Raw genomic sequence first — 57,173 nt, 5'->3', positions numbered from 1 at the left:
TCGGCCATGTGTTCAACCACGCGACCCATCACCGCGGCCAGCTGACGGCTGCGCTGACCGCGATGGTCCAGCCCGGGCCGGTACTCGACTGGGTCTATCTGCTGCAACAAGAGGCGCGTTCTTCATGAGCACTTCCTTCACCACGCTTCAACTCGCGATCGAGGGCGCCGTCGCGCGCATCTGGCTCGACCGGCCGGAATCGCGCAATGCCTTCGATGAGGTCGTCATCCGCGAACTCGGCGAGGCCTTCGCCGAAGCGAGCGCCTCGGCAGACGTGCGGGTCATCGTGCTCGGCGCCAACGGCCCGGCCTTCTGCGCCGGCGCCAACCTCCACTGGATGCGCCGCGCGGCCGACTTCACGCATGAGGAAAACCTCGCCGACGCGGGCGCGCTCGCGGCCATGCTGCGCGCGATCCATGAATGCCCGAAGCCCGTGATCGCGCGCGTGCAGGGCGACGTCTATGCCGGCGGCATGGGCCTCGTTGCCGCCTGCGACATCGCGGTGAGCGCCGACACGGCGTGGTACTGCCTGAGCGAAGTCAAGATCGGCCTGGTTCCCGCGACCATCAGCCCCTACGTGCTGCGCGCGATGGGCACGCGCGCGGCGCAGCGCTGGTTCCTGACCGCGGAGCGCTTCAGCGCGGCCGAGGCGCATCGCATCGGCTTCGTGCACGAGGTGGTCGCGGCCGATGCACTCGATGCCAAGGTGGCCGAACTCGTCAAGGCCTTCACGGGCGCGAGTCCGGCCGCGGTGCAGGCCTGCAAGCGGCTGATCGCCGACGTGGCGGGTGCCGAGATCGACGATGCGCTGATCGCGAAGACGGTGCAGGGCATCGCCGACATCCGTGCCAGCGACGAGGGCAGAGAAGGCGTGCAAGCCTTTCTGCAAAAGCGCAAACCCTCCTGGCTGGTGCGCTGAGCCTGGACGCGCATGGACACGCTCGACACACCGCAACTCCTCGCACTGGCCGCCGCCGTCGGCTGGGCCAGCGGCGTGCGGCTCTACCTGGTCGTGCTGCTGACCGGCCTGGCCGGCTACTTCGGCTGGGTGCCGCTGCCGCACGGCCTGCAGCTGCTGGCGCATCCGGTGGTGATCGCGGCGAGCGGCTTCATGGTCTTCGTCGAGTTCTTCGCCGACAAGATCCCGGGCCTCGATTCGCTGTGGGACATGGTGCACACCGCGATCCGCATTCCGGCCGGCGCGGCGCTCGCAGCCAGCGTGTTCGGCACCGACCACGCGGTGATGGCGCTGGTGGCCGCGCTGCTCGGCGGCGGTTTCGCGGCCACGGCGCATGCGGCCAAGGCCACCACGCGCGCGGCCATCAACACCTCGCCCGAGCCCTTCAGCAACGTCGGCGCCTCGCTGGTGGAGGACGGCATGGTGCCGGCCGGGCTGTGGCTCGCGGTCGCGCATCCGCTGGTCTTCGGCGTGCTCTTCATCGCCGTGCTGGCGCTCAGCGTGTGGCTGATCCGAAAGAGCTGGCGTTTCCTCCGCTCGCTGTTCAGCCGCGTCGCGCGCATCTTCAGCGGGCGGCCCGATCCCGGCGTCGTGCCGGCATTCCAATTCAAGAAGAACACCCCTGGGGACTCATCGAATGTTTGACAAGATCCTGATTGCGAATCGCGGGGAGATTGCCTGCCGCGTGGCTGCCACGGCCCGGCGCATGGCCATCCGCACGGTGGCCGTGTATTCCGACGCCGACGCCTATGCCAACCACGTGCGGGCCTGCGACGAAGCCGTCCACCTTGGCGGCAGCGCGCCCAAGGACAGCTACCTGCGCTGGGACAAGATCCTCGAAGCCGCCAAGGCCACAGGCGCGCAGGCGGTGCACCCGGGCTACGGCTTTCTGAGCGAGAACGAGGAGTTCGCGCGCGCCTGCGCCGAGGCGGGCCTGGTCTTCATCGGCCCGCCGCCTTCCGCCATCAAGGCCATGGGGCTGAAGGCCGAGTCCAAGCAACTGATGGAGAAGGCCGGCGTGCCGCTGGTGCCCGGCTACCACGGCAGCGACCAGGACCCGGCGCTGCTGCAGCGCGAAGCCGACCGCATCGGCTACCCGGTGCTGATCAAGGCCAGTGCCGGCGGCGGCGGCAAGGGCATGCGCGTGGTCGAGAAGTCGGCCGACTTCGCGGCCGCGCTGGCTTCGTGCCAGCGCGAGGCGATCAACAGCTTCGGCGACGACGCGGTGCTGATCGAGAAGTATGTGCAGCGTCCGCGCCATATCGAGATCCAGGTCTTCGGCGACACGCAGGGCCACTGCGTCTACCTGTTCGAGCGCGACTGCTCGGTGCAGCGGCGCCACCAGAAAGTGCTGGAAGAAGCGCCGGCGCCGGGCATGACCGAGGCGATGCGCAAGCGGATGGGCGAGGCCGCCGTCGCCGCGGCGCGCGCGGTGAACTACGTCGGCGCGGGCACGGTGGAGTTCATCGTCGAGCAGCGCGAAGGCGGCGAGATGAACTTCTTCTTCATGGAGATGAACACGCGCCTGCAGGTCGAGCATCCGGTCACCGAGGCCATCACCGGCCTCGATCTCGTCGAGTGGCAATTGCGCGTGGCCTCGGGCGAGCCCCTGCCGCTCACGCAGGACCAGCTGCAGATCCACGGCCATGCGATCGAGGCGCGCATCTGCGCCGAGAACCCCGACAAGAACTTCCTGCCCGCCACCGGCACCCTGCGCGTCTACCGCAAGCCGCAGGCCACGGCCTTCCAGCGCAGCCGCGTGCGCATCGACGACGGCGTGCGCGAGGGCGGCGTGATCTCGCCCTTCTACGACTCGATGATCGCCAAGCTGATCGTGCACGGCGCGACCCGCGAGGAGGCGCTGGCGCGGCTCGATCTCGCACTGGCGCAGACGCACATCGTCGGCGTCGCGACCAACGTGCAGTTCCTGCGCGGCGTGCTGCGCACCGATTCCTTTGCTCATGCGAAGCTCGACACCGCGCTGATCGAGCGCGAGCGCGCGGTGCTGTTCGACCAGGAGCCGCTCGGCCTGCCGCTCGCGGCCGCGGCCTCGGTGGCGCACACGCTGCTCGGCGAGGGGTCGAGCGCCTCGGCCGATCCCTTCAGCCGGCGCGACGGCTGGCAGTCGCACGGCGTCGCGCTGCGCCCGTTCGAATTCGAGTTCCGCGGCGAAACGCAGGCCGCCATGCTGAGCTACCTGCACGACGGCACGCTGGCGCTGCAGGTGGGCGGCGTGTCCGGGCCGCTGGTGATCGGCCGCTTCCCTTCGGGCGACATCGAGGTGCAGTTCAACGGGCAGCGCCGCACGCTGAGCGTCTACCAGGAACAGGCGACGGCGCATGTGTTCGCGGCCGAGGGCGCGACGAAGATCGTCGCCATCGATCGCCTCGCCCATGCGGGCGAGACGCAGGCCGAAGGCGGGCGCCTCACCGCGCCGATGCCAGGCAAGGTGGTGTCCTTCGCGGTCAAGGCCGGCGACAAGGTCCGCCGCGGCCAGCCGCTGGCCGTGATGGAAGCGATGAAGATGGAACACACCATCGCGGCACCGGCCGACGGCACCGTGGAAGAACTGCTCTACGCGCCGGGCGACCAGGTGACCGAGGGCGCGGAGTTGCTGCGCATCGCCGCTTAAGCTCGGGGGCATGACGATTTCATCGACCTCTTCCGTGCCGCCTGTGCCGTCTTCTGCCGACGGGATCTCCTACCCTCATCTGCGCATTGCCGTCTGCTTGTCCGAACTCAAGCCGGAACCCTGGGTCGACGGCCTGCGCCGTGCACTGCCCGGTGCCGACGTGCGGGCCTGGACGCCGGGCGCGCCGCCGGTCGACCACGCGGTGGTCTGGATGCCGCCGCAGCAGTTGCTCGACGAGCAGCCGCAGTTGCGCGGGCTGTTCAACATCGGCGCGGGCGTGGATGCGCTGACGCGGCTCCGGCTGCCGCCGCGGACGCAGCTGGTGCGTCTCGAAGATGGTGGCATGGCGGTGCAGATGGCCGAGTATGTGTGCCACGCGCTGATCCGCCATTTCCGCGAGTTCGACGTCTACGAGGCCGACGCGCGCGAAGGCCGCTGGAGCTATCGCAAGCCGCGCGAGCGCGGAGATTTCGCGGTCGGCGTGATGGGCCTGGGCGTGCTCGGCGAGCGGGTGGCGCGCGCGGTTGCACAGTTCGATTTTCCGGTCAATGGCTGGAGCCGCTCGGGCAAGGCGATCGATGGCGTGCGGGGCTTCGTTGGCGACGACGGTTTCGATGCCTTTCTCGGCGCCAGCCGCGTGCTGGTGAACCTGCTGCCGCTGACCGAGGCGACGCGCGGCATCCTGAACCGGCGCAATCTTTCCTTGCTCCACGGCGGGCAGCCGGGCGGCTATCTTGTCAACGTGGCGCGCGGCGGCCATCTGGCGGAAGCCGATCTGGTGCCGCTGCTCGACAGCGGGCAGCTGGCGGGTGCGACGCTCGACGTGTTCGAGGTCGAGCCGCTGCCGCCGGCGCACGCGTTCTGGCGCCATCCGAAAATCACAGTGACGCCGCATGGTTCGGCGCGCACCGAGCGCGAGACGAGCATCGCGCAGATCGCCGGCAAGATCCGCGCACTGGAGCGCGGTGAACCCATCGGCGGTGTGGTCGACCACAACCGTGGATACTGAACTCGCACAGGAATCTGGAAGGCTGGTCATGAAATATCCCTCCAAAGTCAAGATCGTCGACGTGGGCCCACGCGATGGCTTGCAGAACGAGAAGCAGCCGGTGTCGGCCGAGATCAAGATCGGCCTCGTGCACCGGCTGCAAGATGCGGGGGTGCGCGAGATCGAGGTGACGAGCTTCGTCTCGCCCAAGTGGGTGCCGCAGATGGCCGACAACGCCGAGGTCATGCACGGCATCCACCGCAAGACCGGCGTGCGCTACTCGGTGCTGACGCCCAACATGAAAGGCTTCGAGGCCGCCATCGCCGCGCCGCGCGAGGAATGGCCCGACGAGATCGTGGTGTTCGCCGCCGCCAGCGAGGCCTTCAGCCAGCGCAACATCAACTGCTCGATCGCCGAAAGCATCGAGCGCTTCCGGCCGGTGGTGGCGGCCGCGCGCGACCAGGGCATCTACGTGCGCGGCGCGATGTCCTGCGCCGTGGGCTGTCCCTACGAAGGCGAAGTCGCGCCCGCGCGCGTCGACATGCTGGCCGGCCTCATGAAAGACATCGGTGTGCAGCACGTGGGCATGGCCGACACCATCGGCGTAGGCACCCCGGTCAAGGTGCAGCGTGCGCTGGAAGCGACCTTGAAGCACTTCGGCATCGACGACATCTCGGGCCACTACCACGACACCTACGGCCAGGCGCTGGGCAACACGCTCGCGAGCCTGGCGATGGGCGTGTGGCAGTTCGACACCTCGGCGGCCGGGCTCGGCGGCTGCCCGTACGCGAAAGGCGCGACCGGCAATGTGGCCACCGAGGACGTGGTCTACATGCTGCACGGGATGGGCATCGAGACCGGCATCGACCTGGACCGGTTGATCGACGCGGGCGTGTACATCAGCGAAGCGCTGGGCCGCGAACCGAACTCGCGGGCGTCGAAGGCGTTGCGCACGAAGCGCGAGGGCTGAGACGATGTGCGGTGCCGAATTGACCTCGCTGCCCGACGGCGTGCAGCGCGTCGCGCGCCTGCTGCAGGACAAGGGCCATCCCCATGCGCCGCAGATGCTCGACGACGCCGCGCGCACCGCACAGCAGGCGGCCGATGCGCTCGGCATCGAACTCGGCCAGATCGCCAAGAGCATCGTGTTCCGCCGCAAGGCCGACGACGTGGCGGTGCTGGTCGTGACTTCGGGCGACCGGCGCGTCGACGAGAAGAAGGTTGAGGCGCTGGTCGGCAAGCTGGGCCGCGCCGATGCCGAATTCGTCAAGCGCACGACCGGCTTTTCGATCGGCGGCGTCTCGCCCTTCGCGCATGCGCTGGCGCCGGTCATGCTGATCGACCGCGAGCTGTTCCGCTTCGAGGATGTCTGGGCCGCGGCCGGCCATCCGCATGCGGTGGTGCGGCTCTCCCCACACGATCTCGAAGGCCTGACCGGCGCGCCGGTCGCGGACGTGGTGTGAGCACCGGCCTCACGCCCGAACTCGCGTCGCGCGCGGCCGTCGCGCGGATGCTGCCGAACGATCTGCCGTCGCCGTGCATCTCGATCTGCCGCATGCACCGGCCCAGCGGTTTTTGCACCGGCTGCCTGCGCACCATCGACGAGATCGCCGGCTGGAGCCGCATGGACGATGCGACCAAGCGCAGGGTCTGGCGCGCCATCGAGCTGCGCGCCGAGGCCGATCTGCTGACACTCGACGATCAGGACGCATCGCCATGAAGCACATCACCTTCCATCTCGACTTCATCTCGCCTTACGCCTTGCTCGCGTTCGAGCATCTTCCGGACGCGCTCGAGGGCCTGAGCTACAGCGTGAGCTACAAGCCGCTGCTGCTCGGCGCGCTGCTCAAGCACCACGGCCAGCTCGGGCCGGCCGAGATTCCGGCGAAGCGGACCTGGACCTATCGCCACGTGCTGTGGCTGGGCCATGCGCACGGCATCCCGATCGAGATGCCGGCCTCGCATCCCTACAACCCGCTGCCGCACCTGCGCCTCGCGCTGGCGACGACGCCGGACGGGACGATCAGCCGCTGGGTCGCGGAGACGATCTTTCGCGAGATCTGGCGCGGCGGCGCCGAGGCCGGCGATGCGGCCCGGCTCGCGGCGCTCGCAGCCAGGCTGCCGCAGGTGCGCGATGCCAATGGCGAAGAGGTCAAGGCCCAGTTGCGCGCCAACACCGACGCGGCCATCGCACAAGGCGTGTTCGGCGTGCCGGCGTACGAGGTCGACGGCGACCTGTTCTGGGGCTTCGACGGCCTCGGCATGCTGCGCGCGCGGCTCGCGGACGACGCGTGGTTCGCAGGTCCGCAATGGACCGCCGTCGACCAGCGGCCGGCACTGCTGCGCAGCAGCAAAACCTGAGTTTTTCTGCCAGCTGAAACAGACCCTCCGGGTTTCACCCTAAGTTGTCAGCGCCGATTCAGTTTGGCGAAAGGATCGGGTCAGTCGCCGCCTCAAGAATGCGTCACGGTCCCTTTCCGTGGGCCGACACTTCTGAGGAGACGACGCAATGGCAGCCACACTGGATTCGCGCGGAGCGCCCACGAGCGCGCCCCGGCCCATGAGCCGGGAGGAGAAGAAGGTCATCTTCGCCTCCTCCCTCGGCACCGTGTTCGAGTGGTACGACTTCTATCTCTACGGCTCGCTGGCGGGGATCATCGCCAAGCAGTTCTTCAGCGGCCTGGATGCGGGAGCGGCCTTCATCTTCGCGCTGCTGGCCTTCGCGGCCGGCTTCCTGGTGCGGCCCTTCGGCGCCATCGTGTTCGGCCGGCTGGGCGACATGATCGGGCGCAAGTACACCTTTCTGGTGACCATCCTGATCATGGGCCTGTCGACCTTCATCGTCGGCCTGTTGCCCAGCTACGGGACCATTGGCGTCGCGGCGCCCGTGATCCTGATCGCGCTGCGCATGCTGCAGGGCCTGGCGCTCGGCGGCGAGTACGGCGGTGCCGCCACCTACGTGGCCGAGCACTCGCCCTTCGGCAAGCGCGGCGCCTACACCTCGTGGATCCAGACCACCGCCACGCTCGGCCTGTTCCTGAGCCTGCTGGTGATTCTGGGGGTGCGCGAAGGCGTCGGCGAGGCGGCGTTCAACGACTGGGCCTGGCGCATTCCGTTCCTGGTGTCGATCTTCCTGCTCGCCATCTCGGTGTGGATCCGGCTGTCGCTGTCCGAGTCGCCGGCCTTCCAGAAGATGAAGGCCGAGGGCAAGACCTCGAAGGCGCCGCTGTCCGAGTCCTTCGGCCAATGGAAGAACCTCAAGATCGTGATCCTGGCGCTGGTCGGCCTCACAGCCGGGCAGGCCGTGGTCTGGTACACGGGCCAGTTCTATGCGCTGTTCTTCCTCACGGCGCAGCTCAAGGTCGATGCGACCACGGCCAACCTGATGATCGCCGCGGCGCTCGCGCTCGGCACGCCCTTCTTCGTGATCTTCGGCACGCTGTCGGACAAGATCGGCCGCAAGCCGATCATCATGGCCGGCTGCCTGCTGGCGGTGGTGACCTACTTTCCGGTCTTCAAGATGCTGACCGAGGCCGCCAATCCCGACCTCGCCAAGGCCCAGGCCACGGCCGGCGTGACGGTGACGGCCGATCCCAAGTCCTGCTCCTTCCAGGGCAACCCGGTGGCGCGCGAGATCGACTTCAAGAGCTCGTGCGACATCGCCAAGCGCTACCTGGTGCAGAACTCGGTGAGCTACAACAACATTGACGGCGCGCCGGGCTCCAAGGCCGTGGTCAAGATCGGCGACAAGACGGTCGAGGCGCCGGTCGGCAACGTGGTCAACCTCAAGTTCGACGAGGCTTCGGCCAAGGACATCGCCGCCTTCAAGAAGGGCGTGGGCGACGACCTGAAGGCGGCCGGCTATCCGAGCAAGGCCGACCCCGCGAAGATGAACAAGTTCATGTCGGTGCTGATGCTGTTCTGGCTGGTGCTGCTGGTGACGATGGTCTATGGCCCGATCGCGGCGATGCTGGTCGAGTTGTTCCCCACGCGCATCCGCTACACCTCCATGAGCCTGCCGTACCACATCGGCAACGGCTGGTTCGGCGGCCTGCTGCCCACCACCGCCTTCGCGATCGTGGCGACCACCGGGAACATGTACAACGGGCTCTGGTATCCGATCATCATTGCGGCAGTGACACTCGTCGTGGGCACCCTTTTCATCCGCGAAACCAAGGACGTAGACATCTACGCCAACGACTGACTTCGCGTCGACCCTAGTACCAGAAACACCGCGGAGCCGGCTCCGCCGGGCCGCTGGTGTTGCCCCCGGTAGGGGGTTGGCGAAGCGACACGAAGTGCGCGAAGACTGGGGGCGAGCCTATCTCTTGAATTTGCCTTGGCTGATGATGGAGAGGTCGGCGAAATCGATGCCGGCGTGGCTCTGGGGCGAATAGTGCACCTCCAGTCCGCCGAGGTCGTAGTCGTGCATGGTCTCGAGCGCAGCGAGCACCTTGGCGCGTGTCGGCTTCGGGCCGGCACGGCGCAGCGCTTCGACCAGCACCTTGGCCGCGGCGAAGCCCTCGAGCACGGCCGGTGACAGCTCGGTCTGGCCCTTGGCCTGCGCGAGCGCGAGGGCTTCGTGGACCATCGGCTGGCCGATCAGGTGCTCGTTGGGGAACACCTGGGTCACGATCACGCCGCTGCTCGCATCGCCCAGCTGCTTGATGAAACCCGACGAGGCATTGTTGGACAGCGTGACGACCTGCGCCGCCGAGCCCGCGGCGCGCAAGGCCTTGACGCCGTCGGCCACCACCTGGCTGGCGCCGAACCACAACACCGCCTGGGCGTCGGCGCCGGTGATCTTCGGCACGATGCTCGCGTAGTCGGGTTTCTCGCGGTCCGCCGCCACGACCGCGGCCGGCTTCTGCCTGGCCTTGTCGAAGCCCGTCATGGCGCCCGCGAGCGCATCCTTGCCGAAGGAGTCGGCCGCGTGCACCACGACGATCCGCGTCAGGCCGATGGTGACCAGGTGCTGGACCGCTTTCTCGGCTTCGCTCTGGTAGGTCGCGCGCACGTTGAACACGTGTTTCTGCAGCGGCTTGTACAGCACCATGGCGCCGGTCGATGGCCCGATCAGCGCCACGCCATACTTGTCGAGCCAGGGGATCATGGCCTGGGTGTTCGGCGTGCCGCGGCTCAGGAACAGCGCGACCACCTTCTTGTCCTCGATCAGCACGCGCGCGTTCTCGCCGGCGCGCCGGGCGTCGAAGGCATCGTCGATGCGGACCATCTCGATCTTTTCGCCGTTGATGCCGCCCTTGGCGTTCGCCGCGTCGATGACCAGCTGGGCGCCGCTGTTGGCTTCGTTCAAGGGAGCGGCGGTGGGGCCGGTCATGCCGGCCGTCTGGCCGATGAGGATCTGGGCTGATGTGCTCAGGGTGGCGAGGGCCAGCAGGAGGGCCGCGCAGGCGCGGATCCCCCATGTTCGGGTATGTTTTTTCATTTGAATTCCGGGATGTGACAGCAAACGCGTCTATTTGTGTCTGCCGCGATACGTGTTGCCATCGGTGGAAACCCCTGCGTCCCGACCCCCCATGTGATGTCGTGCACGAATGTGTCGCCCGGCCTTCCTAGAATGTCTGCCCCATCCCCAAGGCATTCATGACACAGGGCTCCATCCGGATTCGCGGTGCACGTCAGCACAACCTCCAGAACCTCGATCTCGACATCCGCACCGGCGAGATGACCGTGGTCACCGGCCCGAGCGGCTCGGGCAAGTCCAGCCTGGTGTTCGACACGCTCTACGCCGAAGGCCAGCGGCGCTATGTCGAGACCTTCTCGGCCTATGCGCGGCAGTTCCTCGACCGCATGGACAAGCCGGCCGTCGACAAGGTCGAAGGCGTGCCGCCGGCCATCGCGATCGACCAGACCAATCCGGTGCGTTCGTCGCGCTCGACCGTCGGCACGATGACCGAGCTCAACGACCACCTCAAGCTGCTGTTCGCGCGCGCGGCACAGCTGTTCGACCGCGAGACGGCGCTGCCGGTGCGGCACGATTCGCCGGACTCGATCTATGCCGAGCTCGCGATGCGCGCGTCCGCTGCCGGCGATCCGCGCGTGGTGGTCACGTTTCCCGTGGAGCTGCCGGCCAGCACCACGGCCGACGAGGTCACGCAATGGCTGTCGGCCAGCGGCTTCACGCGCGTGCAGGCCGAGCGCGAGATCGCGACGCCGACCGGGCCGCGCAAGGTGCTCGACGTGGTGGCCGATCGCTTCCGCATCGCCGGCGCCGAACGCGCGCGCGTGGTCGAGGCGATCGAGGTCGCGCTCAAGCGCGGCAGCGGGCGGCTCACCGTGTATGCCTTGCCGGCTGACGAAAGCGCATCATCCGAGATCTGGAAATTCTCCACGGGCCTTCATTGCCCCGAGAGCGACATCCGCTACGCCGACCCGATCCCGTCGATGTTCTCCTTCAACTCCGCGGTCGGCGCCTGCGAGACCTGCCGCGGCTTCGGCCGCGTGATCGGCGTCGACCTCGGCCTCGTGATTCCCAACGACAAGCTCACGCTGCGCGCCGGCGCCATCAAGACCATCCAGACGCCCGCCTGGAAAGAGGCGCAGGACGACCTGATGCGCCACGCCGAAACGGCCGGCATCCCCCGCGACACGCCCTGGAACAAGCTCACGCCCGAGCAGCAGGCCTGGGTGATCGAGGGCTCGCCCAACTGGAAGGGCAAGTGGAACCAGCAGTGGTATGGCGTGCGCCGCTTCTTCGGCTACCTGGAGAGCAAGGCCTACAAGATGCACATCCGCGTGCTCTTGTCCAAGTACCGCAGCTACACGCCGTGCCCGACCTGCGCGGGTGCGCGGCTCAAGCTCGAGAGCCTCTTGTGGCGCATCGGCAGCAAGCGGGATGCCGATGCGGTGCTCGATCCGGGCAAGCGCTTCATGCCGGTGGGCGTGAAGTGGTCGCGCGAACAGCTGGAGGCGCTGCCGGGGCTGTGCCTGCACGATCTGATGATGTTGCCGATCGAGCGGCTGCGGCGCTTCTTCGATGGGTTCGGTATTTCTCCCTCCCCCTCCGGGGGAGGGCCGGGGTGGGGGCAGGCGCCCGCAGCGAGCGCAGCCGGCCCCCATCCCAGCCTTTCCCCGGAGGGGGAAGGCGCGAGGCATGGGGAGCAACAAGCGCTCAAGCTGCTGCACGAAGAGATCACGACGCGCCTGCGCTACCTCCACGACGTCGGTATCGGCTACCTCACGCTCGACCGCCAGAGCCGCACGCTGAGCGGCGGCGAGGTGCAGCGCATCAACCTCACGACCGCGCTCGGCACCTCGCTGGTCAACACGCTGTTCGTGCTCGACGAGCCCAGCATCGGCCTGCATCCGCGCGACATGAACCGCATCACCGAGGCCATGCTGCGCCTGCGCGACGCAGGCAACACGCTGGTGGTGGTCGAGCATGACCCGGCCGTGATGCTGGCCGCCGACCGCGTGATCGACATGGGCCCGGGGCCCGGCGTGCGCGGCGGGCAGATCGTGTTCGACGGCAGCACCGATGCGCTGCGCGATGCCGACACGCTGACCGGCCAGTACCTCGGCGGACGCAAGCAGATCGGCATGGGCTTTCGCCGCATGGTCACCGACAACACGCCGCGGCTGATCCTCGAAGGCGTGCGCGAGCACAACCTGCAGAACGCGACCGTGGAGCTGCCGCTCGCGCGCCTGGTCTGCATCACCGGCGTCAGCGGTTCGGGCAAGTCGACCCTGATCCAGGATGTGCTGGCGCCCGCGCTGATGCGCCATTTCGGCAAGGCCACCGAAACGCCGGGCGCGCACGACCGGCTGCTCGGTGCCGATCTGCTGAGCGATGTGGTCTTCGTCGACCAGTCGCCGATCGGCAAGACCGCGCGTTCCAATCCCGCGAGCTACGTCGGCGCCTGGGATGCGATCCGCGAGATCTTCGCGACCGCTGCGCTCTCGCGCCAGCGCGGCTACACGGCCTCGAAGTTCAGCTTCAACAGCGGCGACGGCCGCTGCCCGACCTGCGGCGGCTCGGGCTTCGAGCACGTCGAGATGCAGTTCCTGTCCGACGTCTACCTGCGCTGCCCCGACTGCGACGGCAAGCGCTACCGGCCCGAGATCCTCGAGGTCACGATCGAGCGCGCATCGCGCAGCTTCAACGTCGCCGACGTGCTCGACCTCACGGTGGCCGAGGCCGCCGCGGTGTTCGAGATGGACCGCGAGGTGCTGCGCGTGCTGCAGCCGATCGTCGATGTCGGGCTCGACTACGTCAAACTCGGCCAGCCCGTGCCCACGCTCAGCGGCGGCGAGGCGCAGCGGCTCAAGCTCGCGGGCTTCCTCGCCGAGGCGGCGAAGAACGGCAGCTCGAGCCGGCAGCCGCTGGCGCGCAAGGGCACGCTGTTCCTGTTCGACGAGCCGACCACCGGCCTGCACTTCGACGACATCGCGCGGCTGATGCGCGCGCTGCGCAAGCTGCTCGATGCCGGGCATTCGCTGGTCGTGATCGAGCACAACCTCGACGTCATCCGCGCCAGCGACTGGGTGGTCGACCTCGGCCCCGAAGGCGGCGAGGGCGGCGGCCGGGTGGTGGCGGTCGGCACGCCCGAGCAGGTGCGCGAGAACCGCGCCTCGCTCACCGGTGCGGCGCTGGCCGACTACGAACTGGCCGTTGGCCCCGGCGCCTACAAGGTGGCGGAACGCGCGGCGCGTTCGTATGCCGCGCGCGTGCAGCCGGCGGTCGGGCGCGATGCGATCCAGATCGTCAACGCGCGCGAGCACAACCTCAAGAACCTCACGGTCGACATCCCGCGCGGCAAGTTCAGCGTGGTGACCGGCGTCAGCGGCTCGGGCAAATCGACGCTGGCCTTCGACATCCTGTTCAACGAAGGCCAACGCCGCTATCTCGAATCGTTGAACGCCTATGCGCGCAGCATCGTGCAGCCCGCGGGCCGGCCCGAGGTCGATGCGGTCTACGGCATTCCGCCGACCGTCGCGATCGAGCAGCGCCTGTCGCGCGGCGGGCGCAAGAGCACCGTGGGCACCACCACCGAGGTCTGGCATTTCCTGCGGCTCCTCTACGTCAAGCTCGGCATCCAGCACTGCATTCACGATGGCGCCGCGGTGCAACCACAGACGCCCGACAGCATCGCGGCGCAGCTCATGAAGAACTTCAAGGGCCAGCACATCGGCCTGCTCGCGCCGCTGGTGAGCAACCGCAAGGGCGTCTATACCGAGCTGGCCGACTGGGCGCGGCCGCGCGGCTACACGCACCTGCGGGTCGACGGCGAATTCCTGCCGACCACCGGCTTTCCGCGCATCGACCGCTTCAAGGAACACAGCATCGAGTTGCCGGTCGCGAGCCTCGACGTGCTGCCGTCCGAAGAGACGACCTTGCGCCAGGCGCTGACCAAGGCGCTCGAACACGGCAAGGGCGTGGTGCATGTGATGAGCGATCTCACCGGCCTGCGCGGCGCGATGATGGCCGGCGCGCCGACGCTCGGCATCGGCCGCGCGCATGTGTTCTCGACGCTGCGCGCCTGCCCGGTCTGCAGCACCAGCTATGCGCAGCTCGACCCGCGCCTCTTCTCGTACAACAGCAAGCACGGCTGGTGCCCGGATTGCGTGGGCACCGGCGTCAAGCTCACGAAGGAGCAGCGCAAGGTGTTCGACGACTCGGTGCTCGGCGACGACAACCGCGGCCGCGAGCAGACCTTCGCGGAGCCCGAGGTCGAGGATGTCGCTGACGCGATGTGCCCGACCTGCGAAGGCACGCGGCTCAACGCCACGGCGCGGGCCGTGATGTTCGGCGGCGGCGGTGTCGCGGGCGAAGCCTGGGGCGAAGGCGGCATCGGCATCACGCAGCTCGCGCGCATGAGCGTCACCGACATCCGCATCTGGTTCGAGCAGATCGCGCTGACCGGCCGCCAGGGCGAGATCGCGCGCGACCTCGTGCCCGAGATCAAGAGCCGGCTCGAATTCCTCGAAGAGGTCGGCCTCGGCTATCTCACGCTCGACCGCGGCGCGCCGACCTTGAGCGGTGGCGAGGCGCAGCGCATCCGGCTCGCGGCGCAGCTCGGCAGCAACCTGCAGGGCGTGTGCTACGTGCTCGACGAGCCGACCATCGGCCTGCACGCGCGCGACAACCAGATCCTGCTCGACGCGCTGCACAAGCTCGGCGACAAGGGCAACACGCTGGTGGTGGTGGAGCACGACGAGGACACCATCCGCCGCGCCGACCATGTGATCGACATCGGCCCCAGCGCCGGCAAGCGCGGCGGCCGGCTGGTGGCCGAGGGCAGCGTCGCCGACATCGAACGTGCCGCCGATTCGCAGACCGGCCGCTACCTGCGCGATGCGATGAAGCATCCGCTGCAGGCACGGCGCCCGGTGCCGCTGCCCGAGCCCGGATCGCCGGACTGGCTCACGGTGCGCGGCGCCGACCTGCACAACCTGCAGGACGTCACGGTGCCGCTGCCGCTGCATCGGCTGGTCGCGGTCACCGGCGTCAGCGGCTCGGGCAAGTCGACGCTCGCGCGCGACGTGCTGCTCGCCAACGTCTACGCGATCGTCGTGCAGCGCATGACCAAGGCCGGCCGCGATGCCGATGCCGCCGGCAAGCGGCCGAAGTGGGTCGGGTGCAGCGGCGTCGACGGCTACGAGACCATCGACCGCGTGCTCGAAGTCGACCAGACGCCGATCGGCAAGACCCCGCGCAGCTGCCCGGCCACCTACATCGGCTTCTGGGACACCATCCGCAAGCTGTTCGCCGACACGCTGGAGGCGAAGGCGCGCGGCTACGGCCCGGCGCGCTTCAGCTTCAACACCGGCGAGGGCCGCTGCCCCGGCTGCGACGGCGCCGGCGTGCGCACCATCGAGATGAGCTTCCTGCCCGACGTCAAGGTGCCGTGCGAGGTCTGCCACGGCGCGCGCTTCAATCCCGAGACGCTGGCCGTCAGCTGGCGCGGCAAGAGCATCGGCGACGTGCTGCAGATGGAGGTCGACGAGGCGGTCGAGTTCTTCGCCGCCATGCCCCACATCAGCCATCCGCTGCAGTTGCTCAAGGACGTGGGCCTGGGCTACCTCACGCTCGGCCAGCCCTCGCCGACGCTGAGCGGCGGCGAGGCGCAGCGCATCAAGCTCGTGACCGAACTCAGCAAGGTGCGCGACGACGTCACGCGGCGCGGCAACAAGGCGCCGCACACGCTCTACGTGCTCGACGAGCCGACGGTCGGGCTGCACATGGCCGACGTCGAGAAGCTGATCCACGTGCTGCACCGGCTGGTCAACGGCGGCCACAGCGTGGTCGTGATCGAGCACGACCTCGACGTCATCGCCGAAGCCGACTGGCTGATCGATCTCGGGCCCGAAGGCGGCAACGGCGGCGGGCGCGTGGTCGCCGCGGCGCCGCCCGAGGAAGTGGTGCGCCTCGGCACGCACACGGGCGTGGCGCTGGCACCGGTGCTGGCGCGTTCCGCCGCGCAGGTGCTGCGCATGCCGCCCGCGCGCGAGGCGACGCTGGTGCCGGAGCCTGTCCGGCGGGAAGCCTGATGCGCAGCATCTACAACGACCGGCACGCGCTGCACCACGGCAAGGTGGAGATGTTCCGTGGCGAGCTGATGCCGTGCTTCGAGATCCCGGCGCGGGTCGATCATGTGCTGCGCGAACTCAAGGCGCGCGGGCTCGGACCGATCGATGCGCCGGCCGCGTTCGACGATGCGGCCATCGCGCGCGTGCATGCGCCGCGCTATATCGATTTCCTGGCGAAGGCCTGGGACGAATGGGTCGCGCTGGATCCGGCGAATGCCGGGCGCGATGCGCTGCCCTCGTACTGGCCGATCCGCACTTTCCGTTCGGACGTGCTGCCCGCAAGCTTTGCGGCGCGGCTCGGCCTGTTCTCGTACGACGCGGGATCGCCGCTGACTGCGGGCACGTGGACCGCGGCACGCGCCGGCGCCGATTGCGCGCTGACCGCCGTGCGGCACGTGCTCGCGGGCGAACGCGCGGCCTTCGCGCTCACGCGGCCGCCGGGCCATCACGCAGGCGTCGACTTCTTCGGCGGCTACTGCTTCCTCAACAACGCGGCCATTGCGGCCCAGGCGCTGCGCGATGCCGGCGTCGAACGCGTCGCGGTGCTCGACATCGACTACCACCACGGCAACGGCACGCAGGCCATCTTCTACGAGCGCGCCGACGTGCAGTTCACCAGCCTGCACGGCGATCCGCACACCGAGTACCCGTACTACCTCGGCTATGCCGACGAGCGCGGCGCCGGTGCGGGTGCAGGCTTCAACCGCAACCTGCCGCTGGCGCGCGGCACGGGCTTCGCTGCATGGCGCGAGGCGCTCGCGAGCGCGCTGCGCGGCATCGCGGATTTCCGGCCCGGCGCGCTGGTGGTGTCGCTCGGGCTCGATACCTTCGAAGGCGACCCGATCGCCGGCTTCACACTCGCGACGCCGGACTACCTGCACATCGGCGAAGACCTCGCGCGCGCCGGGCTGCCTACCGTCTTCGTGTTCGAGGGCGGCTATGCGGTGGCCGAGGTCGGCACCAATGCGGTCAATGTGCTGGACGGGTTCATGCAGCACGCGGGCTGAGCCGGTCGGCGCCGAAGGGCGTGCGCATCATCGAAACAACCGATCCCTTGCTGCCTCGGCAGCGAGGCAGGCCTGGGCCGCCCGGCCCAGTTGACTTCCTGCAATAAAACGGTAGCATTGGTTGAAGTTCAATACTTTGTATTGCAATGCAATATATCAAGCCATGCAACTTCTACCCGCTTCACCCCTTGTCGGAACCGACGTGGTCGACATCGACCTGCGCCAGCCTCTCGTGCAGTCGCAACGCGACGCCCTGATCCAGGCGCTGGGCGCGACCGGTGTCCTGTTCTTCAGGGACCAGACGCTGACGCCCGAGCAGCACGTGGCTTTCGCACAGCAGATCGGGTCGATCGACATCAACCGGTTCTTCACGCCCGTCCCCGGCCATCCGATGATTGCGGAGGTCCGCAAGGAGCCGGATCAGAAGTCCAACATCGGCGGCGGCTGGCACACCGACCACAGCTACGACACGGCGCCGGCGCTCGGTTCCATCCTCTATGCACGCGAAGTGCCGCGCGTCGGCGGCGACACGATCTTCGCGAGCATGTATGCGGCCTACGACGCGTTGTCCGACGGACTCAAGAAGACGCTCGAAGGCCTCGATGCGCTGCACTCGAGCAAGCATGTCTTCGGCGCCGGCCGCACGCGCGACTGGGGCGATCTGCAGGGCCGGTTGCAGAACATGGGTGCGGCCACGCAGGACGCGGTCCACCCCGTGGTGGTGGCGCATCCGATCAGCGGCCGCAAGCTGCTCTACGTCAATCCCGATTTCACCGTGAAGATCGACGGCTGGAGCATCGCCGAATCCAACGCCTTGCTCGACCATCTCTATCAACATGCGGCGCGGCCCGAGTTCCAGTACCGGTTCCACTGGACCGATGGCGCCATTGCCTTCTGGGACAACCGGGCGACCTGGCACTACGCGCTCAACGACTACCAGGGTGAACGGCGGCTGATGCATCGCATCACCATCGCCGGCGTGCCGCTGCGGCGCGACGCAGTCTCCGCGGCCGCGCCGGTTTCCGCCGTGACCGGCTGACTGCGCTTCGCCACCTTTTCGAGCCTTCGCCTTCGCGTTTTCCAAACCCCAAGGAGTCTTCCATGAGCCACTTCGATCGGCGCGGCTTCCTCGTCGCCGCAGCCTGCGCCGCCACGCCGCTGATATCGGGCAGGGCCTTCGCCCAGCAGAAAAAGCTGACCGTCGTCTCCTGGGGAGGTGCCTACCAGGCAGGCCAGAGCAAGCAGGTGTGGCAACCCGCTGCCGCCAGGCTCGGCGTGCATCTCGTCGAGGAAACCTACAACGGCCTCGCCGACCTTCGGCTGCGCGTGCGCTCGGGCGCATCCACCTGGGACGTGGTGAGCATCGGAGCCGGCGGTGCGGCGCGCGCCAGCGCCGAGGACATTCTCGAAGCGCTCGACTACAAGGCCATCGACACTTCGAGCTTCGTCAAGGGCTATGCCGAGAAGCAATGGGTCGGCGGCGATCTCTATTCGACGGCCATCACCTGGAACAGCAAGAAGTACGGCGCGTCGGCACCGCAGACCTGGGCCGACTTCTGGGACGTCAAGCGCTTCCCGGGCGCGCGCGCCTATCGCAACCAGGCGCTGGGCCACCTCGAACCGGCCCTGATGGCCGACGGCGTACCGATGGACAAGGTCTACACCGAACTCTCGACCGACGCCGGCCTCAAGCACGCGGTCGACAAGGTGGCCGCGCTCAAGCCGAACATCGCGGCCTTCTGGGCTTCCGGCGCGCAGCAGACGCAACTGCTCAAGGACGGCACGGTCGACATGGCCTCCGCATGGAGCGGGCAGATCGCGGCACTCGCCAAGGCCGGCCTGCCGATCGCATGGACTTACAACCAGGCCATGCTCGATGCCGATGTCTATGTCGTGCCCAAGGGCGCAGCGAACCGCGAACTCGCGATGCAATTCCTGGCCGAGATCGCCAAGCCCGAATACCAGGCCGCCTTCTCCAATGCCATGCCATACGGCGCGGTCAACAGCAAGGCCTACGACGGCAAACTCATCTCGGCCGAACTGGCCCAGACGCTGCCCTCCGCGCCGGCCAACCTGTCGCGGCAACTGCGCCTCGATCCGGTCTGGTGGCGCGAAAACCAGGCGCGGGCCGAGAAGCTCTATCAGGAAATGATCAGCAAGTGAATGCGATCCGTGCGATGAGCTTCGGCGGCGCTGCCGCAGCGCCACAGCCCGGTGGGCTGGCAGCCGGGCAGGCGCAGCCGCTCGGACTCGACCTGTCGGTGATCGGCAAGCGTTACGGCGACTTCGTTGCACTCGACGACGTCTCGCTGCGGGTGAAGCCCGGCGAGTTCCTGACGCTGCTCGGTCCTTCCGGTTCGGGCAAGACCACGCTGCTGATGACCATTGCGGGCTTCGTGCGGCCCGAAGCCGGCTCGGTCAGGCTTGGCGACCAGGAGATGGTCCGGCTGCCGCCGCACGAGCGCGGCATCGGCATGATGTTCCAGAACTACGCGCTGTTCCCGCACATGGACGTGGCGCAGAACATCGCCTATCCGCTCAGGCTGCGCAAGGTCGGTGCCGCGGAATCCGCGCGCATGGTGGCCGAGGCCTTGTCGCTGGTCCAGCTCGAAGGCTTCGATCGGCGGCGCATCGACGCGCTGTCGGGCGGGCAGAAGCAACGCGTTGCCCTGGCCCGCGCGACCGTGTTCCGGCCGCGCCTGCTGCTCATGGACGAGCCCTTGTCCGCGCTCGACAAGAAGCTGCGCGAGCAGATGCAGATCGAACTGCGGCGCCTTCACGAGACGCTGCGGATGACGACCATCTGCGTGACACACGACCAGCGCGAGGCGCTCACGATGTCCGATCGCGTCGCTGTGATGCGCGCGGGGCGGCTGGTGCAGATCGGCACGCCCGACGAACTCTACGAACGGCCGGCGGATGCATTCGTCGCCGATTTCATCGGCGAGTCCGTCCTGCTGCCGATTCACGTGGCGGCCGGCCGTGCGCTTTTCGGCGATACCGAGCTCCGCCTGCGCGAACGGCTGCAGGACGGTCCTCATGTGCTGGTGGTGCGACCCGAGCGGCTCGCGCTCGGTACTTCTTCGTGCGCGAGCGATCCGGCGCTCAACGTGTTCCATGGTCTGGTCGCCAGCCGGATCTACGAAGGCGAAAGCGCGCTGCTGCACGTGGACATCGGCGAAGGGCGGCAACTTCGTTTGCGCCGGTTGCTCGGCGCCGGCTCGCAGCAACCATTGCCCGCACGCGGAGAAGCGGTGACGCTGACCCTGCATCGCAACGACACCATTGTGGTGCCCGGCCCATGAGCCGCTCGGCCGTTCCGAAGGTACTCCAATGAACCAGGGTGTGCTCGCGACGCGGTCGATCGTCGGCAGGCGTCCGCTCGAAGCGGCGCTGCGCCAGGACGCGCGCAGGGAAGGGCTGGCCATGTTCGGACTGATCGCGCCTGCGCTGGCGCTGATCGGACTCGTCGCACTGGTGCCGGTCTGCATGCTGGTGGTGCTCTCATTCCTCGACGAGGCCGGATCGCCGACCTTGCAGAACTATCTGCGGCTGCTCGACGGCCAGGCCTATGCGCGGGTGTTCGCGACCACCTTTCGCGTCTCGCTCGCCACGACCGCGATCTGCGCCGTCCTTGCGGTACCGGTCGCCTACCTCTTCAGCCGGTTGCGCGAACGAATCGCCAATCTCCTGATGATCGCCGTGCTGGTGCCGCTCTGGACATCGGTCCTGGTCCGCACCTACGCGTGGATGGTGATCCTGCAGCGCAATGGACTCGTGAACCAGGCCGGCATGGCGCTGGGCTGGTGGTCCGAGCCGCTGGCACTCACACTCAACGAGATCGGCGTGCTTGTGGGCACGGTGCAGATCATGCTGCCCTACATGATCCTTCCGATCTACGGTGCGATGCGCAAGGTCGATCCGGCAGTCGTCCGCGCGGCTGCGAGCCTCGGCGCCACGCCGCTGCGTGCCTTTGCTACGGTATTCCTGCCGCTGTCGCTGCCGGGCATCATGGCCGGCTGCCTCGTGACCTTCGTGCTCTGCCTGGGCTTCTACGTGGTGCCCGAAATCCTCGGCGGCGGCAAGGTCGTGATGATGGCCATCCAGGCGGCCAAGGATGTGCAGATGTTCTTCAACTGGGGCGCCGCGGCCGCGCTCGGCGTGGTGCTCTTGGTGATGACGGTGGCGTTGATGGCGTTGGCGCATCGCTTCGTGCCGCGCCGCCTGGGTGGGGAAAGCGAATGAGCGCCGCGCCGGGCCGTCCCGAGCAAGCTCGCACCGCAGCCCGTAGGGCGGAGGTTGCCTGATGAGTGCATCGCGTCCTTCGCTGTGGGTGCTGACGGTGCTGGTGCTGTGCTTTCTGGTTGCGCCGAGCCTGATCATCGTGCCGATGTCCTTCTCGGCCGGCGACTACCTCCAGTTTCCGCCGCAGGGCCTTTCGCTGCGCTGGCATGCCGAAGTCGCGCAATCGCCGGCCTGGCGCGATGCGCTGTGGGTGTCGGTGCGCGTGGCCGTCGCCAATACCGCCGTGTCGCTGGCGCTCGGCATCGCTGCGGCCTACGGCCTGATCCACTGGCGCTCGCGCTGGCGTGAACTGGTGTTCGGGTTGCTGCTCACGCCAATGATCTTTCCGGTCATTCTGCTGGCGATCGGCAGCTTCTACATCTACGCCAAGCTCGGCCTGCTCGATTCGATCACGGGCCTCGTGCTCGCGCATTCCGCGCTCGCCTTGCCGGTCGTGCTGGTCATGCTCACGGCCGCGCTGTCGAACGTCGACTTCAACCAGGAGAAGGCGGCGCGGGTGCTGGGCGCCAGCAGGTTGCAGGCCTTCATGCACATCACGCTGCCGCAGATCCGCTTCGCGCTCGCTTCTGCCGGCCTGTTCGCGTTTCTCACGTCCTTCGACGAGGTGGTGGTGACGCTCTTCATCTCCGGCGGCGATGCAACCACGCTCACCAAGAAGATGTTCACCGCGCTGCGCGATGTCATCGATCCGACGGTCGCGGCCATCTCGACATGGGTGCTGCTGTTCACCTGCATCGCGCTGGTGGCGGCGCAGCTGCTTCCGCAGCGCGGCAGCCGTGCCGGCGCGCCCAAGGCTGCTCAGCCGGAGACGGAATGAGCCGTCGCCACGACCAGCGAATGGAAAGCCGCCTCGGCATCGTCCGGCGTGTACATCGCCCGCGTGACGCTGACATTGATGGCGCCGACCGGACGTTGTGCCGCATCCAGCACCGGCGCCGCGATCGACAGATCGCCCGGATAGAACTCTTCCCATGCCGTCGCGTAGCCCATCCTGGCCGCGCGATCGAGCTTGCGTTCGAGCGCACCAAGCTCGCGCGTGGTATTGGCCGTGAACGCGCGGCGGTCGGAGCGGCGCAGCAGGCTCATCGCTTCCGCGCGCGGCAGCCGGGAGAGCATCGCGATCCCCGGCGCGGTGCAGAACACCGGCAGGCGCGTGCCGACGACGACGTCGGTATTCAGCACATGCTGGCTCGGGAATCGCGCCGCGAACACGATGTCGAGATCGTCCCGCAGCGTGAGGTTCACCGTTTCACGCGTACTGTTGCTGAGCTGCTGAAGATAAGGCGTCGCGCGGCTCACGAGCGGGTGCGTCTGGATGTACTGGCTGCCGAGCGTCAAGGTGCGTGCCGTCAGTTCGAAGCGCTTGGTCTGCGGGTCCTTGGCCAGATAGCCGGCCAGCATCAGCGTGTGCGTGAAGCGCTGGGCGGCGCTTTTGCCCATGTCGTCGATCGCGGCGATCTGGGCCAGGCCGAGCGATCGGTTCGAGGCATCGAACGCATGCAGCACGGCAAAGGCTTTCAACACCGACTGCACCAGCAGCGGATCGGCACGTTCGCGGTCTTGCGCGGCGTCGGGTGGTTTCTTCACGCTCGTTTCCTACGTTGTTCCTGAGCCGGCGCATGAAGGTGGGCTTTGCGTCGCGGTATTGGGATACGTTATTTTAAATTGGATATCAATAAATTGACTCGACATGACATCGCCGCCGGCGAGACGCTCCTGCATTGGCTGCGTCGCCGCGTGGCAGAGAAGCCGGACGCGATCTATCTGAGCCACGAGGGACGCGACCACAGCTTCGCGCAGATCGCGCGCGCTGCCGAATCGATCGCGGCCCATCTGCACGAGGTCGAGGTCCGGCCGGGCGATCGCGTGGCCGCGATGCTGCACAACGATCCCGTGAGCATCGCCGCGCTGCTCGGCATCGCGATGTGCGGCGCTGTGTGGGTGCCGGTCAACGTGCTTCAGCGCGGCGACGGACTGCGCTACCAACTCGAACATTGCGCGCCGCGCGCGCTGCTCGCGGAACCGGAGCTGATCGACGTGATTCGCGAGAGCGGCGCGTCGCTTTCCGATGCGACGTTGATCGCCAGGACGCCATGCGCGGACACCGGCGCAGTCCATGCCCTCTGTCTGTCGCAGATGTTCGAAAGCGACCGCGGCTTCGACGTCGTGTTGCCGTCGCCGCAGGATCTGTTCGCCATCAGCTACACGTCGGGCACGACCGGGCGACCCAAGGGCGTGCTTGTCACCTACAGGATGCTCGAGCTCTCGGCGACTGGCGCGCTCCTGACCTCGCAGGCACAGGACGGCGACGTGTTCTTCGTGTGGGAGCCGCTCTATCACATCGGCGGCGCGCAGCTCGTGGCGGTTCCGCTCCTGCGCGACATCCGGCTGACCATGGTGCCGCGCTTCAGTGCCAGCCGCTTCTGGCAGCAGGTCGAGTTGAGTGGCGCGACGCACATCCACTACCTCGGCGGCATTCCGCAGATGCTGCTCAACACCGCGCCGTCCGCGCACGAACGCAGTCATCGCGTCCGCGTCGCGTGGGGCGCGGGGCTGCCGGCCAAGGACTGGGCACCCTTCGAACAGCGCTTCGGTCTGCGCCTGAACGAGTGCTACGGCATGACCGAGGCGTCGAGCTTCACGACCTGCAACCTCGATCGCACGCCCGGCGCGGTCGGGCTGCCCGTGCCGTGGCTGGATTTCCGCATCTGCAATGCACAAGGGCAGGCGCTTGCTGCCGGCGAGCCTGGCGAGATCGTGGTGTCCGAGCGCGCCGCCGGTGCGCTGTTCGCCGGCTACTACCGCAACCCCGAGGCCACGGCTAAGGCGCTGCGCCATGGCGAGCTCTGGACCGGCGACCTCGGCAAGACCGACGCCGAAGGCCGGCTCTATTTCCTCGGCCGCACGGTCGACAGCCTGCGCGTGCGCGGCGAGAACGTTTCGGCTTGGGAGATCGAACACGTCGTCAAGGGCCACCCGGCCATCGAGGACGCGGCCGTCATCGGCGTGAGCGCCGAGATCGGCGAGCAGGAAGCCAAGCTCTTCGTCCAGCGCAAGCCGGGCGCGAACCTCGACGCCGGCGAACTCTCGGCCTGGCTGCGGCCGCGCCTCGGCAAGCATCAGTTTCCGCGCTACATCGCCTTCGTCGACAGCTTCCAGTACACACCGAGCCAGCGGCTGATGAAGCATCTGCTGCCGCGCGATGTCGAAGGTTGCACCGACACGCGCGCCGCAACCAGCCAAGGCAGCGAGGCATTCCAATGACATCTCCCGATCTTCTTCGACTCTTCATCGCCGGTGAATGGACGCAAGCCAGCGACGGCGCGACGCTCGACGTTCACGATCCTGCGGACAGTCAATGTGTCGCACGTGTGGCTTGCGCGACGCGATCGGACGTTGAGCGCGCGGTGGCTTCGGCAGTGCGCGGCTTCGCGCGCTGGCAGGCCACGCCTGCGCGAGAGCGCTCGGCCATGCTCGACGCCGCGGCGGAACGCCTGCAGCAACGCGCCGACGACGTGGCGCGCCTCATCACGCGCGAGCAGGGCAAGCCGCTCGCCGAGGCGCATTCTGAAATCCGCGGGTCGATCGAAGTGATCCGATGGTTTGCCGAAGAAGGCCGGCGCGTCTACGGCCGCGTGATTGCGCCGCGTCACGCGCACACCGTGCAGATGGCAGTGCGCGAGCCGGTCGGTCCCGTCGCGGCCTTCACGCCCTGGAACTACCCCGTCTCGCAGGCGGTGCGCAAGGTGGCCGCTGCGCTGGCCGCCGGATGCTCGGTGATCCTCAAGGGCGCCGAGGAAGCGCCGTCCTCGGTCGTCGCGCTGGTCGAAGCATTCATCGACGCCGGCCTGCCGCCGGACGTGCTGAACCTGCTCTTCGGCCGGCCCGCCGACATCTCGGCGTTCCTGATTCCGCATCCGTCGATGCGCGCCGTGACCTTCACCGGATCGACCGCCGTCGGCAAGCAGCTGGCCGCGTTGGCCGGCGCGCACATGAAGCGCGTCACGATGGAACTCGGCGGCCATGCGCCGGCCATCGTCTGTGCGGATGCCGATGTCGACCATGCGGCGCGGATGCTTGCCGAGCACAAGTTCCACAACGCAGGCCAGAGCTGCATCGCGCCGACACGCATTCTCGTCGAGGCCGCCGTGTTCGATGCGTTCTGTGCGCGCTTCGTCGAAAAGACGAACTCGCTGCGCGTCGGCCGCGGAACGGACGAGGGCGTGACAATGGGCCCGCTCGCCAACGCACGCCGCGTGACGGCCATGCGGCGACTCACCGACGACGCCCTGTTGGTCGGCGCGCGCCTGCTGTGCGGCGGGGAGCAACTGCCGGGCACCGGTGCGTTCTGGCAGCCGACCGTGCTGGCGAATGTGCCGGCCGGCGCCGCGGCCATGAACGAAGAGCCCTTCGGTCCGCTCGCGCTGGTCAATCGATTCGACACGCTCGACGATGCCGTCGCCGAGGCCAATCGTCTGCCTTATGGACTTGCGGCCTATGCCTTCACGCGTTCGCAGCGCAAGGCTTCGGAGCTGGGCTCACGCATCGCGGCAGGCATGGTGACCATCAACGAGTACGGCCTCGCCTATGCCGAGGTGCCGTTCAACGGCATCAAGGATTCGGGCTTCGGATCCGAAGGCGGCACCGAGGCGCTCGAAAGTTTCCTGAATACCAAGTTCATCTCCCACCGACAGCTCTGAGAGGCCTACCGCCATGCAACATCAACACATCACCACCCGCCTCGAAGGTCGCGTGGGCATCATCACGCTCGACCGCCCGGCCTGCCTCAACGCGTGGAACCGCGAAATGCGCGCCGAGATCATGGAGGCGCTGCGCGCCTTCGATCAGGATGACTCGGTCGGTGCCGTCATCATGACCGGCGCCGGCGAGCGCGCCTTCTCGGCCGGGCAGGACTTGAACGAGGCGCACGATTTCGACGCCGATCGCGCCGAAGCCTGGATCCGCGAATGGGAGGCCTACTACGGCATCCTCCGATCGTTGTCGAAGCCGATCGTGATGGCGTTGAATGGCGTGGCCGCCGGCTCGGCCTTTCAGGTGGCGCTGCTCGGCGATATCCGCGTCGGCCATCCGGGTGTGACGATGGGGCAGCCCGAGATCAACAGCGGCATCGCCAGCATCACCGGCCCGTGGATCATGAAAGAGATCCTGGGCATGTCGCGCACCGTCGAACTCACGCTCACGGGACGGATGATGGACGCGGACGAAGCCGCACGCATCGGCTTGCTTCACCATGTCGTGCCGGCGGACCAGGTCATGGCGAAGTCGCTTGCCATTGCGAGCGAACTGGCCGCCAAGGCACCCCTGGCCATGCGGCTCGACCGCGCCTGGTTCGCGGAGATGACGCAGGACGCGTTCGAACGCACCATCGACGCCGCGATCCGCGCGCATCGCACGTCCTATGCGTCCGGCGAGCCTGCGCAGAAGATGCGCGAGTTCATGGCGAAGCGCGGTCATCAGCTCTGACACGCTGGCGCCCGGTGGCCGGGTCCGGCGCGCAGGGTGCGCGGATAATCCGTGCACTTCGAAGCGAAGTCCACGCATGTCCACCCGCCGATCCACCGCAACCACCGCTGTCCCGACCGAGGGCGACCAGCGCGCTGCGCGCAACGCGATCCTCGCCGCGGCGCGCGCCGAGTTCGCGGCCAAGGGCCTGGCGGGCGCGCGCGTCAACGAGATCGCCGCGCGCGCGGGCGCCAACAAGCAGCTGATCTACTACTACTTCGGCAGCAAGGAAGACCTGTACCGCGCGGCGCTGGAAGAGGTCTACACCGAGATCCGATCGCTCGAGAAGGAACTCAAGCTCGGCGACATGCAGCCGGCCGAGGCAATGGCGGCGCTGATCGGCTTTTCTTTCGACTACCTGGCGCGGCATCCGGATTTCATCGGACTGTTGAATCATGAGAACGCGCACGGCGCGATGCATGTGCGCGACTCGCGCGCGATCCGGGAGACCAACTCGCCGTTGATCGAATTGATTGCGCAGACGCTGCAGCGCGGGATTGCGGCGAAGGTGTTTCGGCGCGGAATCGATCCGGTGGAGTTCTATATCTCCGTTGCCGGCATGTCGTACTTCTTCTTCTCCAATCGGCTCACGCTGTCGTCGATCTTCGCGCGGGATCTGGGGGAGGGGAAGGCTGTCGATCGCTATCGGCGGCATGTGGTGGCGTTTGCGATGGCGGGGTTGCGCCCTTGAGAGTTGGAGGTGTCTTGGTGCTGGCGGAGACGGCGCTGGCCAGCGGCAGCAGAGCGGCGTTGGGCGCTTTGAGGCGGCAGACGACGGCGGCTTCGCAGCGTGTCCAGCCGGTCGTCCTTGGTCCCTCATGTTCACAGTCTCGGCCACGAAGCGGCCATCGAACCTTCGCGGCGGTCACTACGCCACCGGCCGGTCTGAAAGGTACTGCCGACTCTTAACGGCCACAAGCTGTCAATCGCGAACGGGTGCTTCGGAGATGCTCCAGTCCTATTTCAAGGCGGTACAGGATCGCTCACTGGGACGAGCAGGCAATCGACGCAACAGCCTTCGCCGCTTAAGATCGGTGCACCTTCCGCAGTCAACGTGCCATGAAGCGCCGTGAGTTCACCTTGGTTTTTGCTGGCAATGCGCTTGCCTCACTCGGCGGGTCAGCGCGCGCATATCCGATCGAAGGCTTCGCCGCGGCAACCTCGCGAGACGACGGTTGGAACATCGCCGCGGGCGACGACGACAAGCTCGTTGACACCACCGCACTCAGCAAGATGGCCGATCGGCTTGCTGCTTCGGGCGCGAACATCCACGCCGTGCTCGTCGTGCATCGCGGTAAGCTCGTCTTCGAGCGCTACCTGCGAGGCAGCGATCAGGTGCCGACCAGCTTTTTCGGCAGCCGCGTGGAGAACGTCGTCTTCGACGCCAACACGCGCCATGCAATGAAGTCAGCGACGAAGAGCGTCGCGTCGCTCGCCGTCGGCATCGCGATCGACCGGGGGCTGATCCACGACGTCGACGAGCCGATCCTTAGCTTCTTCCCCGAACTCGCAGACCTGCGAACGCCGGAATCGGATCGCCTGTTGCTGCGGCACGCGCTCGGCATGACGCTCGGCCTCGAATGGATCGAGTCGACGCCCGCGACCGGCGATCTCGCGAACGACGAAACGCGGATGTATTTCTCGGGCGATCCGTGCCGCTACGTGCTCACACGCCGAGCTGTGGCGGCGGCTGGGCAGCAGTTCTTCTACAGTACCGGCGCGCTGGCGCTTGTATCAGCGATCTTGCATCGGGCCACCGGCAGACCGCTCGACGAGTTCGCGCGAGCGAGCCTGCTGGAGCCCCTGGGCATCTCGGGCGAAGAATGGAGCCGAATGGGAAGAGACAGCGACGCCGGCGGTGGCCTTCGCATGCGTCCGCGGGACATGGCGAAGATCGGACAGCTCGTGCTGGCGGGCGGCCGCTGGGATGGACGCCAGATCGTGTCGAAGGGCTGGATCGACGCTTCCACCGCATCGTTCATCAAGGCGACGGACGAGCAGGACTACGGCTACCTTTGGTGGAGCGGCCATGCTGCTGCGCACCGACGAATAGTCCGCTGGATCGGTGCGCTCGGTCGAGGCGGGCAATCGATCCGCATCGTGCCCGAGCTCGATCTCGTCGTCGCCGTGACGGCAGGCTACTACCAGGACTACAGCCCGCAGGCATTCAAGGTGCAGTACGGCGTGTTCAACGATGTGCTGCAGGCTATCTCACCGTCCCGGTGACTCGGATACCGGGACTGGCGTCCGCGCTGTCAGCGCTTCAATGAACCGCGAAACACCGAGCGATCTTCGCGAAATGCGTACTACGGTGACTGGCCGCTTGGCGATGGTCCACGCTGCACTCGCTACATCCGCTTTGGGTCGGAAGTGCCCGTTGGTTCCGTCCCGGACCTGACATTCACGACCAGACCATGACCGCGCCACCTTGAGTACCCGGCCTCGGGGGCGCTGCGGTCATACGAGCCGCTGCCCGCCGAAAGTCCGGTGATGATCGCAGCGACCGCTTGGGCCACCGGGCACGAATGACTCAGATCAGTCTGAAGCGGAGGTCGGTTCGGCGTCAGCCGGGGGATAGACGCTTGGCCTTCGGGCAGGGCTTCATTTCGAGCGCACTTCCACGTGCACAAATCCAGTAGCGTCCGGTGCATCGACTACATCGAGATAGGGCTGAGCGCGGACGAGTTCACTGAGCTTCTTGAACCCATAGTTCCTCGGATCAAACGATGTGTGCATCTTGCTCACAAGGCCGCCCACCGTGGAGAGCCGAGCCCAGCCGCTATCCCTGGCAGTTTCGCGAATGGCGTGCGTCAGCAACTCCTTGAGGTCCGGCACATCCGAAACTTGCGGCAGGACTGTGGCTTCAGCGGGCCGCTTCAAGACCTCGAAGAAGATGAACTTGTCGCACGCTGCGATGAATGGCTCAGGCGTCTTGCGTTCGCCCAACCCGTACACGATCTTGCCGGCCTCCCTGAGCCGAATTGCGAGACGAGTGAAATCGCTGTCGCTCGACACCAGGCAGAAGCCGTCGACATTGCCCGCGTAGAGGAGATCCATTGCATCGATGATGAACGCGGAGTCGGTCGAGTTCTTTCCCTGCGTATAGGCGAACTGCTGGATGGGCTGAATGGCGTGCCGATGAAGGTGCGCCTTCCAGCCTGCGAGGTTCTGCGTGGTCCAGTCGCCGAACGCGCGCTTGACGGTCGCTGTGCCGTACTTGGCCACTTCGTCGAGGAGTTCCTTCGCGACGGACGCCGAGGCGTTGTCTGCATCGATGAGAACTGCCAGCCGGGTCGCGTCGATGGTTGCCAAGGTTCGTCTCGCTTGAATGCCGTGATGAAGGTGCTTTGATTTTCATTGCTGATGTTTGCAGGGTGAACATGTGAAACCCTTATCGCGCAACGCGGGTGACCAGAACATTCATCGCCATGTTCGCCATATAGTGGCCGGCCGCTTGTCCCATCGCCCGCTCATGGACGCTCGCTGCTTTTCCCCGCGCCGCCGCAGCCTCGCCCTCTGGGCCTTGGCCACCGCATTCCCCCTGCAGCGCACCCTGGCCCAGCAGCCGCAGCGCCAGTTCATCGCAGACATGCACTCCCACGCCGCCATGTTCGGCCGAGACCCGGTCCTGAACCTGCGCAACGAGATGGACGAGGCGGGGGCACGCTCGTCGCCTGGGCCCTGGTCGACGACACTCCGTTCACTCGAACGACCCCCAAAGGCATCAAGCAGGTTCGACAACCCGAACCGGGACAACTCTGGAGTTATTTCCAGCGGCGCGTCACAAGATACGACGACGCATCGCGCCAATGGAACTTGCCCAAGGCACTCTCCGCATCGGACATCGACGCCGCGCTTCGCGGCGAGCCGCACGTCGTCATGGCATCGGAGGCCGCGAACTTCCTGGAGGGCCAGCCCGAGCGCGTGGCGCTCGTGCGTGCGATGGGCCTGCGCCATCTGCAGTTGGTGCACTTCATCGAGTCGCCACTCGGCGATTTGCAGACCGAGGCACCGCGCTTCCAGGGCCTGCCGGACGTCACGCTGAAGGTGATCCAGGAATGCAAGCGCCTCGGCGTGCTGGTCGACCTCGCGCATTGTGCGCCGTCGTGGGTCTGTGGACCGTGCGCGTGCATTCCGATCCCGCGTACCAGGTGCGGGACGCCGAGACCTATGCCGACGAGATCCTCCGCATGGTCGACCTGTTGGGGCCGCAAGGCGTGGCCTTCGGAACCGACATGGAAGGTGCCGGCACCGACGCGGTACTGAAGCGCTATGTCGACCTGCGCGCCGTGGCGGACTCGTTGGCGCGCCGGAACATTCCCGCGTCCGTGCTGCATGACGTGTGCATCGGCAACTATGCGCGCGTGTTGAAGAAGGCGATCAGCGTCTGACGCATCGCCCGGTGTCTCGCCATGCCTGCCTGGCGGCGGCATGTGCGACAAGCGTACTCAAGCGCCTTCGACGATCCGGATATCCCGTTCGGCGCCGTCGCCGAGCGCGTCCAGCGCGGCCTTGTAGGCGGGGCTGTCATGCGTCGCCGTGGCTTGCGCGACGCTGTCGAACTCGATCACGACAGTGCGTTCGGACAACCCGTGCTCGTAGGTCTTGGCCGGCAGGCCGCGCGCCAGGAAACGCCCGCCGCCGGCGTTGATGGCCGGGCCGGCGAGCTTGGCGTAGGCCGCCAGCTTGTCGGCATCCTTGACGGCACGGTAGGCGCTGATCCAATAGGCTTTAGCCATGGTGAGTTCTTTCTTTGCTGCTGCTGCGTCATCGAACAATCCGAGGCCACCGGGTGGCACTCGCGAGCGCCATCATATTTTGAACGCTGAGCTTTCGCTGGGCGCTCGGATTCGTCGTTCGATTCGATCGCTTCAGGCCGATGCGCTGCTCAGTTCCGGCCGCTCGCGCTGCGACGCATGCCAGACCAGGTAGCGCGCCTCCGCGATCTCGATCGCCTTGAACAGCAGCACGCCGAGGATGCACAGCAGAATCAGCGCGACGAACACGGTCGAGGTGTCGAAGCCGCCCTGCGCCACCAGGATCACGTGCCCGAGCCCGGCCTCGCCCGCGACGAACTCGCCGACGATGGTGCCGACCAGCGCGAAGGACACGCCGACCTTCATGCCCGCGAAGAGGCTGGGCAGCGCGTTCGGAAAGCGGATCTTCCACAGGATCTTGGCGCGCGAGGCATGGTTGACGCGCGCCATGTCGAGCATGTCGGGGTCGGTGGAGCGCAGGCCGAGCACGGTGTCGATCAGGATCGGAAAGATCGCGATCAGCATCGCGATCGCGACCTTCGGCAGGGTGCCGGTGCCCATCCAGATCACGAACAGCGGCGCCAGCGCGACCTTCGGCACGGCGTTGAGCGCGACCAGCAGCGAGTAGAGCGTGCGGTCGAGAAACTTCGAGTACACGATGCCTATCGCCGCCGCCACGCCGAGCACCAGCGCGAGCGCGAAGCCGTAGATCGTGGTGCGCAGCGTGTCCAGGCTTTCGAGCAGCAGGTAGCCCGGCTGCGCGAAGAACTGCCCGATGATCTTGGAAGGCGCCGGCAACAGGAAGTCGCGGATGCCTAGCGTGCGCACGCAGACTTCCCAGATCACGAGCAGCACCAGCGTCGTGATCATCGCCTGCCAGCTGCGCGCGGTGCGAGCCCAGAGGGTTTTCATGTTCTCAGCCCTTGAAAATGCCGACGTTTCGGAAGGTGTCGCGGATGCGCGCCACGTAGGCGGCGAACTCCGCCGTCTCGCGAATGTCGAGGCCGCGCGGGCGCTCGAGTTCGATCGGGACGATGTCGGCGATGCGGCCCGGCCCGCGCGCCATCACCACCACGCGGCCGCCGAGGTAGATCGCCTCGCTGATCGAATGGGTGATGAAGACGACGGTCTTGCGTGTCGCCAGCCAGGTCCGCTGCAGCTCGACGTTGAGTTCGTCGCGCGTGAACGGATCGAGCGCGCCGAAGGGTTCGTCCATCAGCAGCAGCTGCGGGTCGAGCAACATCGCGCGGCAGATCGAGACGCGCTGCCGCATGCCGCCCGAGAGCTCGCGTGGAAAACGGTCGAGAAAAGCCGACAGCCCGAACAGGCCAAGCAGTTCGCGCGCACGCGCTTCGTGCTGGCGGCGGTCGAGGTCGTGGAACTCGGCCGCGACCAGCACGTTGTCGAGGATGTTGCGCCACTCGAGCAGCAGGTCGCGCTGGAACACCACGCCCATGTCGGCGGGCGGCGCATCGATGGCCTTGCCGTGCAGCGCCAGCCGGCCGGTGCTGATCGGCTCGAGGCCGGCCATGCAGCGCATCAACGTGCTCTTGCCGCAGCCGCTCGGGCCCACGATGCTGACGAACTCGCCTTCCTCGATGTGCAGATCGATGTCCTGCAGCGCGTGGATCGGCTTGCGCTCGGACTTGTAGATCTTGTTGAGTCGCTCGATCTCGAGAAAGGCGGACACGGCAGTGCTCCTCGCGGGTGCGGGTTCAGACGGATAGGAGCGCATTGGTGTAGTAGTCCGAGGGTTTGTGGCCGGGCTTGATCTGGCTGGTCTGCTCCATCGACTTGATGGCCGCGGCCCAATCGGCATCGGTCTGCAGGCCGAAGGCGAGGTTCTTGCTGCTCGGGCTTTCGAAGAAGGCGCGGTAGGCGACGATCTGGCCCTTCAGCACGTCGGGGTCGAGCTTGGCGTTCGGCCGCTGGGCGACGATCGCGGCCACCGCCTCGTCGACGTGGCCGTCGTAGATGTACTGCCAGGCCTTGACCTGCACTTGCACGAACTTGCCGATCGCCTCGCGCTTGCTCTCGAGCGTCTTGGGTGTCAGCGCGAGGCCGTAGCTCGGGAAGCTGATACCGCTGTCGCCGAGCAGCAGCGCCGAGGCCTTGCGCGTCTTCAGCACCATCGGCTGGCCGAAGGGCGCCTGCGACATGAAGCCGTCGCTGTTGCCGGAGGCGTAGGTCGAGATCATGGCGCTCGGCGCGACCATCACCAGCTCGATGCTGCTCTTGGTCATGCCGTTGGCCTTGAGGAAAGGCTCGATGAAGGGGGCCCACGGGCTGGTCGTGAAGCAGACGATCTTCTTGCCGGCGAGGTCCTTGGGCTTCTGGATGCCCTGCGACTGGTCCATCAGCACGGCGAGGTCGCCGGTGCGCGCGAAGCCCGCGACCGAGATCAGGTCGAGTCCGTTCTCCTTCGCGACCGCCATGGTGCCGAGCGCGACCTGCCCGATGTCGGCCTGGCCTGCCGACAGCAGTTGCAGGGTAGAGATGGTGCCGGTGCCGTCCTGCACTTCGACGTCCAGGCCCTGCGCCTTGAACAGGCCTTTCTGCAGCGCCAGGTGCATCGCGCCATGCATGCCCCAGGGCGAGAAGTCCAGCTTCACGCGCAGTTTCGCGACACCTTGCGCGCGCGCCGGCGCGCTGCCGAGGGAAAGGGCGGGCAGCGCGATCATGGCTGCCAGGCCGGTGCTCAGGGTCCTTCTCTTCATTGTGATTCTCCGGTTGCAGGTTGCGGGTTGCGGGTGGGAAGCGTCAGGCGGGGAGGGCGGCGGCATGCGCGTCGCGCAGGGCCTGGGTGGCAGCGGCGTCGGCCTTGCCGGTGTCCGGATCGACGACCGCGAGGTAGTGCTGACGCACGAAGGCCGCGCTCAGCTTGTGGTTCCAGACGTCCTTCTCGATCTCGGTCAAGGGGCGCAGCAAGGGATGGCCGAATCCGCCGCCGCCCGGCTGGATGTGCGTCACCTTGTCGTTGCGTGCGATCTGCACGCCGATCTTGCTCGGCAGCGATTCGTCGACATCGCCGCGCGTGAGGATGTTCGAGGCCGGGGATGCGGGCTCGCCGCCGTCGAGGCCGTAGGGCCGGAACTTCATGCGATCGGCGCGCAGTTGCAGCAGCACGTCGTCGCCGAGCACGCGGTAGCTGCGCCGGATGCCGAGCCCGCCGCGCCAGCGGCCGGCGCCGCAGGTGTCGGGCTCGAGTTCGTACGCTTCGACGCGCACCGGGTGCTGCGCCTCCAGCGTCTCGATCGGCGTGTTGGAAAGATTCTGCGATGCGTTGGTGATGGCCTCGACACCGTCGGCATGCGGCCGCGCACCCCAGGCGCCGCAGACCATGTCGACGATGATGTAGGGCTTGCCGTCGTCGCGCTTGCCGGACAGGCAGACGACGGTGTTGCCGCCTTCGCCCGCCGCCGGGATGCGGTCGGGCACCACCTGCGCGAGCGCGCCGAGCATGGTGTCGAACACGCGGTAGCCGGTCAGCGCGCGTGCCGCGACAGCGGCCGGCTCGACCGGGTTCAGCACCGTGCCTTCGGGCACGTGGATCTCGACGCAGCGGAACACGCCGGCATTGTTCGGCACGTCGCCCTTGAGCGCGCAGCGCACGCTCAGGTAGGTGCAGGAGTTGGTGTACGAGCGCGTGGAGTTGATGGCGGCGCGCACCTGTGGCGACGAGCCGGTGTAGTCGACGCTCACGTGGTCCTCGTGCACCGTCAGTGCGACGCGGATCGGGATCGGCTCGGGCGACAGGCCGTCGTCGTCGATGAAGTCCTCGAAGGTGAAGGTGCCCTTGGGCCAGGTGCGGATCTCGGCGCGGGTCAGACGCTCGGCGTAGTCGAGCAGTTCGGCGAAGTAGGCGCGTGCGCGCTCGCGGCCGTAGCGGTCGAGCAGGTTCGTGAGTTCGCGCACGCCGACCTGGCAGGCCGCGTACTGCGCGCGCAGGTCGCCGAGCACGCGGTCCGGCACGCGCACGTTCTGCGCGATCACGCGCTCCATGATGTCGTTGACACGGCCGGCGTCGTAGAGCTTGACCACCGGGATGCGCAGGCCTTCCTGGTAGATCTCGGTCGAGTCGCTCGCATTGGAGCCCGGCACGCGGCCGCCGACGTCGGTGTGATGGCAGATCACGACGCAGAAGCCTTCGAGCTGGCCCTGGTAGAAGAAGGGCACGAACATGAAGATGTCCGGCAGGTGCATGCCGCCCTGGTACGGGTCGTTGACGATCACCGCATCGCCCGGCGCGAGGTCATGGCCGTAGCGCGCGTGGACCGCGGCCATCGCTTCGGGAATCGCGCCCAGGTGCAGCGCGATGGTCTTGGCCTGCGCGATCATCCGGCCCTCGCGGTCGCAGATCGCGGCCGAGTAGTCCATCACGTCCTTGACGATCTCCGAGCGCGCGGTGCGCAGCACGGTGTAGGCGACCTCGTCGACGATCGAGTCCATGGCGTTCTTGATCACGGCGAAGGTGATCGGGTCGATGGCGATGCTCATTGCGTTGACTCCTCGAGGTCGATGATGATGTTGCCGATCGCGTCCGAACGCACGCTGCAGTGCGGCGGGACAACGATGGTGGTGTCGTAGGACTCGATCACCAGCGGGCCCTGCTGCGCGTCGGCGCCGATGCTGGCGCGCGGCACCACGTGCGTCATCACCGGCGCTGCGCCGGCGGCGAAGCTCACGAGCCGGGTGGTGGTCTCGCCCTGCAGCGCGGTCGCATCGACCTGGCAGCGGGCGAAGTCGAGCCGGTGCTTGCTGCGGCCGTGCGCGGCGACGCGCAGGTTGACCAGCTCCAGCGGCTCGTCGCTGCTGTAGCCGAAGGTCTGCTGGTACATCGCCTGGAAGTCGCGCGTCAGCTGCGCGACCACCTCGGCATCGAAACGCGCCGATTTCAGCGGCACCGTGAGTTCGGAGCTCTGGCCCAGGTAGCGCAGATCGGCGGCCAGGACGGCGCTCGCGTCTTCCGGCGGATAGCCTTCGGAGGCCAGCACGGTGTAGCCCTTGTCGGCCAGCGCGTTCGCGATCGCGCCCATGTCGGCCGGTGCGCAATCCGCGAGCGGCCGCAGCACGGCCTTGACGAAGTTGTGCTCGGCATCGGCCGACAGCATGCCGGCGGAGCAGAACACGCCGGCCATGATCGGCGCGATCACGCGGCGGATGCCGAGCAGCCGTGCCACCGCGACCGCATGCAGCGGACCGCCGCCGCCGAAGGCGATCATCGACATCTCGCGCGGATCGCGGCCGCGCTCGACCGTGACGGCGCGGATCGCGCGCGCCATGCTGACGTTGGCGAGCTGGCGCACGCCGTGCGCGGCGGCCAGCAGGTCGAGCCCGAGCGGGCGGCCGACGTCGCGCTCGATCGCGGCCTTCGACAGTTCGGGCGACACCTTCAGGCTGCCGCCCGCGAGCGCCTTGGGATTGAGGTAGCCGAGCACCATGTTGGCATCGGTCACCGTCGGGTGCGGGTTGCCGTTGCCGTAGCAAGCCGGGCCCGGATGCGCCCCCGCCGACTCGGGACCGACGCACAGCAAACCGCCGGCATCGATCCACGCGATCGAGCCGCCGCCGGCGCCCACTTCGGCGATGTCGATCGCCGGCACCTTGAGCACGTAGCCGCCGCCCTTGACGAAGCGGCTCGGCGCGCTGATGCCGTTGCGGAACTCGTACTCGTTGGTCAGCGAAGGCTGGCCGTTGGCGATGATCGAGGCCTTGGCGGTGGTGCCGCCCATGTCGAACACGATCAGGTCGGCGTCGCCGCCGAGCGCGCCGATCTCGACCGCACCCGCGACGCCGCCCGCCGGCCCCGAAGCCACTGCGAACACGGGCTTGTCGCTGGCCGAGGCGAGGCCCATCATGCCGCCGTTGGAGGCCATCACCTGCAGCGAGGCCGTGATGCCCATGCGCGTGAGGTCGTCGCGCAAACGCGCGAGGTAGGTCCGCATCGCCGGCAGGATGTAGGCGTTGACGACCGTCGTGCTGGTGCGCTCGTACTCCTTGATTTCGGGCAGCACTTCGCACGAGACGCTCAGCAGAAGCTGCGGGAAATGCTGCTGCAGCAGTGCCTTGGCCGCGAGCTCGTGCGCCGGATTGATGTAGCTGTTGAGAAAGCAGATCGCGAGCGAGCTCACGCCCTCGTCGACCAGCTGCCGCGTCTCGGCGAGCAGCTGTTCGGCATCGAGCGCGGTGACGATGCGGCCCTGCGCATCGATGCGCTCGCGGATGCCGCGGCGCCAGCGGCGCGTGGCCAGCGGCTCGGGCTTGGACCAGCCGAGGTCGAACATCGTCGGCGTGCGGATGCGGCCGATCTCCAGCACGTCGCGAAAGCCCTCCGTGGTCAGCACGCCGGTCGGCGCCCCGACCTTCTGCAGGATCGTGTTCGAGGCGGTGGTGGTGCCGTGCACAATCTCGGTGATGTCGCAGGGCGCCACGCCGGCCTGTTTGATCAAAGCGCCGAGGCCGTCGACGATCGCCTGGCCGAGGTTGTCGGGCGTGGTCGAGGTCTTGTTCACGAACAGCCGGCCGTCGGGCAGGGCCAGGACGATGTCCGTGAAGGTGCCTCCAATGTCGCATCCGACGCGGACGCCTCCAGGGGCGTGCTGGGTCAAGTTCATCCCCTACTCCGTTTCACTTGCCTCGCGGCTGGTTGATAATCTGGTCCATCGATCATCGAACTAACTAACTGGCTAGTCCAATAGTGGGCGAAATATAGGAGATGGAATGGCGGTTTGTCAACGCGAGTTTTCCGCAGTAAAGAACCGGGCCGCTAAACTCGCGCGGCCGGGTTGGGCGCAGCCCGAAGGAGACCGGTGAAGCCATGACAGAAACCAAGGTCGCCGGCCCCAAGCGCCGGCCGCGCAACGCGCAGGCCACCCGCGAACGCATCGTCAAGATCGCGAGCAAGGAGTTCGCCGCGCACGGCTACGACGGCGCGCGCATCGATGCCATCGTGGCGCGCTGCAAGATCAGCAAGAACCTCGTCTATCACTACTTCGCGAGCAAGGAAGCCTTGTTCATCGAAGTGATGGAGCACGCCTACGGCGCCATGCGCGACCGGCAGAACGAACTCGCGCTCGGCGGCGACAACCCGGTCGAGGACATGCGCGAGCTGGTGACCAAGACCATCCAGCATTTCATCGACCAGCCCGATCTGCTGCAGCTGCTGTCGACCGAGAACCTGCACAAGGCCAAGCACATCCGCAAGTCCAAGCAGATCAGTGCGATGTTCAATCCGCTGCGCACGGCGCTTGCTCATGTGCTGGAGAAGGGCAAGCAACAGGGCGTGTTCCGCAGTGACGCGGACTGGGTCGATCTCTACGTGTCGATCTCGGGGCTGGGCTCGTACTTCATCACCAACCGCTACACGCTGTCCTATGTGCTGGATGTCGATCTGGGTACGCCGGAACGCATCCAGGCGCGCCTGCATCACGCGACCGAGATGGTAATCAGCTACCTGTGCTACGGGCAGAGGCAGCCGGCTCCTTCTCCCTGACGTCGATCGGCTCGCCCAGCTGGAATTCAACCAAACGGTTGACAACACCCGGCCACCCTTCTAAGCTGATCGGCAACGACCTGAACGCCGAGCTTTCTTCGATGCCGACATCCTCCTCACCGAGCCAGCCAGACACGCCGCTGCTCGACCCCGCCGCCCTGCCGACGCGCTTCGATTCGGTCGAGGCGCTCGATGAATTCCTGTCACGGCCGAGCCAGGCGCTGGTCGACGATCTGGCGCAGATCGAGGGCGACCTGATGATCCTCGGCGTCGCCGGCAAGATGGGCCCGACGCTGGCCCGGCTGGCCAAGCGTGCCGCGCCCCGCAAGCGCGTGATCGGCGTCGCGCGCTTCAGCGATGCGCGCGTGCGCGAGCGGCTCGAGGGCTGGGGCATCGAGACCATCGCCTGCGACCTGCTCGACCGCGCGGCCATCGAGGCGCTGCCGCGCGTGCCCCACATCGTGTTCGCGGCCGGCCACAAGTTCGGCGCCAAGGACAACCAGGCGCTGACCTGGGCCATGAACACGCATGTGCCGGCGCTGGTGGCCGATACCTTTCGCGACGCGCGCATCGTCAGCTTCTCGACCGGCAACGTCTATCCGCTGACGACCATCGGCCGCCAGGGCGCCAGCGAGCGCACGCTGCCCGGGCCGGTCGGCGAGTACGCGCAGTCGTGCATCGGCCGCGAGCGCATGTTCGAGTACTTCGGCGCCAAGCACGGCACGCCGGGGCGGCTGTTCCGGCTCAACTACGCGATCGACATGCGCTACGGCGTGCTGTTCGACATCGCGTCCAAGGTGCATCGCGGCGAGCCGGTCGATGTGACCATGGGGTATGTCAACGTGATCTGGCAGGGCGATGCGAATGCGCAGGTGCTGCGCGCGCTGCAGCATTGCACGGTGCCGCCGACGCCGATCAACTGCACCGGTCCCGAGACGCTGTCGGTGCGCTGGCTGGCCGGCGAATTCGCGGCGCGCCTCGGCGTGACCGTGGAGATCACCGGGCAGGAGGCTTCGACCGCGCTGCTGTCCGACACCACCGAGGCCGCGCGCCTCTTCGGCTATCCGCTGGTGCCGTTGGGCGCGATGCTCGACTGGGTGGCCGACTGGGTTCGCCACGGCGGTCCGAGCCTCGGCAAACCGACCAAGTTCGAGGTGCGCGATGGCACCTTCTGACGACATCCGTGCGCTGCTCGCACGCGGGCTTGCGATCCCTGCGCACCCGCTCGCGCTGGACGCGCAGCGCCGGCTCGACCCGCGGCGCCAGCGTGCGCTGACGCGCTATTACCTCGATGCCGGCGCCGGGGGGCTGGCGGTCGGCGTGCACACCACGCAGTTCGCGATCCGCGAGCTCGGGCTGTATGAATCGGTGCTGCGGCTCGCGATCGACACCGCGCGCGCATGGGTCACACCGCAGCGCGAACTCGCGATGGTCGCGGGCGTGTGCGGGCGCACGCCGCAGGCCCTGAGCGAAGCGAAGCTCGCGCGCGGCCTCGGCTACCAGGCCGGGCTGCTGAGCCTGGCGGCGATGAAAGGCGAGGGCGAGGACGCGCTGATCGCGCACTGCGAAGCGGTCGCGGCCGAGATCCCGCTGATCGGCTTCTACCTGCAGCCGGCCGTCGGCGGCATGGACCTGAGCGCGGCCTTCTGGGCCCGCTTCGCCGCGATCGACAACGTGGTCGCGATCAAGGTCGCACCCTTCAACCGCTACCGCACGCTGGACGTGGTGCGCGGCGTGGTGGCCGCGCGCGCCGAGTCGCGCGTCACGCTCTACACCGGCAACGACGACCATATCGTGCTCGACCTGGTGACGCCGTTCACGGCGATGCGCGACGGTGCGCCGGTGACGGTGCGCTTTCGCGGCGGGCTGCTGGGCCACTGGTCGGTCTGGACTTCGGGTGCGGTGCGCATGCTTGCGCGTTGTCAGGCCGCAGCGGACAGCGGCCGCGCGATCGAGGCGGATCTGCTCGCGCTCGACAGCCGCGTGACCGACTGCAACAGCGCCTTCTTCGATGTCGCGAATGCCTTCCATGGCTGCATCGCGGGCTGCCACGAGGTGTTGCGGCGTCAGGGGCTGCTCGAAGGCATCTGGTGCCTCGATCCCGAAGAGGGCTTGAGCCCGGGGCAGAAGGAAGAGATCGATCGCGTCTGCGCGCTGCACGCCGATCTGGCCGACGACGACTTCGTCAAGGCCAACCTGTCGCGCTGGCTCGCCGATCAGGCTCGGCCGGGTCCGGCGCGGCTGTCGAGCACCGCGGCCGCCACTTCGGCGAAGCCCGCACCACGCTCGCTCGGCGCGACATAGCGCGGCCGATGCGACAGCGCTGCCTCGAAGCGGCGCACGTTGGCGACGCCGATGCTGTGCACGAAGCGTTCGAACATCAGCGCATCGTTGGTCGAGTCGCCGACGTAGGCCCAGCGATCCATCTCGGCGTCGAGGTCGCGGCCCCAGAGCTCGCGCACGATCCAGCGTGCGCCTTCGAGCTTGTTGTGCTCGCCGTACCAGCCGTTGACGTGGATGCTGCTGACGGTGGCGTGCATGCCTTCGCTTCGCATCAGCGCGACGACGGCGGCGATCTGCGCATCGTCGAGCTGCACGAACTCGCTGTGGTCGATCGCGATGTCGCATTCGCGGCCGGCTGAATCGGTGGCGCGGCGCGCGCCGGGGATCTCGCGCTCGATGCGCGCCAGCACGGCCTGCATGCGCGCGAAGTTGTGTTCACGCGTGGTCGCATCCTGTTGGTAGCGCTTGGACAGCCCGCCGTCGCGCGACGGCACGAGTGCGACGGCGCCGTTCTCGGCCACGATCGCATCGATCGGCCAGGCCGCGGCGAAGGCTTCGCTCCAGCCGACGGGCCGGCCGGTGATGGCGACCATGTGCAGACCCGCCGCGCGGAGGCCGGCCAGCGCCTGCAGCGCATCGGGCGTGATCGCGCCTTCAGTGGTCAGCGTGTCGTCGATGTCGGTGAACAGGCCGACCAGTCCGCGCCGCGCGGCGAGCGGCCATTGGGCGAGTGTCTTCATCAGCCGGCGGTCTGCAGCGCCAGGCCCGCATGCTCGCGCAGCGGATGGAAGTGGATCTTCGGAAAGCGCTCCTGCGCCAGCCGCACGTCGTAGGGCGAGGTGCAGAGATAGGCCAACGTGTCGGCCGCATCGCGCGCCATGCGGGCCGGGTAGGCATCGACGAAGGCGCGCAGCTCGGCCGGCGTATCGGCGGTGATCCAGCGCGCGCCGGTGTACTGGCAGCCTTCGAGCCGCACGTCGGCGTCGTACTCGGACTTGAGCCGGTGCTGCACCACTTCGAACTGCAGTTGCCCGACCGCGCCCAGCAGCATCGGGCCGCCGACCTCGGGCCGGAACACCTGGATCGCGCCTTCCTCGCCGAGCTGCGCCAGGCCTTGCTGCAATTGCTTGGTGCGCAGCGGGTTCTTCAGGATCACGGTCATGAAGAGTTCGGGCGCGAAGAAGGGCAGGCCGGTGAACTGCAGCGATGCGCCATCGGTGATGGTGTCGCCGAGCTGCACGCCGCCGTGCGTGGTGAAGCCGACGATGTCGCCCGCGTAGGCTTCCTCGACCGCCTCGCGGCGCTGGCTCATGAAGGTCACGACGCTGGTGGGGCGCAGCTCCTTGGCGGTGCGCTGCACCTTGAGCTTCATGCCCGGCGTGTAGCGGCCCGATGCCATGCGCACGAAGGCGATGCGGTCGCGGTGGTTGGCGTCCATGTTGGCCTGCACCTTGAACACGACGCCGGCGAAATCCTTGTCCTCGGGCTGGATTTCCTTCACCACCGGCTGGCGATTGACCATCGTGGTGCTGGTGCGCGACTGCGGCGGCGGCGCGAGGTCCACCAATGCATCGAGCACTTCCATCACGCCGAAGTTGTTGACGCCGGAGCCGAAGAACACGGGCGTCTGCCTGCCGGCCAGGAAGGCCTCGCGGTCCCAGGTGGGCGAGGCACCGGTGGCGAGTTCCATGCTTTCCATCGCGGTGTCGAACTCGCGGCCGAAGCGCTTGTGCAGCGCGTCGCGATCGGTCAGCGGCATGGCGTCGAAATCCTGCGGCAGGCGCTCGCTGCCCGATTCGAAGACGGTCATCACTTCGGTGCGCAGGTTGATGATGCCGCCGAAGGACTTGCCCTGGCCGACGGGCCATGTCATCGGCACGCAGGGCATGCCGAGTTCGCGCTCGATCTCGTCGAGCAGCTCGAGCGGCTCGCGCACCTCGCGGTCCATCTTGTTGACGAAGGTGATGATGGGTGTGTCGCGCTGGCGGCAGACCTCGATCAGCCGGCGCGTCTGCGCCTCGACGCCGTTGGCGGCATCGATCACCATCAGCGCCGAATCGACCGCGGTCAGCACGCGGTAGGTGTCTTCGGAGAAGTCCTTGTGGCCGGGCGTGTCCAGCAGGTTGATGACGTGGTCGCGGTAGACCATCTGCATCACCGACGAGGCGACCGAGATGCCGCGCTGCTTCTCGATCTCCATCCAGTCGGAAGTGGCGTGCCGCGTGGCCTTGCGCGCCTTGACCGAGCCGGCGATCTGGATCGCGCCGGAGAACAGCAGCAGCTTCTCGGTCAGCGTGGTCTTGCCGGCGTCCGGGTGGGAGATGATTGCGAAGGTGCGGCGGCGGCGGGTTTCGGAGGCGAAGGTCATGGGAGTGAACGCGATGCGCGCTCACGGGCGCGGGCAGTCGAGGCAAAACCAGCGATTTTACCGAGCGCCCCTCGCGCGTGCCGCGGGCACCGCGCGCTCACGGCGGCGGCTGGAAGCCGTTGCGCCCGGCCAGCATGGTGGCGGTGGAGTTTGGGGGAGGGCGACGCAGTCCAGGCCGATCCGGGAGCCGCTGCTGACCACACGGCCCATCCGGGCGCGCTAAAATGCGCGCTCCGAGGAGCGTTGCAGCGCCATCAGGCGTGAGGCTCGGACCATCATCGCAACCACGCTCACCCGCTGTTCTCGCGGTGAGTCCCTCTCCGGTCATCCCCGAAGGCAGTGGCATCACTCAAACTTGTTTTGGAGTTTTCATGAGCGCCGTTCTCAAATCCGCATCTTCTCCCGTGGCCAGCGCCGATCAGGCGATCGCCGACCTGTCGCTCGCTGCCTGGGGCCGCAAGGAAATCCGCATCGCCGAGACCGAGATGCCCGGCCTGATGGCGATCCGCGAGGAATTCGCCAAGAGCCAGCCGCTCAAGGGCGCACGCATCACCGGCTCGCTGCACATGACGATCCAGACCGCGGTGCTGATCGAGACGCTGCAGGCGCTCGGCGCCAACGTGCGCTGGGCCTCGTGCAACATCTTCTCGACGCAGGACCATGCCGCCGCCGCCATCGCGGCCGCTGGTACGCCGGTGTTCGCGATCAAGGGCGAATCGCTCGAGGACTACTGGGACTACACGCACCGCATCTTCGAATTCGGCGTCAAGGATTCGAAGGGCGAAGGCCCGAACATGATCCTGGACGACGGCGGCGATGCCACGCTGCTGATGCACCTGGGCCAGCGCGCCGAGAAGGACCAGAGCGTGCTCGCCAACCCGACCAGCGACGAGGAACGCATTCTCTACGCCGCCATCAAGGCCAAGCTCGCGCTCGACGCAACCTGGTACACGCGCAAGTCGGCCGAAATCATCGGCGTGACCGAGGAGACCACCACCGGCGTGCACCGCCTCAACGAGATGAGCGCCAAGGGCACGCTGCTGTTCCGCGCCATCAACGTCAACGACTCGGTCACCAAGAGCAAGTTCGACAACCTCTACGGCTGCCGCGAATCGCTGGTCGACGGCATCAAGCGCGCGACCGACGTGATGATCGCCGGCAAGGTGGCCTGCGTGGCTGGCTATGGCGACGTCGGCAAGGGCTCGGCGCAAGCGCTGCGCGCACTGAGCGCGCAGGTGTGGGTGACCGAGATCGACCCGATCAACGCGCTGCAGGCCGCGATGGAAGGCTACAAGGTCGTGACCATGGAGTACGCGGCCGACAAGGCCGACATCTTCGTGACCACCACCGGCAACCGCGATGTGATCCGCCACGAGCACATGGCCGCCATGAAGGACCAGGCGATCGTCTGCAACATCGGCCACTTCGACAACGAGATCGCCGTCGCCTCGCTTGAGAAGTACGAATGGGAAGAGATCAAGCCGCAGGTCGACCACATCACCTTCCCCGATGGCAAGAAGATCATCCTGCTGGCCAAGGGCCGGCTCGTGAACCTGGGCTGCGGCACGGGCCATCCGAGCTTCGTGATGTCGTCGTCGTTCGCCAACCAGACCATCGCGCAGATCGAGCTGTTCACCAAGCCCGACGCCTACCATGCCGGCAAGGTCTACGTGCTGCCCAAGCACCTGGACGAGAAGGTCGCGCGCCTGCATCTGAAGAAGGTCGGCGCGATGCTGACCGAGCTGACCGATGCGCAGGCGGCCTACATCGGTGTCGACAAGAACGGCCCGTACAAGCCGGACACCTACCGCTACTGAAACGCCCACTCGCGTAGCGCTTTGCGCGCCGATCAGTTGCTCGTCGAACGCGGTCTCGCCGCGTCGCGCTCGCAGGCCGTGCGGCTGATCGCGGGCGGTCTGCGCTGGCGCGACGGCGCGGACTGGCGCACGGTCGCCAGGAACCACGACGAGATCCCTGTGGACGCCGAACTCGAGCTGCTCGATGCGGCCGAGGCGCGCTACGTCTCGCGCGGCGGGCTCAAGCTGGAAGGCGCACTCGCGGCCGCGGGCATCGATCCGCGCGGCAGGCGTTGCCTCGACGTCGGCCAGTCGACCGGCGGCTTCACCGACTGCCTGCTGCAGCAGGGTGCCGAGCACGTGATCGGCGTCGATGTGGGCCATGGCCAGTTGCATGCGCGGCTGCGCGAGGATGCGCGCGTGACCGCCGTCGAAGGTGTCAACGCGCGCACGCTCGGCGCCGAGGCCTGGGCAGCGTCTTCGCCCGCCGATGCGCGCTTCGGGTTGATCGTGGGCGATCTGTCATTCATCTCGCAAACGCTCGTGCTGCCGGCGCTGGTGCCGCTGCTGGCGCCGGGCGGCGACCTGCTGATGCTGGTCAAGCCGCAGTTCGAGCTGCAGCCGGGGCAGGTCGGCAAGGGCGGTATCGTGCGCGATCCCGCGCTGTATGCGGTGGTCGAGCAGCGCCTGCGCGAGGCCTGCGCGGCGCTCGCGCTGCGCGTGCTGCATTGGTTCGACAGCCCGATCGCGGGCGGCGATGGCAACCGCGAATTCTTCATTCATGCCGTTCATGCGAACGGCCAACCAGGAGCCGGCCGTGCGCCTTCCGCTGAGCTTTGAATTCTTTCCGACCAAGACGCCCGAAGGCGCGGTCAAGCTGCGCGCGGTGCGCCAGCAGCTCTATGCGCAGAAGCCCGAGTTCTGCTCCGTCACGTATGGGGCCGGCGGGTCGACCCATGCCGGCACCTTCGGCATCGTGGGCGAGATCCTGGCCGAAGGCGTCGACGCCGCGAGCCACTTCTCCTGTATCGGCGCGACGCGCGAGACGGTGCGTGCGCAGCTGGCCGAACTCAAGGCCATGGGCGTCCGGCGGCTGGTGGCGCTGCGCGGCGATCTGCCGAGCGGTTACGGCATCGGCGGCGAGTTCCTGTATGCGAGCGACCTGGTGCGTTTCATTCGCGAGGAGACGGGCCGCGACTTCCACATCGAGGTGGCCTGCTATCCCGAGGTGCATCCGCAGGCACGTTCGCCCGAGGCGGACCTGCAGGCCTTCGCGGCCAAGGTGCACGCAGGCGCCGACTCGGCGATCACGCAGTATTTCTTCAGCGCCGAGGCCTACTTCCGCTTCGTGGACGACGTGCGCAAGCTCGGCCTTGCGGTGCCGGTCGTGCCGGGCATCATGCCCATCACGAGTTCGACGCAGCTGATGCGCTTCTCCGATGCCTGCGGCGCGGAGATTCCGCGCTGGATTCGCTTGCGGCTGCAGAGCTTCGGCGACGACACGGCGTCGATCAGGGCCTTCGGCCTCGACGTGGTCGCGGCGCTGTGCGAGCGGCTGTGCGCCGGTGGCGCGCCGGCGCTGCATTTCTACACGATGAACCAGTCGGTTGCGACGCTCGGCGTGCTGCAGCGGCTGGGCTGGAGCGAATGAGTTTGCGGCGCCGCGGCGCCCTTCGTGCGGCGCTGTCCGCGGCCGTGATCTGCACGCTGGCCGCCTGCACCACGGGGCCACAGATGTCGAAGGACGACGCCGGCAAGAACGGGCTGCGTCCCCTGGCGGCGCAGCCCGCGCTTCCGCCCGGCGCGGCGCCGCGTTCGCAGGTGCCCTCGGTGCGCTACGACCTCGCCGTGTCGGGCTATGGGGAAGCGCCCGACGACGGCCTGCCGGGCGACGAAGGGTCGCGCGAGATCTTCGAGCGCGGCGGCGCATCGTGGTACGGCATCCAGTTCCACCAGCGCAAGACCGCGAGCGGCGAGCGCTTCGACATGACCGCCTTCACCGCGGCCCACAAGACACTGCCGTTCAACACGCGCGTCTGCGTGCGCAGCCTGGTCAACGGGCGTGAGGTGCTGGTTCGCATCAACGACCGCGGGCCCTATGCGGCCGGCCGCATCATCGACCTGAGCCGTGCCGCGGCCGAGTCGATCGGGATGCTGGGCCAGGGCATCAAGCAGGTTGCGCTGTCGATCATGGACAGGGACACCGACCGCTGCGGCGGCAGCGCCGTCGCGGATGCGGCGATATCGCCGGTCTCGACGGCGCAGGATCCGCCACCTGCGCAGGCCAAGGCGAAATCCAAGGGCAGGCCGGTGCGCAAGGTGGCGCCGCGCAAGCGCCGCTGAGGCGCGGGTCGCGCGTCAGCCGCCGCTGTCGAGCGAGAAGGCAGCGTGGCGATCCTGTGCCAGCCGCTCCACCATCTGCGGCAACGCGGCTTCGAGCAGCGGCTTCAGCGTGTAGGGTGGATTGATCAGGAACATGCCGCTCGCCGGCAGGCCCGGGCGGTGCGTGGCGCCCGACGCATCCGTCACGATCTTGCTCGACTTGACCGTGAGCGTCGCATGCAGCCACGGCTTGCCGGCCTTGGTCGCCAGCGTCTTGAGGCGGCGCGGCAGGTCGTGCGCTTCGGGGCGCGGGATGATCGGATACCACACGGCGTAGGTGCCGGTCGCGAAGCGCTTGAGCGCCTCGCCGGCGAAGCCGAGCACGCGCGCGTAGTCGCTCTTGATCTCGTAGCTCGGATCGCACAGCACCAGCGCGCGCCGCGAGGGCGGCGGCAGGAACTGGGTCGCACTGCCGAAGCCGTCGTCGCGCAGCACGGCGATCTGGCGCCCGGCCTCGAGCTGGGCGATGTTGGCATCGAGCGTGCGTGCATCGGTCGGGTGCAGCTCGAAGAGTTTGAGCCGGTCCTGCTCGCGCAGCAGATGGTGGGTGATGAAGGGCGAGCCGGGATAGATCTTCGCCCCGCCCTTGGGATTGAAGTCGCCGATCACGCCGAGGTAGCGCGCCAGTGCGTCGGCGAGCGGCGCCGCTGCTGCCGCTTTCTGCCCGGCGACCAGACGCAGCACGCCTTCCGCCGCTTCGCCGCTGGTGCCTGCGTAGTCGCCATCCAGCCGGTACAGGCCGGCGCCTGCGTGCGTATCGACCACCGTGAGCGGCGTCTCTTTTTCGAGCAGATGGTCGAGCGTGGCAATCAGCACCGTGTGCTTGAGCACGTCGGCGTGGTTGCCGGCATGGAAGGCGTGGCGGTAGCTGAACATCGCTGGATGTTAACCACCCTAGAGTCTTCGAGGGAGTTGACGGGTGTCGTACGGGTTGGTCAGAGACGCTTTTGTTCGTATAATGGAAGGCTTCGCAGCGCTTTTGTGGCCCCGCGGCGAGGATTTGAACCCCACCTAAGAGATTCCCGCCAGAGGAACGCCGACCGTGGAAAAGGGCCCGCCCAAACCTGTCCTTCCAAGGAAACTCATGAAAACGTTCAGCGCCAAGCCCGCTGACGTGACGCACGAGTGGTTTGTGATTGACGCGACCGACAAGGTCCTCGGACGAGTAGCCAGCGAAGTTGCTCTCCGTTTGCGCGGCAAACACAAGGCCATTTACACGCCTCACGTCGATACCGGTGACTTCATCGTCATCATCAATGCAGCCCAGCTGCGCGTCACCGGCGCCAAGCCGCTCGACAAGGTGTACTACCGCCACTCGGGCTATCCGGGCGGCATCACGGCCACCAACTTCCGCGACATGCAAGCCAAGCATCCGGGCCGCGCCCTGGAAAAGGCCGTCAAGGGCATGCTGCCCAAGGGCCCGCTCGGCTACGCGATGATCAAGAAACTCAAGGTGTACGGTGGCGCAGAGCACCCGCATACCGCCCAACAGCCCAAAGTGCTGGAACTGTAAGGAGCCTTGAGAATGATTGGTGAATGGAACAATGGCACCGGCCGTCGCAAATCGAGCGTCGCCCGTGTGTTCATGAAAAAGGGTACCGGCAAGATCACGGTCAATGGCAAGGACATCCAGGCCTACTTTGGCCGCGAGACGTCGATCATGATCGCCAAGCAGCCGCTCTTCCTGACGAACAATGTCGAAGCCTTCGACATCATGATCAACGTGGCGGGCGGTGGCGAATCGGGCCAGGCCGGCGCCGCGCGCCACGGCATCACCCGTGCGCTGATCGACTACGACGCGACGCTCAAGCCGGTGTTGAGCCAGGCCGGCTTCGTGACGCGCGATGCACGTGAGGTCGAGCGCAAGAAGGTCGGTCTGCACTCCGCACGCCGCCGCAAGCAGTTCTCCAAGCGTTGATCCGCGTTTTGGGCTTACCGCTCGCACTGTCAAAGGACCGCCTTCGGGCGGTTTTTTGTTGGTTGCGGTAGCATGAGCCGATTGGCCGCACGTTCGGCCCCTTATCAGGAGTTCTCCCCATGAGTGCCGTTGCCGAAAACATCCAACCCCAGATGCCCGAGCCGATCCTGTTCACCGACAGCGCTGCTGCCAAGGTGGCCGATCTGATCGCCGAAGAAGGCAACCCCGAGCTCAAGCTGCGCGTGTTCGTGCAAGGCGGCGGTTGCTCGGGATTCCAGTACGGTTTCACCTTCGACGAGATCACCAACGAGGACGACACCACGATGACCAAGAACGGCGTCTCCCTGCTGATCGACGCCATGAGCTACCAGTACCTGGTCGGCGCCGAGATCGACTACAAGGAAGACCTGCAGGGCGCCCAGTTCGTGATCAAGAACCCCAACGCCACCAGCACCTGCGGCTGCGGATCGAGCTTCTCGGCCTGATGCCATGAGTCGTTGCCAGGAAGCCGCCTTCGGGCGGCTTTTTGCTGCCCGTCGCTCTTTCCATGAACACCTCGAGTTCCCCGCGCAAAAGCCTGTTGTGGCTCGTCGCCGTCGGCTTCTTCATGCAGACGCTGGACGCCACCATCATCAACACGGCGCTGCCCGCCATGGCGGCCAGCCTGGGCGAAAGCCCGCTGCGCATGCAGTCGGTCGTGGTGGCCTATGCGCTCACGATGGCGATGCTGATCCCCGCATCGGGATGGATCGCCGATCGCTTCGGCACGCGACGGATTTTCTTCTCGGCCATCGTGTTGTTCGTGCTCGGGTCGGTGCTGTGTGCCATGTCGCGCAATATCGGGCAACTGGTGGCGGCGCGGGTGGTCCAGGGGATGGGCGGGGCACTGCTGCTGCCGGTTGGCAGGCTGGCGCTGCTGCGCACCGTGCCGCGCGTGGAATTTCTCTCGGCGATGAGCTTCGTCGCGATCCCGGGCCTGATCGGCCCGCTGCTCGGCCCGACCCTGGGCGGGTGGCTGGTGCAGTACGCGTCCTGGCACTGGATCTTCCTGATCAATGTGCCGGTGGGTCTGGCGGGCTGTATCGCGACGCTCAAGGTGATGCCCGATCTGCGCGGGGCCTTCCAGCGGCGCTTCGACGGTGCGGGTTATGCCATGCTGGCTTTCGGCATGGTGGCGATCTCGCTCTCGCTCGACGGCGTGTCCGAACTGGGACTGCGGCAGGTCGGCGTGCTGGTGCTGCTGGTCTTCGGCTTCGCGAGCATCACGGCGTACTGGCTGCATGCGATGCGCCGTCCCGATCCGTTGTTCGAGCCTTCGCTGTTCGGGATCCCGACGCTCAGCATCGGCCTGCTGGGAAATCTGTTCTCCCGGCTGGGCAGCGGGTGCATGCCATTCCTGGTCCCACTGCTGCTGCAGGTGTCCCTGGGCTACACGCCGCTGCGGGCCGGGCTCACGATGCTGCCGATCGCGCTGGCGGGCATGGCGATGAAGCGCCTCACGACGCCGCTGATCATGCGCTACGGCTACCGCAGGGTGCTGGTCGCCAACACCTCTCTGGTGGGTTTGTCGATGGCGAGTTTCGGCCTGATGGCCCCCGGCCAGCATGTGGCCTTTCATTTTGTCCAGCTGATTGCTTTCGGCGCGTTCAATTCCTTGCAGTTCACCGCCATGAACACGATCACGCTCAAGGACCTGGACGAAAGCATGGCAAGCAGCGGCAACAGCCTTCTATCGATGGTGCAGATGCTGGCGATGAGCCTCGGCGTGGCCGCCGCCAGCGCCGTCCTGGCCGGCTATGCCGACATCTTCGGCAGCGCAACGCCGGTCGCGACCCTGCATGCGTTCCAGGCGACATTCGCGAGCATGGGACTGGTCACCCTGGCCTCTGCATTGATCTTCTGGCATCTTCCGCCGGAGGCGCGCGCCGTCCCGCCGGGGCAACCGGAGGTGTCGGGGCAGGGCTGAGGCGCTGAGGCGCGGTGGGGAAATCAGGCGGGATAGATCGCGCCCAGCACCCGCGCGCCGCGCGCGCCCGTGACGCTGGCGAGATTGCCCGCCTCTCGCCGCACCGTGCTGCGCGCCAGCCAGGCGAACGCGGCGGCCTCGACCTGCTGGGGCGGCAGGCCGCGCTCCGCGGACGAGATCACTTGCAGCGCGGGAAGCAGGGCCTGCAGGCGGGCGAGCAGGTGGTCGTTCAGCGCGCCGCCGCCGCAGACGATCAGCACCTGGCTGTCGGCGCCGTGGCGTTGCAGGTCGGTGGCGCAGATGGTGGCGGTGAGTTCGGCCAATGTCGCCTGCACGTCGGCCGGGTTGGCTTTCGAGGTTCCCAGATGCGCGGCCAGCCAGTCGGGATTGAAGAGATCGCGGCCCGTGCTCTTGGGCGGTGACTTGGCGAAGTAGGTTTCGGCCAGCAGACGCGACAGCAGTTCAGGCAGCACGCGGCCGCTGGCTGCCCACTCGCCCGACGTATCGAAGGGCTTGCCGATGTGGCTCTGGCACCAGTGGTCGAGCAGCGCATTGCCGGGGCCGCAGTCGAAGCCGCGGACGGTGCCACGGCCGGCCGGAAGCAGGCTCAGGTTCGAGATGCCGCCGATGTTGAGCACGGCGACGGCCTGGTCGTCGCGTCCGAACAGCGCCCGATGAAAGCCGGGGACCAGTGGTGCACCCTGGCCGCCCGCAGCAAGGTCGCGGCTGCGGAAATCGGCCACCACTTCGATGCCGGTGAGCTCGGCGATCAGCGACGGATTGTTGATCTGCAGGGTGTAGCCGACGTCGTCGAATTCGCCGGGACGGTGTCGCACGGTCTGGCCGTGCGCACCGATCGCCACGACCGCCTTGGCGCTCGTGCCGGTCTCGGCGAGCAATTGCGCCACCACGTCGGCATAGACCCGCGCGAGCCCGTTGCCGGCCAGGGCGGCACGGTGCAGTTCGTTGTCGCCGCCCAGTGCGTTGAGCGCCATCAGTTCGGCGCGCAGGCCGACGGGAAAGGGTGCTGCGGCATGCCCCTGGACATCGATCCGATCGCCCGAGAGATCCGCCAGCACGCCATCGACGCCATCCAGCGAGGTGCCGGACATCAGGCCGATGAAGAGGTCAGCCATCTGCGGGGTCGAAGAAGTTCAGGCCGGCGTTCAGTCCGCGCTGGCCTGGACCACGGAGAATGCGGCGGACAACTCCGCGCGCGTCGCGACCGCCATGCGCTCGAACGCAGGCCGCGAGGCCGCCGCGATCGGCGTGCCGCCATCCTGTTGCGCGATGGTGGCCGGGTCTTCGTATTCGCCGTTCACGCGGAATTCGAAATGAAGGTGCGGGCCGGTCGCCCAGCCGGTCATGCCGACCGCGCCCAGGGTCTGGCCCTGCGCGATGCTCTGGCCGACCTTGACGTCGATGCGGCTCAGGTGCGCATACGCGGTTTCCTGGTTGTGGCCGTGCTTGAGGATCACGATGTTGCCGTAGCCGTTCTGCGTGCCGGCGAATTCCACTGAGCCGTCTCCCACGGCGCGCACCGGCGTGCCCGTGGGCGCCGCGAAGTCGATGCCGTGGTGCTGGCGCCAGGTGTTGAGGATCGGATGCAGGCGCATCGCGAAGCCGCTCGACACCCGCGAGAACTCGACGGGTGAACTCAGGTAGGCATGGCGCAGGCTGTCGCCGTTGGGGCGGTAATAGCTGCCTTTCTGGCCGGATTCCTGGAACCACAGCGCCTGGTGCAGCTTGCCGTTGGTCTCGAACTCGGCGGACAGCACGCGGCCGGTGCGCAGCGACTGGCCGTCGGCATCGAAGGTTTCATAGACGACCGCGAAGCGATCGCCCTTGCGCAAGGTGCGGAAGTCGACGTCGCCGGAGAAGATGTCGGCCAGTTGGCCCGCCACCGCATCGGGAATGCCGGCGTCGTCGGTGGCTGCGAAGAGCGAGCTGCGCACCACGCCGCTCGCCAGGCGGGTGCCGGGCGTCAGCGCGTCGGTTTCGCTGCGCACCCTGAAACCGGCGCCGGCCTTTTCGACGATGAGGCGCTTGAAGTTGCCGTCGCCATCGGGAATCCAGCGCGCGCTGAGCTTCAGCAGGGTGTTCTCTTGCGTGGCTTCCGCCGTCACGGTGCGGCCCGGGCGGCTGAGCAAGGCGGCACGGGCGTCGGAATTGGCGCGCACGAAAGCCGCCGCCGCCGGGTCGGCGATTCCGAGCCGGCCGAGGAGCGCTTCGGCCGTGTCGCTCGAACGCGTGCTTTCCGTACGGAACAGCGTGAAGTTGTGGTTGTCGAGTGCCTCCATCTGATCGGCGACAGGCAACGGCGTCACGGCCTCGAAAACCTGTTTGACGGGCAGCTTGGCCGCATCCGGTCCGAGCGAGGCGACGGCGAACGCGCCGCCGCCGGCCGTCAACAGCAACGAGGCGATCACCGCGGTGATTTGCCTGGGGTACGTTCGGAACGTGTAGGCCACGCGAGAAGCAAATAGCTCCTCCGCGACAAGAATGCCGTTGATCAGACTCAAACTTCGAATTCCAGCTCAGGTTCTGCAAATCCGCGCTGCGAGGGGCCGTGTCGAACGGGCGGCAGGGCGGTGCGGAAAAAAGCGCCGCTTAGAATTCGACGCTTGAAAGTCGGGCTGAGTATAGCTTCGGCCATAGAGAAAACAGCCAGAAAAGCCAATGAACCCCGATTTTGTTACATCCACAAGTCTGTCCGACGCTGTAGGACGAGCTCTCGAAATTTCACTCCGTGGGACCGACGAACTGCTGCCCCAGGACGAGTGGGTGCGCAAGCTGCAGCGCTCTGAGGCGACCGGGACGCCGCTGCGGATCAAGCTGGGCCTCGATCCCACGGCGCCCGACATCCACGTCGGCCATACGGTGGTGCTCAACAAGATGCGCCAGCTGCAGGATCTCGGGCATACCGTGATCTTCCTGATCGGCGACTTCACGACCACCATCGGCGACCCGTCCGGCCGCAACAGCACCCGGCCACCCTTGACGCGCGAGCAGATCGAGGCCAACGCCCAGACCTACTACCGGCAGGCCAGCCTGGTGCTCGACCCCTCGAAGACCGAGATCCGCTACAACTCCGAATGGAGCGACCCGCTCGGTGCACGCGGGATGATCCAGCTCGCGGCCAAATACACCGTGGCGCGGATGATGGAGCGCGACGACTTCAGCAAGCGCTTCAAGGCCGGCCAGTCGATCTCGGTCCACGAATTCCTCTATCCGCTGATGCAGGGCTACGACTCGGTGGCGCTGAAGTCCGATCTCGAACTGGGCGGGACCGACCAGAAGTTCAATCTGCTGGTGGGGCGCCATCTGCAACAGGAATATGGCCAAGAACCGCAGTGCATACTCACCATGCCGCTGCTGGAAGGGCTCGATGGCGTCGAGAAGATGTCCAAGAGCAAGAACAACTACATCGGCATCAGCGAGGATCCGAACACCATGTTCGCCAAGGTGCTGTCGATTTCCGACATGCTGATGTGGCGCTGGTACCTGTTGCTGAGCTTCAAGTCACTGGCAGAGATCGAGGCACTCAAGGCCGAAGTCGAGGCCGGCCGCAATCCGAAGGACGCCAAGGTCGCGCTCGCCAAGGAAATCACTGCGCGCTTTCACAGCGCCGCCGCCGCCGACGCAGCCGAGCAGGACTTCATCAACCGCAGCAAGGGTGGCGTGCCCGACGAAATCCCCGAGCTCACGCTGTCAGGTGCGCCGCTGGGCATTGCGCAGTTGCTCAAGCAGGCCGGGCTTGCGCCCTCGACCTCGGAAGGCAACCGCCTGATCGAAGGCGGCGGCGTGCGCATCGATTCGGGCGTGGTCAGCGACAAGGCGCTCAAGCTGTCCGCCGGCAGCTACGTCGTACAGGTCGGCAAGCGCAAGTTCGCGCGTGTCCATCTGAGCTGAGCCGCGGCGCCGCCCGTGTCCGCTGCCGATCGCCCCTCGCCACGCGGCGCATGGAGTCCTTCGGCGCTGCTGCGGGTGTCCATCGCGGTCGCGCTGGTCACGATCGCGCTCAAGGGCTGGGCCGGCTACGTGACGAACTCCATGGGCCTGATCTCGGATGCCATGGAATCCTTCGTGAATCTGGCCAGCGCCACCTTCGGGCTGGCGATGGTCACGATCGCCGCGCGGCCGCCCGACACGGACCACCCCTACGGCCACCACAAGGCCGAGTACTTTTCGTCGGGCTTCGAAGGCATCCTGATCATCGCCGCGGCCATCGCCATCCTCGGGGCGGCCGTGGTGCGGCTGCTGTCGCCCCAGCCGCTTGAGCAACTCGGCTGGGGGCTGGCGCTGTCGATCGTCAGCTCGGGCTTCAATGCCGCCCTGGCCGTTGTGCTCTTCCGGGCCGCGCGAAGCCATCGCTCCATCGCCCTCGAAGCGGACGCGCGCCATCTGGTCACCGACGTCTGGACCTCTGCCGCGGTCGTGGTCGGCATCGTGGCGGTCGCCCTGACCGGCTGGCTCTGGCTCGATCCGGTGCTCGCGATCGGCATCGCGCTGAACATCGTGCGCGAAGGCGCGAAGCTGGTCTGGCGCTCGTCGCAGGGGCTGATGGACGCGGCGCTCGATCCGCAAACGCTGGCACTGCTGCAAGCCACGCTGGATCGATTCCTGGCCAGGGTGCCCGAAGGGCCGCAGCTGCGTTTCGACGACATCGTCACCCGCCGTGCCGGCCAGCGCCGCTTTGCCGACCTGCACATGCATGTGCCCGGCGACTGGTCGCTGCAGCGCGCGGCCGGCTTGCGCGATGCGGTCGAGCAGGCTCTGATGGATGCCGTGCCCGGCCTGCGCGTGACCATCCAGCTGCTGCCGCTCGGCATGGAAGCCCGCGCCACGCAACGCGAGGACGCGCCGTGAAGGCGCTGCTGCAGCGGGTGGCTTCGGCGCGCGTCGACATCGCCGGCCGCACCGTCGGCGCCATCGAGGCCGGCCTGCTCGTGCTGCTTTGCGCGGAGCGCGGCGACGCCGATGCGGTGGCCGAGCGGCTTCTGGCGAAGATCCTGAAGCTGCGCATCTTCTCGGACGACGCTGGCAAGATGAACCGCAGCGTGCAGGACATCGGCGGCGGATTGCTCGTGGTGAGCCAGTTCACGCTGGCTGCCGACGTGAGCGGCGGCAACCGCCCGAGCTTCACGCAGGCGGCGCCGCCTGACGAAGGGCGGCGGCTCTACGATCATTTCGTCGCGCTGGCGAAGGCCGCGCATCCGGTGGTGGCCACCGGCGAGTTCGGCGCCGA

At 67.3% G+C, this 57,173-nt stretch carries 51 protein-coding genes, 1 pseudogene and 1 riboswitch (2 of these 53 only partly in view); of the genes and pseudogenes, 38 read left to right on the top strand and 14 right to left on the bottom strand.

Translation table 11 applies throughout. The features are described 5' to 3' along the window. The 10 genes from WDLP6_RS23390 to WDLP6_RS23345 form a co-directional block, all read left to right on the top strand. Positions 1-128 carry the 3' portion of a DinB family protein gene (locus WDLP6_RS23390; protein WP_162594272.1) on the top strand. It extends 385 nt beyond the left edge of the window, so 128 of the gene's 513 nt are visible here — the last part of the coding sequence; its start codon lies beyond the left edge, outside the window; the stop codon is at positions 126-128. Next, on the top strand, positions 125-919 hold the full coding sequence (locus tag WDLP6_RS23385) for an enoyl-CoA hydratase/isomerase family protein (protein WP_162594271.1): 795 nt from the start codon (positions 125-127) through the stop codon (positions 917-919). The genes WDLP6_RS23390 and WDLP6_RS23385 overlap by 4 nt, the downstream gene beginning before the upstream one ends. A gap of 12 nt (positions 920-931) precedes the next feature. Next, the gene (locus WDLP6_RS23380) at positions 932-1,603 is read left to right on the top strand and encodes a DUF4126 domain-containing protein (RefSeq protein WP_162594270.1); all 672 of its coding nucleotides are present in this window, start codon (positions 932-934) and stop codon (positions 1,601-1,603) included. Further along, the gene (locus WDLP6_RS23375; protein ID WP_162594269.1) at positions 1,596-3,590 is read left to right on the top strand and encodes an acetyl-CoA carboxylase biotin carboxylase subunit; all 1,995 of its coding nucleotides are present in this window, start codon (positions 1,596-1,598) and stop codon (positions 3,588-3,590) included. Before WDLP6_RS23380 ends, WDLP6_RS23375 begins: the two co-directional genes overlap by 8 nt. A gap of 79 nt (positions 3,591-3,669) precedes the next feature. Further along, complete coding sequence (locus WDLP6_RS23370) at positions 3,670-4,599, top strand: 2-hydroxyacid dehydrogenase (RefSeq protein ID WP_162595227.1); 930 nt, start codon at positions 3,670-3,672, stop codon at positions 4,597-4,599. A 28-nt stretch (positions 4,600-4,627) separates the two neighbouring features. After that, positions 4,628-5,548, top strand: a complete 921-nt coding sequence (locus WDLP6_RS23365; RefSeq protein ID WP_162594268.1) for a hydroxymethylglutaryl-CoA lyase — start codon at positions 4,628-4,630, stop codon at positions 5,546-5,548. Between the two features lie 4 nt (positions 5,549-5,552). Then, positions 5,553-6,041: a YbaK/EbsC family protein gene (locus WDLP6_RS23360; RefSeq protein WP_162569481.1), complete on the top strand. Its 489-nt coding sequence runs from the start codon at positions 5,553-5,555 to the stop codon at positions 6,039-6,041. A gap of 47 nt (positions 6,042-6,088) precedes the next feature. After that, positions 6,089-6,298 carry a DUF1289 domain-containing protein gene (locus WDLP6_RS23355; protein ID WP_162595226.1) on the top strand — a complete coding sequence of 70 codons (210 nt, stop codon included), beginning with the start codon at positions 6,089-6,091 and terminating at the stop codon, positions 6,296-6,298. After that, the gene (locus WDLP6_RS23350; RefSeq protein ID WP_162594267.1) at positions 6,295-6,939 is read left to right on the top strand and encodes a 2-hydroxychromene-2-carboxylate isomerase; all 645 of its coding nucleotides are present in this window, start codon (positions 6,295-6,297) and stop codon (positions 6,937-6,939) included. The genes WDLP6_RS23355 and WDLP6_RS23350 overlap by 4 nt, the downstream gene beginning before the upstream one ends. Positions 6,940-7,087: 148 nt before the next feature. Further along, entirely contained in the window at positions 7,088-8,782 is a 1,695-nt protein-coding gene (locus tag WDLP6_RS23345; RefSeq protein WP_162594266.1) for an MFS transporter, read from the top strand. Between the two features lie 117 nt (positions 8,783-8,899). Here the strand turns inward: WDLP6_RS23345 and WDLP6_RS23340 are convergent, their stop codons facing one another. Further along, positions 8,900-10,024, bottom strand: coding sequence for an ABC transporter substrate-binding protein (locus tag WDLP6_RS23340; RefSeq protein ID WP_162594265.1), 1,125 nt, complete (start codon positions 10,022-10,024; stop codon positions 8,900-8,902). Positions 10,025-10,182: 158 nt separating this feature from the next. On the opposite strand from WDLP6_RS23340, the gene uvrA reads away from it, so the two are divergent. The 7 genes from uvrA to WDLP6_RS23305 all read left to right on the top strand — a co-directional run bounded on the left by uvrA (position 10,183) and on the right by WDLP6_RS23305 (position 22,257). After that, positions 10,183-16,089 (top strand): excinuclease ABC subunit UvrA, encoded by a 5,907-nt coding sequence (uvrA, locus tag WDLP6_RS23335; RefSeq protein WP_232077249.1) that lies wholly within the window; start codon positions 10,183-10,185, stop codon positions 16,087-16,089. Next, the gene (locus tag WDLP6_RS23330) at positions 16,089-17,135 is read left to right on the top strand and encodes a histone deacetylase family protein (RefSeq protein ID WP_162594264.1); all 1,047 of its coding nucleotides are present in this window, start codon (positions 16,089-16,091) and stop codon (positions 17,133-17,135) included. The genes uvrA and WDLP6_RS23330 overlap by 1 nt, the downstream gene beginning before the upstream one ends. Before the next feature lie 163 nt (positions 17,136-17,298). Next, positions 17,299-18,174 (top strand): TauD/TfdA dioxygenase family protein, encoded by an 876-nt coding sequence (locus WDLP6_RS23325; protein WP_162594263.1) that lies wholly within the window; start codon positions 17,299-17,301, stop codon positions 18,172-18,174. A gap of 62 nt (positions 18,175-18,236) precedes the next feature. After that, positions 18,237-19,298, top strand: coding sequence for an ABC transporter substrate-binding protein (locus tag WDLP6_RS23320; protein WP_162594262.1), 1,062 nt, complete (start codon positions 18,237-18,239; stop codon positions 19,296-19,298). Then, positions 19,295-20,440, top strand: coding sequence for an ABC transporter ATP-binding protein (locus WDLP6_RS23315; RefSeq protein WP_232077247.1), 1,146 nt, complete (start codon positions 19,295-19,297; stop codon positions 20,438-20,440). The genes WDLP6_RS23320 and WDLP6_RS23315 overlap by 4 nt, the downstream gene beginning before the upstream one ends. Before the next feature lie 28 nt (positions 20,441-20,468). After that, the gene (locus tag WDLP6_RS23310; RefSeq protein WP_162594261.1) at positions 20,469-21,380 is read left to right on the top strand and encodes an ABC transporter permease; all 912 of its coding nucleotides are present in this window, start codon (positions 20,469-20,471) and stop codon (positions 21,378-21,380) included. Positions 21,381-21,441: 61 nt separating this feature from the next. Then, complete coding sequence (locus tag WDLP6_RS23305) at positions 21,442-22,257, top strand: ABC transporter permease (protein ID WP_162594260.1); 816 nt, start codon at positions 21,442-21,444, stop codon at positions 22,255-22,257. Here WDLP6_RS23305 and WDLP6_RS23300 read toward each other — a convergent pair. Beyond that, a complete protein-coding gene (locus WDLP6_RS23300; protein ID WP_197910193.1) occupies positions 22,239-23,027 on the bottom strand; it encodes an IclR family transcriptional regulator in 789 nt (262 codons plus the stop codon). The two genes, WDLP6_RS23305 and WDLP6_RS23300, sit on opposite strands and share 19 nt — an antisense overlap. Positions 23,028-23,120: 93 nt before the next feature. On the opposite strand from WDLP6_RS23300, the gene WDLP6_RS23295 reads away from it, so the two are divergent. The 5 genes from WDLP6_RS23295 to WDLP6_RS23275 all read left to right on the top strand — a co-directional run bounded on the left by WDLP6_RS23295 (position 23,121) and on the right by WDLP6_RS23275 (position 29,189). After that, complete coding sequence (locus WDLP6_RS23295) at positions 23,121-24,704, top strand: AMP-binding protein (RefSeq protein WP_197910192.1); 1,584 nt, start codon at positions 23,121-23,123, stop codon at positions 24,702-24,704. Further along, entirely contained in the window at positions 24,701-26,140 is a 1,440-nt protein-coding gene (locus tag WDLP6_RS23290) for an NAD-dependent succinate-semialdehyde dehydrogenase (RefSeq protein WP_162594259.1), read from the top strand. The genes WDLP6_RS23295 and WDLP6_RS23290 overlap by 4 nt, the downstream gene beginning before the upstream one ends. A gap of 13 nt (positions 26,141-26,153) precedes the next feature. Then, positions 26,154-26,924 (top strand): enoyl-CoA hydratase/isomerase family protein, encoded by a 771-nt coding sequence (locus tag WDLP6_RS23285; RefSeq protein ID WP_162594258.1) that lies wholly within the window; start codon positions 26,154-26,156, stop codon positions 26,922-26,924. Positions 26,925-27,000: 76 nt separating this feature from the next. Continuing rightward, the gene (locus tag WDLP6_RS23280) at positions 27,001-27,654 is read left to right on the top strand and encodes a TetR/AcrR family transcriptional regulator (protein ID WP_162594257.1); all 654 of its coding nucleotides are present in this window, start codon (positions 27,001-27,003) and stop codon (positions 27,652-27,654) included. Positions 27,655-28,022: 368 nt separating this feature from the next. Beyond that, on the top strand, positions 28,023-29,189 hold the full coding sequence (locus tag WDLP6_RS23275) for a serine hydrolase domain-containing protein (RefSeq protein ID WP_162594256.1): 1,167 nt from the start codon (positions 28,023-28,025) through the stop codon (positions 29,187-29,189). A 375-nt stretch (positions 29,190-29,564) separates the two neighbouring features. On the opposite strand, the gene WDLP6_RS23270 is transcribed toward WDLP6_RS23275, so the two are convergent. Then, positions 29,565-30,275 carry an NYN domain-containing protein gene (locus WDLP6_RS23270; RefSeq protein ID WP_162594255.1) on the bottom strand — a complete coding sequence of 237 codons (711 nt, stop codon included), beginning with the start codon at positions 30,273-30,275 and terminating at the stop codon, positions 29,565-29,567. A 171-nt stretch (positions 30,276-30,446) separates the two neighbouring features. On the opposite strand from WDLP6_RS23270, the pseudogene WDLP6_RS35525 reads away from it, so the two are divergent. Both WDLP6_RS35525 and WDLP6_RS23260 read left to right on the top strand, forming a co-directional pair. After that, positions 30,447-31,052 (top strand): annotated as a pseudogene (locus WDLP6_RS35525) (membrane dipeptidase); the annotation flags it as partial. A gap of 38 nt (positions 31,053-31,090) precedes the next feature. Further along, complete coding sequence (locus WDLP6_RS23260; protein WP_232077245.1) at positions 31,091-31,354, top strand: membrane dipeptidase; 264 nt, start codon at positions 31,091-31,093, stop codon at positions 31,352-31,354. Between the two features lie 57 nt (positions 31,355-31,411). Here WDLP6_RS23260 and WDLP6_RS23255 read toward each other — a convergent pair whose 3' ends face one another. The 6 genes from WDLP6_RS23255 to WDLP6_RS23230 form a co-directional block, all read right to left on the bottom strand. After that, positions 31,412-31,702 (bottom strand): DUF1330 domain-containing protein, encoded by a 291-nt coding sequence (locus WDLP6_RS23255; RefSeq protein WP_162594252.1) that lies wholly within the window; start codon positions 31,700-31,702, stop codon positions 31,412-31,414. A 132-nt stretch (positions 31,703-31,834) separates the two neighbouring features. After that, on the bottom strand, positions 31,835-32,632 hold the full coding sequence (locus tag WDLP6_RS23250; protein ID WP_162569471.1) for an ABC transporter permease: 798 nt from the start codon (positions 32,630-32,632) through the stop codon (positions 31,835-31,837). 4 nt (positions 32,633-32,636) lie between these two features. After that, positions 32,637-33,410, bottom strand: a complete 774-nt coding sequence (locus tag WDLP6_RS23245) for an ABC transporter ATP-binding protein (RefSeq protein WP_232077243.1) — start codon at positions 33,408-33,410, stop codon at positions 32,637-32,639. A gap of 25 nt (positions 33,411-33,435) precedes the next feature. Then, positions 33,436-34,437, bottom strand: coding sequence for an ABC transporter substrate-binding protein (locus tag WDLP6_RS23240; protein ID WP_232077241.1), 1,002 nt, complete (start codon positions 34,435-34,437; stop codon positions 33,436-33,438). Between the two features lie 43 nt (positions 34,438-34,480). Beyond that, positions 34,481-36,217, bottom strand: a complete 1,737-nt coding sequence (locus WDLP6_RS23235; RefSeq protein ID WP_162594250.1) for a hydantoinase B/oxoprolinase family protein — start codon at positions 36,215-36,217, stop codon at positions 34,481-34,483. Continuing rightward, positions 36,214-38,334, bottom strand: a complete 2,121-nt coding sequence (locus tag WDLP6_RS23230) for a hydantoinase/oxoprolinase family protein (protein WP_162594249.1) — start codon at positions 38,332-38,334, stop codon at positions 36,214-36,216. The genes WDLP6_RS23235 and WDLP6_RS23230 overlap by 4 nt, the downstream gene beginning before the upstream one ends. A gap of 203 nt (positions 38,335-38,537) precedes the next feature. On the opposite strand from WDLP6_RS23230, the gene WDLP6_RS23225 reads away from it, so the two are divergent. The 3 genes from WDLP6_RS23225 to WDLP6_RS23215 all read left to right on the top strand — a co-directional run bounded on the left by WDLP6_RS23225 (position 38,538) and on the right by WDLP6_RS23215 (position 41,516). Next, a complete protein-coding gene (locus WDLP6_RS23225; RefSeq protein ID WP_162569467.1) occupies positions 38,538-39,212 on the top strand; it encodes a TetR/AcrR family transcriptional regulator in 675 nt (224 codons plus the stop codon). Positions 39,213-39,313: 101 nt separating this feature from the next. Next, positions 39,314-40,387 (top strand): NAD-dependent epimerase/dehydratase family protein, encoded by a 1,074-nt coding sequence (locus tag WDLP6_RS23220; protein ID WP_197910191.1) that lies wholly within the window; start codon positions 39,314-39,316, stop codon positions 40,385-40,387. Next, positions 40,374-41,516, top strand: a complete 1,143-nt coding sequence (locus tag WDLP6_RS23215) for a dihydrodipicolinate synthase family protein (RefSeq protein WP_162594248.1) — start codon at positions 40,374-40,376, stop codon at positions 41,514-41,516. Before WDLP6_RS23220 ends, WDLP6_RS23215 begins: the two co-directional genes overlap by 14 nt. Here WDLP6_RS23215 and WDLP6_RS23210 read toward each other — a convergent pair. Then, complete coding sequence (locus tag WDLP6_RS23210; protein ID WP_162594247.1) at positions 41,429-42,235, bottom strand: HAD-IIB family hydrolase; 807 nt, start codon at positions 42,233-42,235, stop codon at positions 41,429-41,431. The genes WDLP6_RS23215 and WDLP6_RS23210 overlap by 88 nt on opposite strands. Further along, on the bottom strand, positions 42,235-43,863 hold the full coding sequence (locus WDLP6_RS23205) for a peptide chain release factor 3 (RefSeq protein ID WP_162569464.1): 1,629 nt from the start codon (positions 43,861-43,863) through the stop codon (positions 42,235-42,237). The genes WDLP6_RS23210 and WDLP6_RS23205 overlap by 1 nt, the downstream gene beginning before the upstream one ends. Before the next feature lie 229 nt (positions 43,864-44,092). Next, positions 44,093-44,162, top strand: a riboswitch (S-adenosyl-L-homocysteine riboswitch). A gap of 72 nt (positions 44,163-44,234) precedes the next feature. Here WDLP6_RS23205 and ahcY point away from each other — a divergent pair. The 4 genes from ahcY (at position 44,235) to WDLP6_RS23185 (ending at position 48,002) form a co-directional block, all read left to right on the top strand. Next, positions 44,235-45,680, top strand: a complete 1,446-nt coding sequence (gene ahcY / locus WDLP6_RS23200) for an adenosylhomocysteinase (protein WP_162594246.1) — start codon at positions 44,235-44,237, stop codon at positions 45,678-45,680. 21 nt (positions 45,681-45,701) lie between these two features. After that, positions 45,702-46,499: a TlyA family RNA methyltransferase gene (locus WDLP6_RS23195; protein ID WP_162594245.1), complete on the top strand. Its 798-nt coding sequence runs from the start codon at positions 45,702-45,704 to the stop codon at positions 46,497-46,499. Next, positions 46,477-47,310, top strand: a complete 834-nt coding sequence (gene metF / locus WDLP6_RS23190; protein ID WP_162570621.1) for a methylenetetrahydrofolate reductase [NAD(P)H] — start codon at positions 46,477-46,479, stop codon at positions 47,308-47,310. Before WDLP6_RS23195 ends, metF begins: the two co-directional genes overlap by 23 nt. Positions 47,311-47,393: 83 nt before the next feature. Further along, the gene (locus tag WDLP6_RS23185) at positions 47,394-48,002 is read left to right on the top strand and encodes a septal ring lytic transglycosylase RlpA family protein (protein WP_232077515.1); all 609 of its coding nucleotides are present in this window, start codon (positions 47,394-47,396) and stop codon (positions 48,000-48,002) included. Positions 48,003-48,017: 15 nt separating this feature from the next. Here WDLP6_RS23185 and WDLP6_RS23180 read toward each other — a convergent pair whose 3' ends face one another. Beyond that, positions 48,018-48,917, bottom strand: coding sequence for a 23S rRNA (adenine(2030)-N(6))-methyltransferase RlmJ (locus WDLP6_RS23180; RefSeq protein WP_162594243.1), 900 nt, complete (start codon positions 48,915-48,917; stop codon positions 48,018-48,020). A 208-nt stretch (positions 48,918-49,125) separates the two neighbouring features. On the opposite strand from WDLP6_RS23180, the gene rplM reads away from it, so the two are divergent. The 4 genes from rplM to mdtD all read left to right on the top strand — a co-directional run bounded on the left by rplM (position 49,126) and on the right by mdtD (position 51,925). Then, complete coding sequence (gene rplM / locus WDLP6_RS23175) at positions 49,126-49,554, top strand: 50S ribosomal protein L13 (RefSeq protein ID WP_162569460.1); 429 nt, start codon at positions 49,126-49,128, stop codon at positions 49,552-49,554. Positions 49,555-49,566: 12 nt separating this feature from the next. Next, positions 49,567-49,959: a 30S ribosomal protein S9 gene (gene rpsI, locus WDLP6_RS23170; RefSeq protein ID WP_162569459.1), complete on the top strand. Its 393-nt coding sequence runs from the start codon at positions 49,567-49,569 to the stop codon at positions 49,957-49,959. A gap of 119 nt (positions 49,960-50,078) precedes the next feature. Continuing rightward, positions 50,079-50,444 (top strand): iron-sulfur cluster insertion protein ErpA, encoded by a 366-nt coding sequence (erpA, locus tag WDLP6_RS23165; RefSeq protein ID WP_162569458.1) that lies wholly within the window; start codon positions 50,079-50,081, stop codon positions 50,442-50,444. Positions 50,445-50,506: 62 nt separating this feature from the next. Then, complete coding sequence (gene mdtD, locus WDLP6_RS23160) at positions 50,507-51,925, top strand: multidrug transporter subunit MdtD (protein ID WP_162594242.1); 1,419 nt, start codon at positions 50,507-50,509, stop codon at positions 51,923-51,925. A 23-nt stretch (positions 51,926-51,948) separates the two neighbouring features. Here mdtD and WDLP6_RS23155 read toward each other — a convergent pair whose 3' ends face one another. Both WDLP6_RS23155 and WDLP6_RS23150 read right to left on the bottom strand, forming a co-directional pair. Next, positions 51,949-53,061: an anhydro-N-acetylmuramic acid kinase gene (locus WDLP6_RS23155; RefSeq protein WP_162594241.1), complete on the bottom strand. Its 1,113-nt coding sequence runs from the start codon at positions 53,059-53,061 to the stop codon at positions 51,949-51,951. A gap of 30 nt (positions 53,062-53,091) precedes the next feature. Continuing rightward, complete coding sequence (locus tag WDLP6_RS23150; protein ID WP_162595220.1) at positions 53,092-54,441, bottom strand: M23 family metallopeptidase; 1,350 nt, start codon at positions 54,439-54,441, stop codon at positions 53,092-53,094. A gap of 163 nt (positions 54,442-54,604) precedes the next feature. On the opposite strand from WDLP6_RS23150, the gene tyrS reads away from it, so the two are divergent. The 3 genes in view from tyrS to dtd are tightly spaced (at most 15 nt apart) and all read left to right on the top strand, a layout consistent with a single transcriptional unit that may run on beyond the window. Further along, positions 54,605-55,837, top strand: coding sequence for a tyrosine--tRNA ligase (gene tyrS, locus WDLP6_RS23145; protein ID WP_162594240.1), 1,233 nt, complete (start codon positions 54,605-54,607; stop codon positions 55,835-55,837). Between the two features lie 15 nt (positions 55,838-55,852). After that, positions 55,853-56,794, top strand: coding sequence for a cation diffusion facilitator family transporter (locus WDLP6_RS23140; RefSeq protein WP_162594239.1), 942 nt, complete (start codon positions 55,853-55,855; stop codon positions 56,792-56,794). Next, positions 56,791-57,173 carry the 5' portion of a D-aminoacyl-tRNA deacylase gene (gene dtd / locus WDLP6_RS23135; protein WP_162594238.1) on the top strand. The gene runs 55 nt beyond the window's last position, so the window shows 383 of its 438 coding nt (coding positions 1-383); it begins with the start codon at positions 56,791-56,793; the stop codon falls past the right edge of the window. The genes WDLP6_RS23140 and dtd overlap by 4 nt, the downstream gene beginning before the upstream one ends.

Origin of the sequence: Variovorax sp. PBL-E5 (assembly GCF_901827185.1) — a bacterium.
Taxonomy (GTDB): domain Bacteria; phylum Pseudomonadota; class Gammaproteobacteria; order Burkholderiales; family Burkholderiaceae_C; genus Variovorax.
This window is presented reverse-complemented; position numbering and strand designations above follow the sequence as displayed.

Coding starts and splice junctions, on each gene's coding strand:
- WDLP6_RS23215 (WP_162594248.1), top strand. CDS start 40,374: ATGGCACCTTCTGACGACATCCGTGCGCTGCTCGCACGCGGGCTTGCG.
- WDLP6_RS23280 (WP_162594257.1), top strand. CDS start 27,001: ATGTCCACCCGCCGATCCACCGCAACCACCGCTGTCCCGACCGAGGGC.
- WDLP6_RS23350 (WP_162594267.1), top strand. CDS start 6,295: ATGAAGCACATCACCTTCCATCTCGACTTCATCTCGCCTTACGCCTTG.
- ahcY (WP_162594246.1), top strand. CDS start 44,235: ATGAGCGCCGTTCTCAAATCCGCATCTTCTCCCGTGGCCAGCGCCGAT.
- tyrS (WP_162594240.1), top strand. CDS start 54,605: ATGAACCCCGATTTTGTTACATCCACAAGTCTGTCCGACGCTGTAGGA.
- WDLP6_RS23185 (WP_232077515.1), top strand. CDS start 47,394: ATGTCGAAGGACGACGCCGGCAAGAACGGGCTGCGTCCCCTGGCGGCG.
- WDLP6_RS23320 (WP_162594262.1), top strand. CDS start 18,237: ATGAGCCACTTCGATCGGCGCGGCTTCCTCGTCGCCGCAGCCTGCGCC.
- WDLP6_RS23180 (WP_162594243.1), bottom strand. CDS start 48,917: ATGTTCAGCTACCGCCACGCCTTCCATGCCGGCAACCACGCCGACGTG.
- erpA (WP_162569458.1), top strand. CDS start 50,079: ATGAGTGCCGTTGCCGAAAACATCCAACCCCAGATGCCCGAGCCGATC.
- WDLP6_RS23290 (WP_162594259.1), top strand. CDS start 24,701: ATGACATCTCCCGATCTTCTTCGACTCTTCATCGCCGGTGAATGGACG.
- WDLP6_RS23385 (WP_162594271.1), top strand. CDS start 125: ATGAGCACTTCCTTCACCACGCTTCAACTCGCGATCGAGGGCGCCGTC.
- WDLP6_RS23230 (WP_162594249.1), bottom strand. CDS start 38,334: ATGAACTTGACCCAGCACGCCCCTGGAGGCGTCCGCGTCGGATGCGAC.
- WDLP6_RS23220 (WP_197910191.1), top strand. CDS start 39,314: ATGCCGACATCCTCCTCACCGAGCCAGCCAGACACGCCGCTGCTCGAC.
- WDLP6_RS23360 (WP_162569481.1), top strand. CDS start 5,553: ATGTGCGGTGCCGAATTGACCTCGCTGCCCGACGGCGTGCAGCGCGTC.
- WDLP6_RS23235 (WP_162594250.1), bottom strand. CDS start 36,217: ATGAGCATCGCCATCGACCCGATCACCTTCGCCGTGATCAAGAACGCC.
- WDLP6_RS23250 (WP_162569471.1), bottom strand. CDS start 32,632: ATGAAAACCCTCTGGGCTCGCACCGCGCGCAGCTGGCAGGCGATGATC.
- rpsI (WP_162569459.1), top strand. CDS start 49,567: ATGATTGGTGAATGGAACAATGGCACCGGCCGTCGCAAATCGAGCGTC.
- WDLP6_RS23325 (WP_162594263.1), top strand. CDS start 17,299: ATGCAACTTCTACCCGCTTCACCCCTTGTCGGAACCGACGTGGTCGAC.
- WDLP6_RS23210 (WP_162594247.1), bottom strand. CDS start 42,235: ATGAAGACACTCGCCCAATGGCCGCTCGCCGCGCGGCGCGGACTGGTC.
- rplM (WP_162569460.1), top strand. CDS start 49,126: ATGAAAACGTTCAGCGCCAAGCCCGCTGACGTGACGCACGAGTGGTTT.
- WDLP6_RS23225 (WP_162569467.1), top strand. CDS start 38,538: ATGACAGAAACCAAGGTCGCCGGCCCCAAGCGCCGGCCGCGCAACGCG.
- uvrA (WP_232077249.1), top strand. CDS start 10,183: ATGACACAGGGCTCCATCCGGATTCGCGGTGCACGTCAGCACAACCTC.
- WDLP6_RS23310 (WP_162594261.1), top strand. CDS start 20,469: ATGAACCAGGGTGTGCTCGCGACGCGGTCGATCGTCGGCAGGCGTCCG.
- mdtD (WP_162594242.1), top strand. CDS start 50,507: ATGAACACCTCGAGTTCCCCGCGCAAAAGCCTGTTGTGGCTCGTCGCC.
- WDLP6_RS23365 (WP_162594268.1), top strand. CDS start 4,628: ATGAAATATCCCTCCAAAGTCAAGATCGTCGACGTGGGCCCACGCGAT.
- WDLP6_RS23380 (WP_162594270.1), top strand. CDS start 932: ATGGACACGCTCGACACACCGCAACTCCTCGCACTGGCCGCCGCCGTC.
- WDLP6_RS23340 (WP_162594265.1), bottom strand. CDS start 10,024: ATGAAAAAACATACCCGAACATGGGGGATCCGCGCCTGCGCGGCCCTC.
- WDLP6_RS23375 (WP_162594269.1), top strand. CDS start 1,596: ATGTTTGACAAGATCCTGATTGCGAATCGCGGGGAGATTGCCTGCCGC.
- WDLP6_RS23240 (WP_232077241.1), bottom strand. CDS start 34,437: ATGAAGAGAAGGACCCTGAGCACCGGCCTGGCAGCCATGATCGCGCTG.
- WDLP6_RS23345 (WP_162594266.1), top strand. CDS start 7,088: ATGGCAGCCACACTGGATTCGCGCGGAGCGCCCACGAGCGCGCCCCGG.
- WDLP6_RS23205 (WP_162569464.1), bottom strand. CDS start 43,863: ATGACCTTCGCCTCCGAAACCCGCCGCCGCCGCACCTTCGCAATCATC.
- WDLP6_RS23255 (WP_162594252.1), bottom strand. CDS start 31,702: ATGGCTAAAGCCTATTGGATCAGCGCCTACCGTGCCGTCAAGGATGCC.
- WDLP6_RS23330 (WP_162594264.1), top strand. CDS start 16,089: ATGCGCAGCATCTACAACGACCGGCACGCGCTGCACCACGGCAAGGTG.
- WDLP6_RS23155 (WP_162594241.1), bottom strand. CDS start 53,061: ATGGCTGACCTCTTCATCGGCCTGATGTCCGGCACCTCGCTGGATGGC.
- WDLP6_RS23355 (WP_162595226.1), top strand. CDS start 6,089: ATGCTGCCGAACGATCTGCCGTCGCCGTGCATCTCGATCTGCCGCATG.
- WDLP6_RS23305 (WP_162594260.1), top strand. CDS start 21,442: ATGAGTGCATCGCGTCCTTCGCTGTGGGTGCTGACGGTGCTGGTGCTG.
- WDLP6_RS23285 (WP_162594258.1), top strand. CDS start 26,154: ATGCAACATCAACACATCACCACCCGCCTCGAAGGTCGCGTGGGCATC.
- WDLP6_RS23275 (WP_162594256.1), top strand. CDS start 28,023: ATGAAGCGCCGTGAGTTCACCTTGGTTTTTGCTGGCAATGCGCTTGCC.